Origin of the sequence: Kitasatospora sp. NPDC048286 (assembly GCF_043201735.1) — a bacterium.
GTDB lineage: Bacteria > Actinomycetota > Actinomycetes > Streptomycetales > Streptomycetaceae > Kitasatospora.
In genome coordinates this window covers 301,065-350,157 of record NZ_JBICZE010000011.1, presented here as the reverse complement: position 1 = coordinate 350,157, position 49,093 = coordinate 301,065, and the positions used below count along the sequence as shown (strand labels likewise).

At 73.9% G+C, this 49,093-nt stretch carries 47 protein-coding genes (1 of these 47 running past the window's edge); 16 read left to right on the top strand and 31 right to left on the bottom strand.

What is annotated here, in order from left to right:
* Positions 1-142 precede the first annotated feature (142 nt).
* The 5 genes from ACGF13_RS26945 to ACGF13_RS26925 form a co-directional block, all read right to left on the bottom strand.
* Positions 143-343: a DUF6191 domain-containing protein gene (locus tag ACGF13_RS26945; RefSeq protein ID WP_392879694.1), complete on the bottom strand. Its 201-nt coding sequence runs from the start codon at positions 341-343 to the stop codon at positions 143-145.
* Positions 344-476: 133 nt separating this feature from the next.
* Positions 477-923, bottom strand: a complete 447-nt coding sequence (locus ACGF13_RS26940) for a hypothetical protein (protein WP_392879641.1) — start codon at positions 921-923, stop codon at positions 477-479.
* A 301-nt stretch (positions 924-1,224) separates the two neighbouring features.
* Entirely contained in the window at positions 1,225-1,713 is a 489-nt protein-coding gene (locus ACGF13_RS26935; RefSeq protein WP_392879638.1) for an RICIN domain-containing protein, read from the bottom strand.
* Between the two features lie 298 nt (positions 1,714-2,011).
* Positions 2,012-3,022 carry a hypothetical protein gene (locus ACGF13_RS26930; RefSeq protein WP_392879635.1) on the bottom strand — a complete coding sequence of 337 codons (1,011 nt, stop codon included), beginning with the start codon at positions 3,020-3,022 and terminating at the stop codon, positions 2,012-2,014.
* Between the two features lie 414 nt (positions 3,023-3,436).
* The gene (locus ACGF13_RS26925; protein ID WP_392879633.1) at positions 3,437-3,742 is read right to left on the bottom strand and encodes a hypothetical protein; all 306 of its coding nucleotides are present in this window, start codon (positions 3,740-3,742) and stop codon (positions 3,437-3,439) included.
* Between the two features lie 154 nt (positions 3,743-3,896).
* Here ACGF13_RS26925 and ACGF13_RS26920 point away from each other — a divergent pair, with 154 nt between their 5' ends.
* A complete protein-coding gene (locus tag ACGF13_RS26920) occupies positions 3,897-4,760 on the top strand; it encodes an alpha/beta fold hydrolase (protein ID WP_392879630.1) in 864 nt (287 codons plus the stop codon).
* A gap of 114 nt (positions 4,761-4,874) precedes the next feature.
* On the opposite strand, the gene ACGF13_RS26915 is transcribed toward ACGF13_RS26920, so the two are convergent.
* A complete protein-coding gene (locus ACGF13_RS26915; protein WP_392879627.1) occupies positions 4,875-5,390 on the bottom strand; it encodes an aegerolysin family protein in 516 nt (171 codons plus the stop codon).
* 211 nt (positions 5,391-5,601) lie between these two features.
* Between ACGF13_RS26915 and ACGF13_RS26910 the strand changes: the two genes are divergently transcribed.
* Positions 5,602-8,673, top strand: a complete 3,072-nt coding sequence (locus ACGF13_RS26910) for a BTAD domain-containing putative transcriptional regulator (RefSeq protein WP_392879624.1) — start codon at positions 5,602-5,604, stop codon at positions 8,671-8,673.
* A gap of 42 nt (positions 8,674-8,715) precedes the next feature.
* Here ACGF13_RS26910 and ACGF13_RS26905 read toward each other — a convergent pair whose 3' ends face one another.
* Positions 8,716-10,575 carry a protein kinase gene (locus ACGF13_RS26905; RefSeq protein WP_392879622.1) on the bottom strand — a complete coding sequence of 620 codons (1,860 nt, stop codon included), beginning with the start codon at positions 10,573-10,575 and terminating at the stop codon, positions 8,716-8,718.
* A gap of 241 nt (positions 10,576-10,816) precedes the next feature.
* The gene (locus ACGF13_RS26900; RefSeq protein ID WP_392879620.1) at positions 10,817-14,665 is read right to left on the bottom strand and encodes a phosphodiester glycosidase family protein; all 3,849 of its coding nucleotides are present in this window, start codon (positions 14,663-14,665) and stop codon (positions 10,817-10,819) included.
* Between the two features lie 257 nt (positions 14,666-14,922).
* Between ACGF13_RS26900 and ACGF13_RS26895 the strand changes: the two genes are divergently transcribed.
* The 4 genes from ACGF13_RS26895 to ACGF13_RS26880 all read left to right on the top strand — a co-directional run bounded on the left by ACGF13_RS26895 (position 14,923) and on the right by ACGF13_RS26880 (position 19,359).
* Positions 14,923-15,762, top strand: coding sequence for a MerR family transcriptional regulator (locus ACGF13_RS26895; RefSeq protein WP_392879619.1), 840 nt, complete (start codon positions 14,923-14,925; stop codon positions 15,760-15,762).
* 112 nt (positions 15,763-15,874) lie between these two features.
* On the top strand, positions 15,875-16,837 hold the full coding sequence (locus tag ACGF13_RS26890) for a quinone oxidoreductase family protein (RefSeq protein WP_392879617.1): 963 nt from the start codon (positions 15,875-15,877) through the stop codon (positions 16,835-16,837).
* 56 nt (positions 16,838-16,893) lie between these two features.
* Positions 16,894-17,496: a TetR/AcrR family transcriptional regulator gene (locus tag ACGF13_RS26885; protein WP_392879691.1), complete on the top strand. Its 603-nt coding sequence runs from the start codon at positions 16,894-16,896 to the stop codon at positions 17,494-17,496.
* Positions 17,497-17,943: 447 nt separating this feature from the next.
* Positions 17,944-19,359, top strand: a complete 1,416-nt coding sequence (locus ACGF13_RS26880) for an MFS transporter (protein WP_392879614.1) — start codon at positions 17,944-17,946, stop codon at positions 19,357-19,359.
* Positions 19,360-19,543: 184 nt separating this feature from the next.
* Here ACGF13_RS26880 and ACGF13_RS26875 read toward each other — a convergent pair whose 3' ends face one another.
* Positions 19,544-20,512: a hypothetical protein gene (locus ACGF13_RS26875; RefSeq protein ID WP_392879611.1), complete on the bottom strand. Its 969-nt coding sequence runs from the start codon at positions 20,510-20,512 to the stop codon at positions 19,544-19,546.
* Between the two features lie 339 nt (positions 20,513-20,851).
* Here ACGF13_RS26875 and ACGF13_RS26870 point away from each other — a divergent pair, with 339 nt between their 5' ends.
* A complete protein-coding gene (locus tag ACGF13_RS26870; protein WP_392879609.1) occupies positions 20,852-21,955 on the top strand; it encodes an NADH:flavin oxidoreductase/NADH oxidase in 1,104 nt (367 codons plus the stop codon).
* A 248-nt stretch (positions 21,956-22,203) separates the two neighbouring features.
* On the opposite strand, the gene ACGF13_RS26865 is transcribed toward ACGF13_RS26870, so the two are convergent.
* Positions 22,204-22,968, bottom strand: coding sequence for a TIGR04222 domain-containing membrane protein (locus ACGF13_RS26865; protein WP_392879606.1), 765 nt, complete (start codon positions 22,966-22,968; stop codon positions 22,204-22,206).
* Between the two features lie 465 nt (positions 22,969-23,433).
* On the opposite strand from ACGF13_RS26865, the gene ACGF13_RS26860 reads away from it, so the two are divergent.
* Together ACGF13_RS26860 and ACGF13_RS26855 are read left to right on the top strand one after the other, a co-directional pair.
* The gene (locus tag ACGF13_RS26860; protein WP_392879604.1) at positions 23,434-23,859 is read left to right on the top strand and encodes a carboxymuconolactone decarboxylase family protein; all 426 of its coding nucleotides are present in this window, start codon (positions 23,434-23,436) and stop codon (positions 23,857-23,859) included.
* 128 nt (positions 23,860-23,987) lie between these two features.
* Positions 23,988-24,572, top strand: coding sequence for a hypothetical protein (locus tag ACGF13_RS26855; protein ID WP_392879602.1), 585 nt, complete (start codon positions 23,988-23,990; stop codon positions 24,570-24,572).
* Positions 24,573-24,767: 195 nt separating this feature from the next.
* On the opposite strand, the gene ACGF13_RS26850 is transcribed toward ACGF13_RS26855, so the two are convergent.
* From ACGF13_RS26850 to ACGF13_RS26840, 3 genes are all read right to left on the bottom strand, one after another.
* Complete coding sequence (locus ACGF13_RS26850; RefSeq protein WP_392879600.1) at positions 24,768-25,229, bottom strand: hypothetical protein; 462 nt, start codon at positions 25,227-25,229, stop codon at positions 24,768-24,770.
* 205 nt (positions 25,230-25,434) lie between these two features.
* Positions 25,435-25,641, bottom strand: a complete 207-nt coding sequence (locus ACGF13_RS26845; RefSeq protein ID WP_392879598.1) for a hypothetical protein — start codon at positions 25,639-25,641, stop codon at positions 25,435-25,437.
* Between the two features lie 4 nt (positions 25,642-25,645).
* Complete coding sequence (locus ACGF13_RS26840; protein WP_392879595.1) at positions 25,646-26,686, bottom strand: zinc-binding alcohol dehydrogenase family protein; 1,041 nt, start codon at positions 26,684-26,686, stop codon at positions 25,646-25,648.
* 138 nt (positions 26,687-26,824) lie between these two features.
* Here ACGF13_RS26840 and ACGF13_RS26835 point away from each other — a divergent pair, with 138 nt between their 5' ends.
* Together ACGF13_RS26835 and ACGF13_RS26830 are read left to right on the top strand one after the other, a co-directional pair.
* Positions 26,825-27,235, top strand: a complete 411-nt coding sequence (locus tag ACGF13_RS26835) for a winged helix-turn-helix transcriptional regulator (protein WP_392879592.1) — start codon at positions 26,825-26,827, stop codon at positions 27,233-27,235.
* 460 nt (positions 27,236-27,695) lie between these two features.
* Positions 27,696-30,563 carry a BTAD domain-containing putative transcriptional regulator gene (locus ACGF13_RS26830; RefSeq protein WP_392879590.1) on the top strand — a complete coding sequence of 956 codons (2,868 nt, stop codon included), beginning with the start codon at positions 27,696-27,698 and terminating at the stop codon, positions 30,561-30,563.
* A 308-nt stretch (positions 30,564-30,871) separates the two neighbouring features.
* Here ACGF13_RS26830 and ACGF13_RS26825 read toward each other — a convergent pair whose 3' ends face one another.
* Together ACGF13_RS26825 and ACGF13_RS26820 are read right to left on the bottom strand one after the other, a co-directional pair.
* Positions 30,872-32,002: a sensor histidine kinase gene (locus ACGF13_RS26825; RefSeq protein WP_392879588.1), complete on the bottom strand. Its 1,131-nt coding sequence runs from the start codon at positions 32,000-32,002 to the stop codon at positions 30,872-30,874.
* On the bottom strand, positions 31,999-32,700 hold the full coding sequence (locus tag ACGF13_RS26820) for a response regulator transcription factor (protein WP_392879585.1): 702 nt from the start codon (positions 32,698-32,700) through the stop codon (positions 31,999-32,001). Before ACGF13_RS26820 ends, ACGF13_RS26825 begins: the two co-directional genes overlap by 4 nt.
* Before the next feature lie 207 nt (positions 32,701-32,907).
* Here ACGF13_RS26820 and ACGF13_RS26815 point away from each other — a divergent pair, with 207 nt between their 5' ends.
* Positions 32,908-33,516, top strand: a complete 609-nt coding sequence (locus tag ACGF13_RS26815; RefSeq protein ID WP_392879583.1) for a M15 family metallopeptidase — start codon at positions 32,908-32,910, stop codon at positions 33,514-33,516.
* Between the two features lie 11 nt (positions 33,517-33,527).
* Positions 33,528-34,583 carry an endonuclease/exonuclease/phosphatase family protein gene (locus ACGF13_RS26810; RefSeq protein ID WP_392879581.1) on the top strand — a complete coding sequence of 352 codons (1,056 nt, stop codon included), beginning with the start codon at positions 33,528-33,530 and terminating at the stop codon, positions 34,581-34,583.
* A 26-nt stretch (positions 34,584-34,609) separates the two neighbouring features.
* Here ACGF13_RS26810 and ACGF13_RS26805 read toward each other — a convergent pair whose 3' ends face one another.
* The 6 genes from ACGF13_RS26805 to ACGF13_RS26780 all read right to left on the bottom strand — a co-directional run bounded on the left by ACGF13_RS26805 (position 34,610) and on the right by ACGF13_RS26780 (position 39,931).
* On the bottom strand, positions 34,610-35,275 hold the full coding sequence (locus ACGF13_RS26805; protein ID WP_392879578.1) for a GDSL-type esterase/lipase family protein: 666 nt from the start codon (positions 35,273-35,275) through the stop codon (positions 34,610-34,612).
* A gap of 134 nt (positions 35,276-35,409) precedes the next feature.
* Positions 35,410-36,063, bottom strand: a complete 654-nt coding sequence (locus tag ACGF13_RS26800; protein WP_392879575.1) for a hypothetical protein — start codon at positions 36,061-36,063, stop codon at positions 35,410-35,412.
* Positions 36,064-36,260: 197 nt separating this feature from the next.
* Positions 36,261-37,292, bottom strand: coding sequence for a hypothetical protein (locus tag ACGF13_RS26795; RefSeq protein ID WP_392879573.1), 1,032 nt, complete (start codon positions 37,290-37,292; stop codon positions 36,261-36,263).
* The gene (locus ACGF13_RS26790; RefSeq protein WP_392879570.1) at positions 37,289-38,176 is read right to left on the bottom strand and encodes a hypothetical protein; all 888 of its coding nucleotides are present in this window, start codon (positions 38,174-38,176) and stop codon (positions 37,289-37,291) included. The genes ACGF13_RS26795 and ACGF13_RS26790 overlap by 4 nt, the downstream gene beginning before the upstream one ends.
* Positions 38,173-38,976 (bottom strand): hypothetical protein, encoded by an 804-nt coding sequence (locus ACGF13_RS26785; RefSeq protein ID WP_392879568.1) that lies wholly within the window; start codon positions 38,974-38,976, stop codon positions 38,173-38,175. Before ACGF13_RS26785 ends, ACGF13_RS26790 begins: the two co-directional genes overlap by 4 nt.
* Positions 38,977-39,031: 55 nt before the next feature.
* Positions 39,032-39,931 (bottom strand): hypothetical protein, encoded by a 900-nt coding sequence (locus tag ACGF13_RS26780; RefSeq protein ID WP_392879565.1) that lies wholly within the window; start codon positions 39,929-39,931, stop codon positions 39,032-39,034.
* Positions 39,932-40,294: 363 nt separating this feature from the next.
* On the opposite strand from ACGF13_RS26780, the gene ACGF13_RS26775 reads away from it, so the two are divergent.
* Entirely contained in the window at positions 40,295-40,936 is a 642-nt protein-coding gene (locus tag ACGF13_RS26775) for a hypothetical protein (RefSeq protein ID WP_392879562.1), read from the top strand.
* Positions 40,933-41,661 carry a helix-turn-helix domain-containing protein gene (locus ACGF13_RS26770; RefSeq protein ID WP_392879560.1) on the top strand — a complete coding sequence of 243 codons (729 nt, stop codon included), beginning with the start codon at positions 40,933-40,935 and terminating at the stop codon, positions 41,659-41,661. The genes ACGF13_RS26775 and ACGF13_RS26770 overlap by 4 nt, the downstream gene beginning before the upstream one ends.
* On the opposite strand, the gene ACGF13_RS26765 is transcribed toward ACGF13_RS26770, so the two are convergent.
* From ACGF13_RS26765 to ACGF13_RS26720, 10 genes are all read right to left on the bottom strand, one after another.
* Positions 41,634-42,293, bottom strand: a complete 660-nt coding sequence (locus ACGF13_RS26765) for a class I SAM-dependent methyltransferase (RefSeq protein ID WP_392879557.1) — start codon at positions 42,291-42,293, stop codon at positions 41,634-41,636. The genes ACGF13_RS26770 and ACGF13_RS26765 overlap by 28 nt on opposite strands.
* 113 nt (positions 42,294-42,406) lie before the next feature.
* Positions 42,407-43,171, bottom strand: a complete 765-nt coding sequence (locus tag ACGF13_RS26760; protein WP_392879554.1) for a CPBP family intramembrane glutamic endopeptidase — start codon at positions 43,169-43,171, stop codon at positions 42,407-42,409.
* Positions 43,172-43,326: 155 nt separating this feature from the next.
* Positions 43,327-43,752 carry a low molecular weight phosphatase family protein gene (locus tag ACGF13_RS26755; RefSeq protein WP_392879552.1) on the bottom strand — a complete coding sequence of 142 codons (426 nt, stop codon included), beginning with the start codon at positions 43,750-43,752 and terminating at the stop codon, positions 43,327-43,329.
* Complete coding sequence (locus ACGF13_RS26750; protein ID WP_392879550.1) at positions 43,749-45,203, bottom strand: ASCH domain-containing protein; 1,455 nt, start codon at positions 45,201-45,203, stop codon at positions 43,749-43,751. Before ACGF13_RS26750 ends, ACGF13_RS26755 begins: the two co-directional genes overlap by 4 nt.
* A gap of 134 nt (positions 45,204-45,337) precedes the next feature.
* A complete protein-coding gene (locus ACGF13_RS26745) occupies positions 45,338-46,186 on the bottom strand; it encodes a helix-turn-helix domain-containing protein (RefSeq protein WP_392879547.1) in 849 nt (282 codons plus the stop codon).
* Between the two features lie 31 nt (positions 46,187-46,217).
* On the bottom strand, positions 46,218-46,748 hold the full coding sequence (locus tag ACGF13_RS26740; RefSeq protein WP_392879545.1) for a DUF6879 family protein: 531 nt from the start codon (positions 46,746-46,748) through the stop codon (positions 46,218-46,220).
* Positions 46,672-46,983 (bottom strand): hypothetical protein, encoded by a 312-nt coding sequence (locus ACGF13_RS26735; RefSeq protein WP_392879542.1) that lies wholly within the window; start codon positions 46,981-46,983, stop codon positions 46,672-46,674. The genes ACGF13_RS26740 and ACGF13_RS26735 overlap by 77 nt, the downstream gene beginning before the upstream one ends.
* A 194-nt stretch (positions 46,984-47,177) precedes the next feature.
* On the bottom strand, positions 47,178-47,456 hold the full coding sequence (locus ACGF13_RS26730; protein ID WP_392879540.1) for a DUF397 domain-containing protein: 279 nt from the start codon (positions 47,454-47,456) through the stop codon (positions 47,178-47,180).
* A 115-nt stretch (positions 47,457-47,571) separates the two neighbouring features.
* Entirely contained in the window at positions 47,572-47,775 is a 204-nt protein-coding gene (locus tag ACGF13_RS26725) for a DUF397 domain-containing protein (RefSeq protein ID WP_392879538.1), read from the bottom strand.
* On the bottom strand, positions 47,765-48,634 hold the full coding sequence (locus tag ACGF13_RS26720) for a helix-turn-helix domain-containing protein (RefSeq protein ID WP_392879536.1): 870 nt from the start codon (positions 48,632-48,634) through the stop codon (positions 47,765-47,767). The genes ACGF13_RS26725 and ACGF13_RS26720 overlap by 11 nt, the downstream gene beginning before the upstream one ends.
* A 246-nt stretch (positions 48,635-48,880) precedes the next feature.
* On the opposite strand from ACGF13_RS26720, the gene ACGF13_RS26715 reads away from it, so the two are divergent.
* On the top strand, positions 48,881-49,093 hold the 5' portion of the coding sequence (locus ACGF13_RS26715) for an ATP-binding protein (protein ID WP_392879533.1). 210 nt of this gene lie beyond the right edge of the window; only the first 213 of its 423 coding nucleotides appear in the window; it begins with the start codon at positions 48,881-48,883; its stop codon lies beyond the right edge, outside the window.

Below are 49,093 nucleotides of genomic sequence, written 5' to 3'. Positions count from 1 at the left end.
ACGTGTGTCTACAACGCCAGCACCCCCAAAACCGGACCTAGATGCCGGCGGGCCCGCCCCTGCCGAACCCGGCCGCCGGGGGGGGCCCCCCCCCCCCCCGCGGCGCCCCGACACCGTCCTCCCCCCAACCCCGACCACCGCCTCACATACGCCCTCGTGCCCAGGACGATCGGCCGGCCGCGCACCCGGCGCCTCCTGGTCCTGGCGGACCGGGCCTACTCGTCCCGGGCGATCCGCGGACACCTGCGCAGGAGGCCTTCGGCAACCGGATCACTGCCGAACCGTGCGCCAGGTCCACCCCGGTGCGGTTCGGTGGGGCGCCGTCCTCGTCGTCATCGCGCAGCGCAGCATCAGCGCGGACTGCCGATCCTTGAGGTCATGCTGCTTGCCTGCCGAGAAGCCGGCGTACAACTGCCCGAAGCCGGCGGCGTACCTGCCCCTGCCGCCCTCCGGCATCCCGCCCGAGGGGCCGCGCGTTACGGGCGGGGTGAGGGGCAGGAGGTCTCGGCGCGGCCCTTGGCCGGCATGGATGCGTCGCGGTCCTTGCCCACGTTGTGGAAGAAGACCTTGCCCACCAGGATCGAGGCGTTGACCCCGGCCAGGCGGGCAGCGCTGTTGTCGGGCCCCTCGTTGGCAGGGTTGGATTCGGGCGCTTTCCGGGGCGCGACCGGAGCGACCGACAGCGCGGGCTGCGCCGGGGCTTGGTCCGGGAGGGAAGAGGGGGGTGCGGGCACTGTGTCGGCGTTGTTGGCCGGGACTGCGGCCGTCATGCGTTCCGGTGTCCAGTAGTCCGTGGCGGCCAGTGTCCGTGGCGCGGGCACCTGGGTGGAGGTGGACGTCCACGGCTTGGCTGCGGCCGGTACGGCCTGCGCGGCGGAGGCACCGGAGGTTCCCATGGTGGCCGGCGCGAGGGCGCCGATCACCGCAAGAGCGAGAGCCCTTGTTCTGTTTATGCTTCAACTCCATTGCGCAGAACGGGTGTTTGTTCCTGCACCGGCAATCTCGTTCAGGCCGGGAGTTGAGACCAGGAGGTTCTTCCGGGGCGATCGTGTTTGGCTGGAAGCGATGGCCGATTGGCGTGCGAAGGGACGCCGGGGCCAGTCCTCGACCGCGGCGCGCAGGAAGTCGGCCCCGCCGACTTCCTGCGCACCCCGGCCTTCACCGGAAAGCGGGAACGAGCCCGCCGGGTGCGCAGGCTCGTTCCCCGCGGGCGGGTTGCTTCTCCTACCGGCCGTAGACCTTCCACTGCTGGGCGACGTCGCCGTTCAGCGGCTCCAGGGTGACCTTCTCCCCGACGCCGTGCGGCTCGAGGACCTCACCCGGGTGGCCCGCGGCCTCGATGAGGACGGGCTCGGTCTGGCCCGGCTTCGCGGGCTGCAGCTTCCAGGTCTGGTTGCCGAACGGGAAACCGCACTCGGCCAGCTTCACGGCGTCCCCTTGGCCGAAGGACGTGATGCACGGGGCGCCCGGCCGGTTGGCCGCCCGGATCTCGTAGGTGCCGGGGGCCACCTCCTGGAAGGTCCACTCGCTGGAGTCGCCGAGGGTGACGTCGTCGCCGGGGCCCGGGTGCAGGAAGTTCCCGTACTTCTCCGACGACACCAACGTGGTGAACTCCGTGGGCTGGGCGGAGGCCGCGGGCGCGGTGGCGGTGAGGGCGCCGGTGAACAGGCCCGCCGCGGCGACGGCCAGTGCGATCTTTCCGGTCTTCGTCATGTCGTGTTCTCTTTCGCTCGATCGGTCGCAGGCGATTCCTGGGACGTCCACGAGCATCCTGGACGCCGCCGGTGCCTCCGGTCCGGGCGAGGCCGGGCCACCTTGCCCTTCGCGGGTGAAAGACCGCACCGGGCGTATCACCCCGGGGTCAGCCGAACGGGTGCGGTCGCACGCGGCCGACCTGCGGCAACCGGCCGTCGGAGTGGGGGTGTTGACGCAGAGTGACCAGCCGGGTGGCGGCCACTCCCCCCGGTCGCCCGCATCGGCCCGGAGCCCGGGGTGGGCGTCTGCGGCGTCGTCACGTACCGCTCTCGGCGGCGACGAAGGTGTACGCGCCCATTTCGAGGAACAGGAAGTCCTGGAGCCCGGGCACGCCGGTGAGGGGGACGGCGAGTCGCCGTTCGAGCGCTCCGGCGGTGGTGTTCACCACCTTGTAGGCCCGCAGCACGATCCGGGCGTCACACGGGAGCGGCTGGTCGAACTGGATCACGACCGTGACCGTGCCGGAGTAGTTGGCGGGCAGGGTGACCGCACGCGAGTACCCCTCGTCGCTGCCGGGCGAGTAGACCGGCGCCGTCACGCTGAACGGGGCCTGCTGGTCGGTGTTGGAGAAGGTCGCGGTGCCGTCGGGCAGGTCGGTGCCGGAGATCCCGAAGACGATCCGCTCCGGGGTGTTGTCCAGGTTGCTGACGGCCAGGTCGGAGAGGACGTAGTTGGTCTGCCGGCACGGGATGACGTCGATGTTGCGCCAACCGACGTTGGGGTTGTACCGGACCCAGTTCAGGTAGTCGACGAGCGAGCTGAAGGTGGGCAGCGTCGCGGACATGGGGTGGGCGGGGGTGTCCACGGTGGTGATCGTGCAGTAGTGGCCGGGTGGGTTCTGGCTCGGCCAGAGGAAGGCGGACCTGCTGACGCAGATCTGCCCGGGCGGGATCTCCCTGCTGCCGCCGCGGACGGTGAACGGCACGGCGGTGCCGCCGCCTTCGGCGTTGAGCGGGGTCCACGCGCGCGGGTCCAGGAGCAGCCCGCCGGGGGCGTAGTAGAGCCTGACGTCGCCGGAGGTGGGGCATCCGGTCCTCAGGTTCTTTCCCCGGACGTAGATGCGGTTGAGCCGTCCCTGCACGATGGGGTGGCGGATGCCGAGGTCGGGGCCGCTGTAGCTGGACTCCAGCAGGCCGAAGTCGAGGATGTCGCTGCCGAACGGGATGATGTCCGGGGATTCCCAGACGGGGTCGGAGGTGGGGGTCTGTCCCATGTCGCGGAAGTTGTCCCGGACCAGGATGTCGTTCCAGTTGGCGGCGGCGTTCATGGTTCCTCCCCGAGTGAAACGGTGGGTGCCGGACGGCGGGACGGGCCTGGGGGCGGTTCTTCGGCGGTGGCCCGCCTGACGCAGGTCTTCGGGCCGGAGGCCGTACGCCGTAGGCCGGCTCACGCGCCGTCGGGCGGGCCGTCCTCGTCGGCGGCCGACGTCCGTGGCCGCCGGAGGTGTCGGTGGGTCGGGCCTGTCGGGGCGGGACGGCGGGTGCGCCCGTTGCGGATGTCGCGGGTGACGGCGAACCGAAGGCGAATCGCCACATGCTGTGGGTTCGTGGGGAAACGTCCCGGTACAGGAAATGTATCGGGCTCGAACCACCTTGCCCTATAGGCCGGAAGAGTGAATGCGCGGCACGTACGGACGTCGGCCCCCACCGGGCGGCGGGGGCCGACTTCCCTGCCCTACAGGTCAGTTGTCGTTGTTGACCTTGGTGTACGCCGTGCTGTAGCCGGTCGGGCAGTACAGGGTGTCGCTGCCGTTGCCCATGCGCCAGGAGCCGATGACCGTCGTCTGGTTGCCCTTGACGTTGTCGTTGTTGCAGACCAGCACCAGCTGCCAGTGGTTCTTCGTGGCGGTGGTCTGGCAGCTCACCGATCCCCAGTTCGTGCCCTGGGTGGTGCTGCAGTACGAGGTCGCCGACGCCCCCGGCGCCGCCATCACCCCGGCCGCCACCAGCAGTGCCGCACCCGTACCCAGAGCCGCAATCCGTCGCATGGCCTTCTCCCTCGTCGCGTCTCGAACAACGTTGCGGTCAGCATGCCGAAGTCGTGATCGGTTGTATCCACCGGCGACACGAATGGCCGAGACGGGCCCCTCCGGGCAGTGCGATGATCTTGCACTGAGTACAGGTCAGAAAGTGAGCACACACATGCAACCGACGTTCGTACTGGTCCACGGAGCTTTCGCGAACTCCTTCTCCTTCGCGCCGCTCCAGGCCGAACTCGGCCTCCTGGGGCACCGTTCCGTCGCCGTCGACCTGCCCGGGCACGGGTTCGCCGCGACGTACCCGCGCGCCTATCAGGCGCCGCAGGACCTCGAGGGGCTCGCCGCCGCACCGGGGGCCATCAAGGGCGTCACGCTCGCCGACAACGTCGCGCACCTCGTGGGGATACTCGAGCGGGCCAAGCGCAACGGGCCGGTCGTGCTGGTCTCCCACAGTCGCGGCGGTCTGACGGCGACCGTCGCGGCCAACCGGCGGCCCGACCTGATCGACCGCATCGTCTACGTCTCCTCCTGGTGCCCCGTCGACCTCGAGGTCGGCGCCTACTACGCCGAGCCCGAGATGGCCACGGTCGACGCCTCGGGAATGCTGGCGGCGATGGTCGGGAACCCGGCCGAACTGGGGCTGCTGCGCTCCAACTTCCGCACCGCCGACCCCTCCGTCCTCGCGGCGTTCAAGGCGGCCTTCCTCGCCGACGGGACGGACGACGAGTTCCTGGCCTTCCTCAACACCTTCCAGCCCGACGAGAACCTCGACACCGGCACTCCCGAGGACCGGGCGCAGGCCGACACCTGGGGGCGGATCCCGCGGACGTACGTGCGGCTGACCGAGGACGCCGGCATACCGCTCGCCATGCAGGACCGGATGATCCGCGAGGGCGACGAGCTGACGCCGGAGAACCCGTACGACGTCCGCACCCTCGCCGGCAGCCACCTGAAGTGGCTGGTCGACCCGGCGCCGGCGGCCCGCGTCCTGGCGGAGGTCGCCGCGCTGCTGCCCGACGCCGAGTGACCTGACGGCGTCGCCGAACGGACGCGGGCGCCCGGCCGGGGGGAGGAAGTCCCGGCCGGGCGCCCGGCGGTCAGGGGCCGCCGGTGAGGGGCCCGGCGGTCAGGGGTGCGGCGGTCAGAGGCCCCTGATCGTCCAGTACACGGCGGCGTTGTTGCCGCTGCCGCCGCTCTGCGCGAACCCGAACTTCGGGTCGGAGCCCGCGGTGTCGTAGCCGTTGCTGCCGACGTACGGGTTGTTCCAGTGGAGCTGGACGCGCTTGCCGTTGAGGTCGGGGTTGCCGCAGTTCGCCGCGTCGTAGATGACGTGGCCCTCGGTGCCGGTCATGAAGCCGTTGCTCTCGGACTGCCAGCGTGCGGTGCTCCCGTCGGTGATGATGGGGTCCGGGGCCTTCGTCCAGATGCCGTGGTCCAGCCAGTTGTTCTGCAGGCGCAGTTCGCAGCCGGTCCAGTTGACGACCAGGACCTCGGTGCTGCGCGCCGCGCTCAGCAGCTGCGTCTGCTCCTGGGTCTGCTCCTGCGTGGGCTGCTGCTGCGCGGTGGCCGCGCCGGCCGGGGCGGCGGCCGTGAACAGCGCGGCGGCGACGCCGGCCGCGGCCAGGGTCGCTCGGACCAGGGACTTCCGCTGTGCCATCGGGTGTTCCTCTCGCTCTGGGACCGCGTCGGTGCGGTCTCCTGCCGGAAGACTCGGCGGCGCCCGTCGACAGATGGTCGACGAACGGTCGACAGCTTGTTGACAGGTGATGGACAAGCCGCGGGTCCGACCCGGGTGCGCCGCCCTGACCAGGGGTGATGCGGCCGGTAAAATGCCCCGGGGGATTTTTGCGGGTGGAGGGGGACGGCCGGTGGGTGGTTTACGGTTCGCGGTGCTGGGGCCGCTGCGGGGGTGGCGGGACGGCGGTGAGCTGGCGCTGGGCTCGCCGCAGCAGCGGAGCCTGCTGCTCGCGCTGCTGCTGAGAGCCAACCACCCCGTGTCGACCGGTCAGCTCGTCGACGACCTGTGGGGCGAGGAGCCGCCCGCCAAGCCGTCCGCCGTGATCCGCACGTACGTCCACCGCCTGCGCCGCGTCCTGGGGCCGGAGGCTCCGAGCACGCTCAGCGGCGGCTACCTGCTCGCGGTGGACGCCGGGGCGCTGGACACCCACCGCTTCGAAGAGCTCGTCGGCGAGGCGAAGGCGCTGCGCGCCGCCGGGGAGCACGCCCGCGCCGCCGCCGTGCTCCGCTCGGTGCTGGCCCTGTGGCAGGGCGAGCCGATGGCCGCGCTGCCCGGCCCGTACGCGGAGCGGCAGCGCGGGGAGTGGGCCGAACGCCGGGTGACCGTCCTGGAGTCGTGTCTGGAGGCCGAGGTCGAGGCCGGGCCGTCCGGCGAGGTCGTCGCCGAACTGACCGCCGTCACGGCCGAACACCCGCTGCGGGAACGGTTCTGCGAACTGCTGATGCTCGCCCTCTACCGCACCGGCCGGCAGGCCGAGGCCCTGGGCGCGTACCGCGCGACGGACCGGCGGCTGCGCGAGCAGCTCGGCGTCAGCGCCGGGCCCGGTCTGCGCGAGCTGCAGCGCCGGATCCTGGCCGCCGACGCCGCCCTCCTGGCGCCCGCGCCGCCCCGGCCCGCCGCCACCACCGGCGCCACCGGCACCGGCACAGCCAGCGCGGCCGCGCCCCGCCCGCCGTACCGGGCGCCGGTGCGGCCGACCCAGGTCCCCGCCGACCTCGCCGACTTCACCGGCCGCGAGGCGCAGACCGAGGCGCTGCGGGCCGTCCTGCTCGCCCCCCGCACCGTGCCCGTGGCGGTCGTGGCGGGTCTGGGCGGCGTGGGCAAGACGGCGCTGGCCGTGCACGTCGCACACGGGCTGGCCGCCGACTTCCCCGACGGCCAGCTCTACCTCGACCTGCACGGGGCCGACGGCCGCCCGACCCGGCCCGAGGAGGTGCTGGGCGTCTTCCTGCGCTCCCTCGGTGTGCCGGCCGACGGGCTGGCCTCCGGGCTCGCCGAACGCTCCGCCCAGTTCCGCTCGCTGCTCTCCGAGCGGCGCGTGCTGGTCGTCCTCGACAACGCCCGGGACGCCGAGCAGATCAGGCCGCTGCTGCCGGGCCGGCCCGGCTGCGCCGTGCTCGTCACCAGCCGGGCCCGGCTCGGTTCGCTGCCCAACGCGCAGGTCGTCGAGCTGACCGCCTTCGCCCCGCGGGAGGCCCTCGGCCTGCTCGGCCAGGTGATCGGCGAGCAGCGGCTGCGGGCCGAGCAGGACACGGCGGCGGAACTCGTCCGGCTCTGCGGCCATCTCCCGCTGGCGGTGCGCATCCTCGCCGCGCGCCTGGCCTGCCGGCCGGGCTGGGCCATGGAGCGGCTGCTCGACAAGCTGTCCGGGAACCTCCGCCGGCTGGACGTGCTGCGCGCCGGGGACCTCGCCGTCGAGCCGGCGTTCCGCTTCGGCTACGACCAGCTGACGCCCGAACAGGCCCGCGCCTTCCGGCTGTTGGCGCTGCCGGAGGTGCCCGACCTGTCGCCGGGCGCGGTCGCGGCGGTGCTCGGCCTGCCCGAGCACGAGGCCGAGGAGCTGGCCGAGTCGCTGGTCGACTGCTCGATGCTGGAGACGGCGCCGCCGGACCGCTACCGGTACCACGACCTGCTGCGCTCCTTCGCCCAGCGACTCGCCCCGGAGGCGGAGGCAGAGGCGGAGGCGGACGGGCAGGTGCGGGGCGAGGAGGACGGGCGGGCGGACGCGCGGGCGGACGCGCGGGCGGACGCGCGGGCGGACGCGCGGGCGCGGGGCGAGGAGGACCGCCCGGCGGCCGTGCTCACCCGCCTGGTGGCCCGTCAGCACGCGGAGACCCTCGCGGCGCTCGGCCCGTCCGCGGCCCGCGCCGCCCTGCCCGAGGCGGGGGCCGGCGCCGGCCCCCGCGCGGTGGCGCCGCCCGGCGGCGTCGACTACCAGGGCGTCGGCGCGCTGGTCGGCCAGTACGCCGGGCTCGCGGAACCGCCCCGGCTCGACCTGGCGGCCGAACTGCTGCTCGGCTGCAGCCTGTTGTGCGAGACCGGGCAGGCCACCCGGCCGCTCGGGCACGCGGCCAAGGTCCTGCTCCAGGCCGCCGTCCGGGCGGGCGACCGGACGGCCGAGGTCAGGGCCCGGCTGGTGCTCGGACGGCTGCTGACCGAGGTCGGCTCCGAGCCCGCCGCCCTCGCCGAGCTGCTCAGGACCCGCGACCTGTGCACCGCCCACGACCTGCCGGGGCCGCTGCTCGCCCTGGCCCACGCCGCGCTGGGCGCCCTGTTCGTCCAGGTCGGCCGGCCGGGCGACGCGCTCGGCGGCTTCACCGCGGCGATCTCGGTCTGGGAGCGGCTCGGCGACCAGCGCTCGGTGGCGGCCGAACTTCTCAACCTGGCGGGCGCGTTCACCGAACTCGGCCGGTACGACGCGGCGGTGCGCGTGGTCGACCAGTCCCTGCTGATCTGCCACCGGCTCGCCGACTACGAGCTGCAGGCGCTCGCCCTGGACTCGCTGGGGACGATCGCCCACGACCGCGGCGAGTTCGAGCAGGCCCTGCGCCACCACCGCAACGCCCTGTCCCTGCTGCGGCCGGACGACCGGCGCCGTACGGGCCGTACCCTGCTGCGGCTCACCGAGTCGCTGCGCGCCGTGGGCCGCGGCGAGGAGGCGGTGGCGGCGGCCGGGCGGGCGGTCGAGGTGCTGACCCTCGACGGCGACCGCCGGGGGCGGGGGCTGGCGCTGGCGGCGCTCGGCGACGCGCTCGCCGAGCGCGGCACCGAACCGGACGAGGCCCTGGCGCGCCGGTCGGAGGCCTACGACATCCTGGCCTCCATCGGCTCCCCCGAGGCCAACCGGCTGCGCGCCCTGATCGGCCCCGGCGGGCCCGTCGTGCGGCCGCGCCGGCAGTGGCCGTCCTGGCTTCCGGCGTGACCGGCCGCACGCCCGGTCGGCGGCCGGGGGCTCAGCGGCGGCTCAGCTGATCGTCCACACCTGGCTCTGACCGCCGGTGCAGTCCGCCCCGCGGGTGCCCACGCCGATGCCCTCGGACGTCAGGCACAGCCGAGTGCCGACGTTGTAGATCCGGTAGCCGCCCGGGACCGGCTCGATGTCCCAGACCTGGTTCCAGACGGCCGGCGGGCTCGACCAGATCTGCACCTGCCGGCTCGTGCGGTCCTGGTCCAGCACCTTGGTGAAGTTGCTGGAGGCGTTGCGCAGGTAGTACATCCCCTCGGCGACCTTGTCCAGTCGCCACAGCTGCGCCGAGGTGCCGTTGACGACGTAGGTGCCGACCATGTTGCCGTCCACGTCCGCGGACTGGTAGTTGTCCAACGCGCCGTTGGCACCGGCGATCTGCGCCACGGCGGGCAGCTGCGGCCTCGGCTGCCCCGTGGGCGGCACGGACGGCGGCGGCGTCCCGGTCGCGGTCGCGGTGGGCGGGGCCGGTTCGCCGGTGGCGGGCCGGTCCGGGGCGGAGGGGCTCGGCGCGGGCTGGGCGGGGTTCTGGCCGGCCGGTGGTGCGGCCGGGGGCGGGGCGGGGCTCCGGTCGGGTACGGCGGGAGCCGGGACGGTGGGCGGCGCAGCGAGCGGGACCGCGGGCGGGGCGGCGAAGGGCGACCCGGTGGGCGTTTCGGGCCCGGCGGCGGGTGCGGGGCTCTGGCCCTCTCCGGCCGACGGTGCGGGGGCTGGCGCCTGCTGGGCACCCGGGCGGGCCGCCTCCACCAGCGCGACCGGCTCCGGCACCGCCGGCTGGGCGACGGCGCCGTGCGGCGCCCGGCCGGGCCGCACCACCGTGGCCCCGGCGGCCCCGGCCACGCAGAGCAGCGTCAGCGCCGTCAGCCCGGCCAGCGTCCGCAGGCGGCGCCGGGCGCGCGGCGCGCGTACGGCGGCAGGCCGGGTCCGGGTCTGGGTCGGGCCCGGCGCGGGCGCGGGCGTCCCCTCGACCGACCCCTCGACCGACCCCTCGAGCGCCGCGAGGGCGCGCCGCACCGCCGTGGCCATCGTCGCCGCGTCCGGCCAGCGCTCGCCGGGCTCCTTGGCCATCGCCCGCTCGACCAGCGCCCACACCGGTGCGGGCACGTCCCCGGGCAGCGGCGGCACGGGCTCCGTCAGGTGCTTGAGGATCACTTCGAGGGCGGTCTCCCCCTCGTACGGGAGGTGGCCGGCCAGGCACTCGTAGAGGACCACGCCGAGCGCGTAGAGGTCGGCGGAGGCGGTGACCGTCCCGGTGGAGGCCTGTTCCGGCGCCTGGTAGGCGGCGGTGCCCAGCACCATCCCCGGGACGGTGAGCCGGGCGTCGCAGGCGGGCCGGGCGATGCCGAAGTCCGCGATCACCGTCCGGTCGCCGCGGACCATCAGGTTGGCCGGTTTGATGTCCCGATGGACCACCCCGGACTCGTGCGCGGCCTCCAGCGCCTCCAGCACCTGCAGGGCCATCCGCAGGGCCTGCGCCGCCGGCAGGGCGCCGCGGTGTTCCAGGACGGCGCTCAGCGGCTGGCCGTCGATCAGTTCCATGACCAGGTAGCCGACCGGGCGCCGCCCGGCCGTGCCCGAGTACCCCTCGCCGTGCCCGCCGCCACGCCCCTCGCCGAACCCGCCGTCGTGCCCGTAGTCGTACACGCCGACGATGCCCGGGTGCCGCAGCTGCGCCATGACGCGGGCTTCGGCGTGGAAGCGCTCGGCGAAGCCGGGTTCGTCCAGCAGCGCGGGCTTCACCACCTTGACCGCCACCCGGCGGCCGAGGACCTCGTCCTCGGCGAGCCACACGTCGCCCATCGACCCGCCGCCCAGCCAGTCCACCAGCCGGTAGCGGTCGGCGAGCACGGTGCCGCGCATGCTTCTCCCTGAATCGAGGAACCGAGGAATCGAGGAACCGATGCCGAGGACCGGAGCGGATCCGGGGGCGGGCCCGGTTCCCCGGGCGCGCCCTGGGCCCGTGGCACACTCCGAGGATCATGGCACCGGCATAACGACTTACTGACTGTCCATCATAGGAATCACGCTCAACTCCGGCCATCAGCGGCCCGCAGGCCCGGACCGTGGACGGTCTGGGCCTGCGGTCATTGCCGATGGTTCGTCACAGTTTGGCGCACTGGCCGCCCTTCGGGCCGCCGACGGTGTTGGCGAGGCCGCCGTCGACCGGGGCCGGGGTGTTGCCGGAGCAGTCCAGCGGGCCGCGCACGGTGGTGCCGGCCAGCAGGGTGGCGCCCCGGTTGAGGGCGAGGTGCAGCGGGCCGGCGACCGTGGTGCGCAGGAGTGCCGTGCTGCCGGTGGTGCCGCTGACGGCGACCGGGCCGCCCACGGTGGTGTCGCTCAGCAGCAGGGTGCCCGCGCCGCGGGCGGAGAGCGGGCCGGCCACGGTGGAGTCGACGGCCACCAGGGACGCGCCGGGCCGGACCAGGACCGGGCCGTCGATGCTGGCGCCCTGGAGGCAGGTGACGCCCGAGGTGACGGCGAGCGAGGAGTGCTTGCCGCGCACGGTGGTGGTGCAGACCGGCACCGGGCCGACGGTGAGCGGCTGTTCAGCCGTCACCCCGCCGACGGTGACGCTCAGTGTCCCGGTGCCGGGGCGCAGCCCGGTCAGGGTGGCGGTGGCGGGGTCGTAGGCGGCGACGGCGGTGCGCGGGGCGCTCGCGGCGGTGCCGATGTGGACGCTGGCGCCGCCCCACTGGGCGGTGACGGGCCAGGCGACGGGTACGGTGCGTTCGCCGTCCTGGGTGAAGGTGGCGTGGACGGGGGCGGTTTCGAGCAGGCCGAGTGCGGTGGGGGCCTTGAGGTCGACGGTGTCGGCGCGGGCGTGGACCTCGGCGCGCAGCCAGGCGGTGGTGTCGTCGGCGACGGCGTAGGGGTCGGTGACGCGGCCGGCGGCGGGGTCGATGCCGAGCATCGTCCAGCCGGTGAAGCCGCCGCGGTCGGGTTCGGCGGCGGGGCCCTTGCCGGAGTTGCCGTTGATCAGGTGCGGGACGCCGTCGATGCTCTGGGCGTGGAAGGCGCCGACGTGGCCGGTGACCATGGCGGCGGACTTGCCGCGGGTGCGGAGGTCGGCGAGCCACTGTTCGACGAGGGCGGCTTCCTTGCGGTCGCCGAGTTGGCTGCCCTGGTCGGGCAGGGGGTCGCGGGTGGGGTGGTGTTCGAAGAGCAGCAGGCCGGTGACGGACGGGTCCTGGGCGGCGCCGTCGAGGGCGGAGCGCAGGGTGGCGATCTGGTCGAAGCCGCCGGCGCGCAGGGTGCCGAGGGAGCTGTCGAGGGTGACGAAGCGGGTGCCCTTGACGTCGAAGACCTGGGTGGTGTCGCCGAAGGCGGCCTTGAAGTTGTCGATGGTGCCGGGGCCCATGACCTCGTGGTTGCCGGGCACGTAGTGCCAGGGGACGGTGTGGCCGGTGAGCTGGTCGAACTCGTCGAGGAGGGTGCGGGCGAGGGCGAAGTCGGCGGGGGCGGCCTCGTCGACGAAGTCGCCGTCGATGACGAGCAGTTCGGGTTTGGCGGCGGCGATGTCGCGCAGGGTGCGGCGGGCGGCCTGGACGATGTCGCTGTCGGGGTTGCGGGCGACGAACTGGGCGTCGGACATGACGGCGACGCGCAGCGGGCGGTGGTCGACGGTGCCGTGGGTGAGCACGACGGGGTCGGTGACGCGTGGCTGGGCGGGCAGTTCGACGTCGGGGGCGACCTTGGCGCGCAGGTCGGCGAGGGTGAGGGCGCCGGTGTAGGAGCGGGCGGCGCTGGTTTCCATCAGGCGGAAGCGCTGGACGGTGAGCGGGTACTGGACGCCCGCGGGGACGGGGAACTCGACCTTGCGCCAGCCGGTCCAGGTGACCGTCGGGGCGTCGAGGTTGGCGGTGACGCCGGCGGCGGTGCGGTACTGGATGCGCGGCCAGGCGCCGTTGCCGTCGCCCTCGATCCACAGGGTGAGGGCGCGGGGCTGGCCGGGGAGCACGATGCCCTCGGGGGCGATGGCGTACTGGCCGCGGGTGCCGGTGGAGTGGGTGAAGTCGTAGGCCAGGCGCAGGCCGTGGGTGCCGTCGGGGCCGGGGGCGGGGGCCACCGAGCCGCCGGGGGCGCGGTCGTTGCCGGATTTCCAGGCGGCGGCGTCGGAGAAGTCGGCGACGGGCTTCTCGGTCATGCCGACGGTGACGGCGACGGCGCTCTCGAGCGGGCCGACGGTGAGCTTGAGGGTGGCGGACTTGCCGTCGGCGAGGGCCTTGAGGGCGATGGTGCCGTCGGGGGCGGCGCTCGTCTCGACGACGCCGTCGCCGCCGGTGACCTTGACGTCGGCGGCCTCGACGGGGGCGGTGTGGCCGAGGGCGTCGTGGCCGGTGACGGTGAGGCGGGCGGTGGCGCCGGTGCTGTCGAGGGCGATCGGTTCGGCGCCGGCGGTGATGCGCACGGCGGGGCCGAGCACGGTCAGTGCCAGCGCGGACTTCTGGGCGCCCTGGGCGGTGACGGCGACCTCGGCGGGGCCGGAGGCGCGGCCGGTGACGACGGCGTCCAGGCCTCGGCCCTCGACGCCGACCTTGTCGCCGGTGGCGGTGGACCAGGTGGTGGCGGGCGCCGGGGCGGTGACGGCGCCGTAGGCCTCGTCGTGGGGCAGGGCGCGCACGGTGCGGCGCAGGCCGGGGAAGAGACGCGCGGCGGTGTCCACGGGTTCGGCCGGGCGCAGCCGGAAGCCCTTGGTGGTGCCGGTGCCGGGGGTGGAGAACAGGCCGAGGCCGTTGGCGACGGCGCGTTCCCCGCCGTTGTCGGAGGGGTGGCTGACGGTGCCGGCCTGCTGGGCGCCGGGCAGGCGGGCGGCCATGGCGGCGGAGCCGCCGCCGTCCATGTTGAGCGCGTTGTGGGCGCCCATGTCGCGCATCAGGACGGCGAGGTCGGGGAGGTTGATGCCGGGGCTGTCGGCCTGGCGGCCGTCGACGGTGACGAGGTACAGGCGCCGGTTGTCGGCGGAGAAGCCGACGGCGGTGCGGGCGTTGGGCTGGTTGGCGTCGTTCTCGCCGGAGCGCTGGGCGACGCCGTCGGCGACGAGGACCTGGTAGCCGCCGACGGCGACGGCGACCTCGCCGAAGGAGGCGCGGGGGCGGTAGCCGACGGTGACCTGGTCGCCGGGCCTGAGGTCGCGCAGGGCGCGGGCGCCGGCCTCGCGGCCGACCAGGACGGTGGCGCCCTCGGGGACGGCGGCGCCGGGTCGGTCCCGTACGGCGGTGACCTTGCCGTCGCGCAGTTCGACCTCGGCGACGTCGGTGGAGCCGTCGGCGACGTGGGCGCGGGTGGCGTCGCCCCAGGCGGGGGTGAAGACGCCGACGCCGTCGGCGGGCAGGCCGTAGGTGTTGACGCCGTCGAGGGTCAGCTCGCGGCCGCCGGGCAGGTTCGCGTGGCCCTCCAGGAAGACCTGGGCCATCCGGGCGAGGCCGTCGGTGCCGACGGTGACGGCCTGGTTCCAGCCCTCGACGGGGGCGTGGATGAGGCCGTCCTCGCGGGAGACGCCGACCCCGAGGGGGGCTTCGGAGGCGTTCATATCGAAGTAGTCGCCGTTGATCGCGGCGACGGCTCCGGCGCCGCGGGCCATGTCGGTGACGGTCCGGCGGGTGGTCACCTTGCCGGAGGACAGGTAGTCGACGCTCAGGCCCTCGGTGTCCAGGTCGGCGACGAGGACCTTGCCGCGGATCCAGCCGGCGGCGGCGAGGCGGTCGAAGGCGGTCATGGTCAGGCCGGGGGCGATGGGGGTGACCTCGCGGCGGGTGACCACGGACTCGCCGGGGCGGTCCAGGACCAGGCCGGGGTCGGTGGCGTGGGTCTGCTTCTGGTTCTGGTTCCGGGCCGGGGAGTCGGCCCGGGCGGGGGTGGCGAGGCCGGACAGGCCGGCGGCCAGGGCGGTGGCCAGGGCGAGCGCGCCCAGGGCGCGGCGGGTGCGGGCGGGTGCGGGTGGGGGTGGCATGCGGGGTTCTCCTCGTACGGCGGCGGGCGGGGCGCCGGGTGTGTCGTCGTTCGCCCGCGGACGGTGCGGCCCGGGGGCGGGTCCTCCCGGGCCGCGGGAAGTCAACCGTGCACGGACGACCTGCGGTCCACGGCCTGGTGAACCGTCCAGCTCGACGCCGCGAACAGGCTGCCGGATCCGGCGGGAAAGCTGACGTACCGCCACGAAGGGGGCGCGGGTTTGCCCCTGCCCCTGGGGCAGGGGGCACAGTGGCGGGCGTGCAGGAGGACATGATCACCATCGGTGAACTCGCCGCCAGGACCAGGCTCAGCCTCAAGGCCCTGCGGCTCTACGGCGCGCGGGGGCTGTTGCCGCCCGCCCTGGTCGACCCGCGCACCGGGGTGCGCCGCTACGGCCCGGCGCAGGTCGAGCGAGCCCGGCGCATCGCGCTGCTGCGCGCCGCCGGGCTGCCGCTGGCGCGGATCCCGGCGGTGCTGGACGTCGACGGCGACGCCGCCGAGGGCGCGGGCGCGGGCGCGGGCGAGCGGGCGCTGCTGGCGTACTGGCGGGAGCGGGAGGCCGAGCACGCGGCCCGCCGGGAGGCGGTGGGCTACGCCCGAGAGGTTCTGACCGGAAGGAGCACCACCATGTTCGAGATCGCCGAGCGCGACGTGCCCGAGCAGCACGTCCTGTTCGTCCGGCGGCACGTGGACGCCGCCGCGCTGCCCGGCTTCCTCGCCGAGGCCGGCGAGTCGCTGCTCGGGCGGCTGCGGGAGGTCGACGCGTGCCTGTCCGGGCCGCTGTTCGCGGTGTTCCACGGCCTGGTGGGCGAGGACTGCGACGCCCTGGTCGAGGTCTGCGCCCCCACCCCGAACGCCGTCGGGCCGCACGGCCCGTTCGGGGTGCGCATCGAGGCCGCGCACCGCGAGGCGTACACCGCCCTGCCCCGGCGGGGCTTCGCCGCGATGGCCGCCGCCCACGACGCGGTGGGCGCCTGGGTCGCCGCACGCGGGTACCGGCGGGGCGGGCCGAACCGGGAGGTGTACTACCCGAACTGGGCGACCGCCGGGCCGGAGGAGCACGTCGCGGACGTCGCCGTGCCGCTGGCGGCGGGGTGACGGGCAACTGCCCGACCGCCGTACGGCTTTCTGGACTTGTGGGTCCATTTTCGGCTGCCTACCGTGCTGTTCACCCTCCCCCGAACGAGCCCGTACAGAAAGGTGTCAGCCCATGCACGCGATCCGGATCGAGGAGCACGGCGGCCCCGAGGTCATGCGCTGGACCGAGCTGCCGGACCCGGTCCCCGGCCCCGGCGAGGCGCTGGTGCGCCTGGGCGCGGCCGGCGTCAACTACATGGACGTCGGCGCCCGCGCCGAGGGCGGCCCGGGCTGGGCGGCGCCGGCGGTGCTCGGCGCCGAGGGCATGGGGTACGTCGCCGCCCTCGGCTCGGGGGTGGACGGCCTGGCCGTCGGCGACCGGGTGGCCTGGTTCTACCACCCGGGCAGCTACGCCGAGTTGCTCGCGGTCCCGGCCGCCTCGCTGGTCAAGGTGCCCGACGGGGTGCCGGACGAGGTCGCGGGCGGCCTGCTGATGCAGGGCCTGACCGCGAGCCACCTGAGCACCGAGACCTACCCGATCGCCCCGGGCGACACCGCGGTGGTGCACGCGGCGGCGGGCGGCGTCGGGCGGCTGCTCACCCAGCTGGTCAAGGCGCGCGGTGGCGACGTCATCGGCCTGGTCTCCCGCGAGGAGAAGGCCGCCGTCGCGAAGGAGGCCGGCGCCGACCACGTGCTGGTGCACTCCGGTGGCGGCTTCGAGGACCGGATCAGGGAGCTGACCGGCGGGCGCGGGGCCGACGTCGTCTACGACGGCGGCGGCGCCGACACCTTCCGCTCCTCCCAGCTGGCCCTGCGCCCGCACGGGGTGCACGCCTACTACGGCCCCTTCATGGGCGTGCCCGAGCTGCGGCCCACCGACCTGCCGAACAGCATCCTGCTGACGTACCCGGTGGTGCACCACCACGTCCCCACCCGCGAGGCGCTGGTACGGCGCGCCGGCGAGCTGTTCGACCTCGTTCTGGCGGGCGGGCTCACCCCGCGGGTCACCGGCCGCTACCCGCTGGCCGAGGCCGCCCGGGCGCACGCGGACCTGGAGTCCCGGCGCACCACCGGCAAGCTGGTCCTGCTGCCGTGAGCGCCCTCGCGAACCCGCCCGTGAACGCCGTGTCCGCCGTGGACGCCGTGAACGCGCTGGAGGGGCACGTCCCGCCGACCCGCAAGGGCGCCGCGACCAGGCAGCGCATCATCGAGGGCGCCGCGCAGGAGATCCGCGCGGAGGGCGTGTTCGCGCTGCGCCTGGAGGACGTGATGGCCCGCACCGCCACCAGCAAGAGCCAGCTGTTCCACTACTTCCCCGGTGGGAAGGACGAGCTGCTGCTGGCCGTGGCCCGCTTCGAGGCGGCCCGGGTCCTCGACGACCAGCAGCCGGAACTGGGCTCCCTCACCTCCCGGGAGGCCTGGTGGCAGTGGCGCGAGAAGGTCCTCGCCCGCTACCGCGCCCAGGGCGTCAGCTGCCCGCTGCACGTGGCGCTGTCCCAGCTGGGCACCGCCACCGGCGCGGGCCGGACGGTGGCCGCCGAGCTGCTGGGGCAGTGGCAGCGCCAGCTCGCCGCGGGCGTGCGCCATCTCCAGGGCAGCAAAGTGGCCGCCGCCGGGCTGGACGCCGAGCGGGAGGCAGCGGCACTGCTGGCCGGGATCCAGGGCGGGGTGCTGATCCTGATGACCACCGGCTCCACCGACCACCTGGAGGCGGCACTGGACTCGGGCCTCGCCCGGCTCGGGCTGACCTCCTGACGGCGGGCGGCGTCCTGACGGGGAGCTGACCTGGAGCCGACGGCGGGGCGCGTGTAAGCGCTCCGGAAGTGACGCAGCGGGGTCACACCCGTACGGACGGGCACCGCCCAGGTGTGCAATGGGCCACATTCCCAGGCCTGTTGGGGGCTTCGAGTGACGAGGGTCACGCCCGGTGCGTGTTCGGGGCGCGCGGCGGCGCCTCGTCCCGGCAGGACTGGGCGGGCGGCGATCCGGCACGGGCGAAGGGCCTGTCCGCTTCGGGACCTTGGTCGTGAATCCCCTCGACCTTCGGCCCGGTGGCGGGCCCGCGAGGGCCGGGCAACCGTGGACGGTCGCCCGTTGTGACCGGGCGATGGCGCCGTCCGACGTGGGCGGCGCCTTTCCCTGCCGTCTACCCGGCGCACGGTGCGCGGTCGCGTGCCGTACGCTCCGGAGGACCCCAAGCACATGTCCCAGACCATCGACAACGCCCCGTATACCGCGTTCCACCGCAGGCTGGCCCTCGCCTGCTCAGGCGGACCCCTGCTCGACGGCTACATTCTGAGCATCGTCGGCGTCGCCCTGATCGGGATGCGCCCGGACCTCGGGCTGTCCACCGCCGAGGTCAGCCTGATCGGCGCCGCCGCCCTGGTCGGAATGTTCGTCGGCGGCGCGCTCTTCGGCGTGCTGACCGACAAGATCGGCCGGGAGGTGATGTACACCGCCGACCTGCTCGTGATGGTCGTCTGCTCGGTGCTCTCCTTCTGGGTGGACGCGGTGTGGGCGATCACCGTGCTGCGCTTCGTGCTCGGCATGGCCGTGGCCGCCGACTACCCCATCGCCACCTCGCTGCTCGCCGAGTGGCTGCCCACCAAGCACCGCGGCCGGCTGCTCGGCAAGCAGATCATCGCCTGGTACGCCGGCTCCGTGCTCGCCTACGTGGTGGGCTACCTCTTCCTGGAGCTGGCCGGGCCGGGCAGCTGGCGGTGGATGCTGGCGAGCTCCACGGTGCTGTGCGTGGTGTTCCTGGTGATCCGGCGCGGCTCCCCGGAGTCGCCGCGCTGGCTGGCCGCCAACGGGCGGGTCGGTGACGCGGTGCGCGTGGTCGAGAAGCACCTGGGCGTGCGCGTGGACGGCCGGGAACTGATGCCCGACCCGGCCGAGCGCGGCCGCCCCGTCGGGCTGCGCCTGCTGATGACCCAGCCCTACCGGCGCCGCACCCTGTTCTGCGGCCTGTTCTTCCTGTGCCAGGTCGGCCCGCTGTTCGCGATGCTCACCTTCGGCCCGCAGATCCTCTCCTCCTTCGGCATGCCCGGCGGCACGGTGATGGAGACCCTCGGCACCGGCCTGATCAGCCTGGTCTTCCTGCTCGGCTGCTACCCGGCGCTGCGCCTGATCGACACCCGCGGGCGCCGGCCCGTCATCATCTGGTCCTTCGCGCTGATGACCGTCCCGCTGGCGCTGCTGGGCGTGTGGCCCACCGCCCCGGCCGCCGTCGCGCTGCTGGCGCTGTGCGCGTACGCCTTCCTGTGCGGCGGGCCGAACGTGCTCGACTGGACGTACCCCAACGAGCTGTTCCCGACCGAGATCCGGGCCACCGCGGTGGGCGTCGCCACCTCGGTCAGCCGGATCGGCGCGGCCGTCGGCACCTACCTGCTGCCGCTGTCGCTGACCGGGCTGGGCACCGGCCCGACCATGCTGATCGCGGCCGGGACCACGGCCGTCGGGCTGCTGGTCTGCGTCCTGTGGGCCGAGGAGACCCGGGGCACCGCCCTCGGCGCCTCCCCCGCCGCTGCCGCCGGCGTGGCCGCGGGTGCCGCGGGTGCGCCGCGCGCCGCCCGGGGCGCCGTCCCGAGCCAGCGCGTCCCGCAGACGGCGCGCTGACGGCCGGCTGACTGCCCGCGCTGACGGCCTGCGCGCACGACACCGACGGCGCCGCCCGGTCCTCCCGGGCGGCGCCGTCCGGCGTCCCGGGGTGCCAACTCCCGTACCCGGCCGCCGAATCCGCCGCCCTCAGCCCGCCGCCCCACACACCTCGGGCAGCGGGCGGCCGCGCCACCACCCGACCTCACCAGGGGCCAACTCCCGCTTCCCACAAACGTTCCAGGGTGGCGCGGTAGGCCCCCCACGCAATGTCCGAGCCGTAGGGGTGGGGCGTGAGGGGGTCGTCGCGTTCGACGCCGGCGGGCAGCCGGCCGGTGACGGGTGTGACCAGGCGTCTGCCGTGATGGGCGAAGTGCGTCCAGAAACCGACGGCGAGCGGCGCGACGGCCACGCCCACGGGTGCGGGCCAGGGCTCGCCGGTCTGTGGGTGCCGCGGCACCACCGCGATGTCCGGGAGGGGGTCGGGCAGGAGCAGGCCCGGTCCGGCCAGGGCCGCCCGCTTCACCGGCCGCCCGGCCGCGCGCTCGGCCGAGTGCCCCGGCGGGAGCAGCCGGTTGTACGGGGCTCGGAAGGCGGCGGCGAGGGGGCCGCGGAAGGCGTCCGCGAGGGGGCCGTCGGGGAGGATGACGGGCGAGCCGTCCGCGGCGGCGACCAGGTGGGCGAGCGTCACGGCCGACTCCATCTCCCAGCGCGGTTCCCAGCGCCCCGTCGGGTCCGCCGGCTCGGTGGCGCACCACCACTGGGTGAGCGCGGCCCAGTCGGTGGCCGGACGGGCGGGGCCCGCGGGGACGGGGCGTACCGCGTCCGGCTCCAGCCAGGTGGCCTGCCACAGGGAGCAGGCGTCGAGCCGGGTCGCCACCTTCCCGCCGCAGCCGGCGCAGGTGACGTTCGGGCCGTTGCGGCCGTCGATGCCGCAGCAGGCGCCGGGTTCGCTCCGCTGGACGAGGACGGTGCCGTAGGCGTCCCCGGGGGCGATCACGATCGAGCGGGCCGGCCTGGCAGGGTGCTCGTCGACGGCGTAGGTGCCCGATTCCATCAGGACGGGCATGGGGTGGCCGTTGCCGTAGGAGAAGCCCGCGTAGACGGGGTACGGGACCCGCGACAGCGGCGCGGTCAGCGCGTGTCCGCACCGCCCGCACTCGAAGACCTCCATGCACTCCCCTGTCCCGGCGCCGGGGACGGTTGAGGCGGCGCCGGTGGGCGAGTATCGCGGGCCCGGCGGGCCGGGGCCAACGGGTTTTCCACCGGCCCCGGGCACCGCCACCTCGCCCTGTCAGGCCAGGTCGGCGCGTTCGGCGGCGGGGACGGGCTCGCGGTCCAGGGTGGCGGTGAAGACGGTCATCAGCTTGGGCTCTCGCAGGTGGGAGGGCGCGCTGACGGAGCACCCTTGCAGATATCTGCACGCGCAATTATTGTTTGCGAATGTAAGTGCAGCTGCAAAAGTTGCATGCTCTCCTCTTCGCGCTGGCGCCGACCCCATCGGGAGTCCGACATGAGCACCTCCCTCTTCGCCCCGTTCACCCTGCGGTCCCTGACCGTCCCCAACCGGATCTGGATGCCGGCGATGTGCCAGTACAGCGCCGTCCCGGACGGGGACACGGCCGGCGTCCCGACCGACTGGCACTTCGCCCACCTCGCGGCCCGCGCCGCCGGCGGCACCGGGCTGATCATCACCGAGGCCACCGCGGTCAGCCCCGAGGGGCGCATCACCCCGTACGACCTCGGCATCTGGAACGACGAGCAGGTCGCGGCCTTCCGCCGGATCACCGACTTCCTGAAGAGCCAGGGCACCGTCCCGGCGATCCAGCTCGCCCACGCCGGCCGCAAGGGGTCCACCGAGCGCACCTGGGTCGACCGCGGGCGGCCCGTCACCCCGGGCGAGGAGCACGGCTGGACCCCGGTCGGCCCCAGCGCCGAGGCCTTCTCCCCCGCCCACACCACGCCGGACGAGCTGACCGAGGAACAGATCGGCGCGATCGTCCGGCAGTTCGCCGACGCCGCCCGGCGCGCGCTCGACGCCGGCTTCCAGGTCGCCGAGATCCACGGCGCCCACGGCTACCTGGTCCACGAGTTCCTCTCCCCCGCGGCCAACCACCGCACCGACGGCTACGGCGGCTCCTTCGAGGGGCGCGTCCGCTTCGCACTGGAGGTCGTCGACGCCGTCCGCTCGGTGTGGCCCGAGGACCTGCCGGTCTTCTTCCGTATCTCCGCGACCGACTGGATCACCGAGAACCCGCAGGACGGCCGGGAGGGGTGGACCTCGCAGGACACCGTCCGCCTCGCCAAGGAGCTCCAGGCCCACGGCGTCGACCTGCTCGACGTCTCCACCGGCGGCATCGTCCCCGACGCCCGCATCGAGGCCGGGCCCGGCTTCCAGGTGCCCTTCGCCGAGGCCGTGCGCCGCGGGACCGACCTGCCGGTCGCCGCCGTCGGCCTGATCACCGACCCCGCCCAGGCCCAGGCCATCCTCACCGAAGGCCGCGCCGACGCCGTCCTGATCGGCCGCGAACTGCTCCGCAACCCCTACTGGGCCCGCCACGCCGCCGCCACCCTCGACGCCAAGGTCCCCGCCCCCGCCCCGTACCACCTCGCCTGAACCCCGCAAGCCCCCGGAGCAGGAAGTCGACCACCCCGACTTCCTGCTCCCCGGGGCCACACCAACCGCCCCACCCCGCACAGGCAGTCGGGCCCGTCGACTTTCCACTCCCCCGCGCGGGCACCGGCCTCCCCGCACGGGCGCGGCCTCACCAACAACCCGGCCCCGCACAGAAAGTCGAACCCGCCGACTTCCTCTCACCCACGCATGGGCACAGCCCGCACAGTGAAGGCTTCAGTGGTGCCCCCTCAGACTCCTTCGCCGTCACCCGAAAGGGCGCTGGAGCCGTACGAGTCGCCCTCGGTTCGGGCGACGGTTTCCCTGGCGGCACGGCCACTGAGCAAACCGGCATGGGCGGCGAACTCCGGCAAGAGCAGACGCAGTGCCCGGCGCCCGTGAAGCGCGGCAAGAACGCCGATCTCCTCCGGCCCGGCCGGGGTGGCACCGGGAAGGGGATGCAGGCGGCGCATCTCGCGCAACAGCTTGCTCCCGGCCAGTGTCCGCGCCGGGGCGCACAGGACAGTGAGCGAGAGTACGGCCAGGGGCATACCCGCCCAGAAGGCTTCCTGCGCCGCGATGGCCACGCCCGTACCGCCTGCTGCCAGGGCCAGCAGGCCCGCCACTGTCAGCCGGGCTTGTCCGCATCGCAGGCCACGCCCGGCCAGTTCGGCGCGCATCTCCTCCCGAGCCCGCCGTACCGCCGGAGCGGCGGCGGCATCGGCCAACGACAGCTCCCGGCCGAACGCCTTCCACACGGCCCGGTGCAGCGAAGTCACGTCACGTCCGGGGCCGGTGTGCACCACCCGCCGCAGCCGGCCAAGCCGGCCGACATCGATCGCCCCCGCAAGGTGGAGTTCTACGACGGCCACTTCCAGCGCGGCCTTCGAACCGCCCCGCACTCCCGCGACACCGGCCGCTGTCAGGCCGTCCGTCCGCCCTCTGACGGGCAGCCACCGCAACAGCCCCGCACCGACAAGCCCGGCCACCGCGCACACGACACCGATCGATCCCATCACGCCCCCCGTCAACGGACAGCAGACCCTCCCCGGCCCGCTTCCCCGAAGAATGACACGGCCGGGTGACCGTCGCTCAGTTTCAGGCCCCCCACCCTGCGCGGAAAACCAGGCCCGCCGACTTTCCGCGTTCCGCCTCCCACCGCGGCCACAACCTCGCCTGCCAAGCGCACAGGAAGTCGGGACCCGCCGACTTCCCACTCCACGCGGGGCGAAGCCGGCCGGCACAGCACGGCGCTCGGGCGTGTTTGCGTCGCCCCCCTTCGGACGGGGGGTCACAGGAAATCTTTCGGCTCGGGTAGGGCGCAGTGATGCCATTTCAGGGGGGTCGGACCGCAAATTTTCCTGTGAAGGCGGGTCAGCGTGTCGGGTTTGAGTTGGAGTGTGCTCCAAGTTCTACGGTTCTGCCGTGGTCGCCGCCGCCCGGTGGTCGGCGGCCGGGACGACGGGAGAGGAGCAGCGCGGATGAGTGGGTCCGTGGAGGAGGCCGAGGTTCGGCGGGAGCGTTTCGCGCACGGGTTGGAGGTGCTCGACCGGGTCGACGGGGAGGCTGGTCGGCGGGTGGTGGAGGCGCTGGGTGACATCAGTCCCGAGCTCGGGCACCAGGTGGTCGCGTGGGGGTTCGGGGAGATCTACAGCCGTCCGGGGCTGGCGCCGCGTGAGCGGCAGTTGGTCACCCTGGGCATGTTGACCGCGCTGGGCGGGTGCGAGCCGCAGCTGGAGGTCCACATCAACGCCTCGCTGAACGTCGGGCTGACGCCGCAGGAGATCGTCGAGGCGCTGCTGCACTCCGCCGCCTACTGCGGCTTCCCGAAGGCCGTGAACGCCACCTTCGTCGCCAAGAAGGTGTTCGGCGAGCGCGGCCTCCTGCCGGTCACGGAGGACCGGTAGTCCCGATACCGCAGGCGCCGCCCCCTCCCCGTTCCGCTGCCGGGGCCGGTCGCACGGGCAGTCAGGCCCTTGTGCTGTACTACCTGCTCTTCCGTGTCCGTCCCGCATCGCCTCCGGAGGCACCCCCGATGAGCACCACCTGTCCGACGTGCGCGGCGGCGGACGAAACCGTCGCCGTGCGAGAGGCCCTGCTGGACACCGACCGGCCCCTCGACCCGCCGACGCGGGAGCTGCTGTCGATGCCGTCCGAGCCCGGGGGCGCGAGCGTGGCCGCGATCACCCTCTTCGTCCTGGCCGGTCTCTTCGGCCTGCTGGGACTGCGCGCGCTCCTCTCCGGCGACGGCGACGGCAACGGCGACAGCTCCGACACCGCGTACCAGGCCGGCTACCACTACGGTGCGCTCCTCGTCGCCGCGATCCTGCTGGGCATCGGACTCGCCGTCCACGCCCGCTATCGGAAGCGTCGGAGTGGGGCCGCCGAGCAGTGGCCGCGGACCTACGACCAGTGGCAGCGGCTCCACCGGGTGTGGCGGGCGACGTGGCTGTGCCGGCGCTGCCGCGCCGTGTTCCTGCCTGCGGCGTCGCTGCGCCCTGACTCCGCCGCCTCGCCGTCGGCCGCCTCGCCCGCGGTGCCCGTGGCGCAGTTCCGGCAGTGGGCGGCGACCGTGGCGCGACAGGACGACCATTCCGGCGCCCCGACCACGTCGGCCTGACCGTCGCCGTCACGCCCGCGGGCGCCTCGCTGCCCGGTGCGTGACGGGCCGGCCCGATGCCGGCCCAGGGCCCCGCGCACGAGTGCGGGAGGCCGACGGCCCCGGCCTCCCGGGGAGCGGACCCTCGACGCCCCCACCGAGCCGCAGCGAGGAGTCGGTCCGGCCGACTTCTCGTGCCGAGGCAGGTAGTGGCGCCTACGGCGAAGGCGGGATCGGTGGCGGCTCCTCCTCGGGCAGCAGGTGCCGGCCGAGGTGCGCCGTGAGGAACGTGGTGATCACATCCGCATCAGCGGACTCCGCTGGCAGGTCACCCGGACGGGGCTGGTAGAGCCCGATGAGTTCATCCCGCAACCTGGCATCGAGAAGCGGCGCTTGGTAGCGGTCGATGGTCCCGCGGTAGAACAGCCAGTCGAAGATCCTGACACCGGGGCAGCGGCCGGACTGCGGTGACCGCGCCAGATGGCTGTCCTGCCAGGAGCCGACGTAGACGTAGTCCGCGTTCCTCAGTGCTCCGTCGAGGTTCGGGGTGGGGAGGTCCTTCAGGTTCCAGTAGACACGGGCTTCGGCTTCAGGCACGGGTCCCGGGACCGCGGCAAGCCAGAGACGATGTTCGAACACCGAGTCAGCCTGACAGACCGCCACCGGATCCGTCGCCACCCGCGCTCTCCCCTCCCGTGCCCGCCGAGAGCGACCGTGCCGACGCGGTGAGGACGAGGAGGACGAGGAGAGCGACGTGAGATCCCCCGGACCGGAGCGAGAAGTCGGCCCGTCCGACTTCTCGTGCCGAGGCGGGCCGGGGCGGGCCGAGGCGGTGGCCACCGGATCCACCGGATCCGCCAGGGCGACCGGGGCGACCGGGGCGTCAGTCCCGCCGCAGCAACCAGCGGTAGATCAGGACTGCCGTGACGGCGCCGACGGCCAGGACCGCGGCGTCGACCCCTTCGAGTACGGCCGGGTCCTGCCCGTGGTGCTGGTACACCCCGGACAGCAGGGCCCTGGCGGCCAGGGCCGCCACCGCCCCGCCGCCGGTGGCGAGCAGGGCCTCGACCTGGCCGGTGCGCCGGGGCACCGGCTCAGAACCCGGTCAGGGTCGTCTTGCCGATCGCCGTACCGGACTCCTGGAGGCGGTGGGCGGCCCGGAGATTGGCGGCGGTGACGGGGCCGAGGTCGCGGGTGGCGGTGGTGGTCAGGACGCCCGCGTCCACCAGGCGCGCGACCCGGTCGAGGATCCGGTGCTGCACGGCCTGGTCGGCGGTGGCGTGCAGGGAGCGGGTGAACATGAACTCCCAGTGGAAGGAGATGCTCTTGCCCTTGAGGACACCGATGTCCAGGGAATCGAAGTCGTCGATGGCGACGATGCCGCCGAAGGGGTTCAGTGCCTCGGCGTAGGCGGTGAGGTTGCGGTCGGTGGCGACGGTGCCGAAGACGTGGTCGAGGCCGCCGGGGGCGGCCTTCGCCAGTTGCGGGCCGAGCGGGAGCGTGTGGTCGATCACGTGGTCGGCGCCCATGCGGCGGGCGAAGTCGGCCGACTCCGGGCGGGACGCGGTGCCGATCACGGTCAGGCCGGTGAGGGTGCGGGCGAGCTGGGTGACGAGCGAGCCGACGCCGCCCGCGGCGGCGGTCACCAGCAGGGTGCCGCCCTGTTCCGGGCCGCCGGTGCCCAGGCCGAGGCGCTCGAAGAGGCCTTCCCAGGCGGTCAGCGCGGTCAGCGGCAGCGCGGCGGCACCGGCGAAGGAGAGGGTGGCCGGCTTGTGGCCGACCAGGCGCTCGTCCACCGCGTGGTAGCGGGAGTTGGCGCCGGGCCGGTCCAGGGCGCCGGCGTAGTACACCTCGTCGCCGACCTCGAACAGCTCCACCTGCGCGCCGACCGCGACCACGGTGCCGGCCGCGTCCCAGCCCAGCACCCGCGGCTCTCCGCCCGGGTCGGCGTTCTGCCGGACCTTGTGGTCCACCGGGTTGACGGCCACCGCCTCCACCCGCACCAGCAGGTCGCGCGGGCCCGGCCGGGGTACGGGCAGCTCGACGTCGAGCAGGCTCTGCGGGTCGTCGACCGGCAGGCTCCGGCGGTAGGCGACGGCGGGCATCGTCGCGGGGATCGTGGTCGTCGCGGGCATCGGGGGTCTCCTCGTCGTCAGGGCGGCGCACCGCCGTCCGGGCACGTCGGCGACGGTATGCGAGGGGTAGTGGTTACCCGCAAGGACCATTGGTACCCATCGGGTACCGAAGCAGTACCCGATGGGTACCATCGGCGGGTGACGACGACCCGCACAACGCCGACCCACACACCGACGCCCCGCCCGACGGCGGCCCACGCCCCCGACTGCACCGACCCCAAGTCCGTCTACGCCGCGGCCTGCCCCTGCCGCGACATGCTCGACCTGCTCGCCAACAAGTGGAGCGCCCTCGCGCTGGGAGCCCTGGAGGACGGCCCGCAGCGCTTCGGCGCGCTGCGCACCCGCCTGCAGGGCGTCAGCCCCAAGGTCCTCACCCAGACCCTGCGCCGACTGGAGGAGCACGGCCTGGTCCACCGCGAGATCCACGCCGAGGTCCCTCCGCGGGTCGAGTACAGCCTCACCGCGCTGGGCGTGGACGCCTGCGTCCCGCTGGCGCACCTGCGTACCTGGGTGGAGCGCAACATCGACCGCTTCCCCGGCCCCGCCTGAGCCCGGCGGGCCCGAAGTGCCCTGGGGCGGCGGTGACTTGCCGACCCGGAGCTCTTCGGGCGTCGGCGGTTCGGCGGGTGCGGGGAGTTCACGGGGGGCCTCCTGCCGAGGAGCGAGGAGGCGGGGTCGGCCGGTCGCGGCACCCGCTGGGTGCGCGGCGGGTGCCGTGCGGGTGCCGCCCGGACTGGTGGAGATCCTGCTGCGGCCCGTCACGAATTCCTCATGACCGGATCACGACGTACGCACGGGCGGCCCGATGACATGCCATGGACAGGACACGACTCCCGGGTGAAGATGACCTTGCCCCGCCACCGTCCGTATCCGTACGGCCGTTCGGGCGGTGGAGCCGAGCACGCCCAGGGGCACGGGCGGGCGTGACGAAGTACGGAAGAGCGGAAGCAAGGAAGAGCGGCAGTGCCGGTGCGCCACCGCGGCGGCCGGTCCACCGGAGGGGCGGGGCGTGGAGTTCAGGATCCTGGGGACGTTGGAGGTGCGGGCCCCGGACTCCACGGTGCTCGCCGTCGGCGGGCGGCGCCAACAGGCCCTGCTGGCCGCACTGGTGGCCCATGCCGGTCGGACGGTGTCGGTGTCCCGGCTGGTCGACGCGGTCTGGGACGAGGCGCCGCCGGCCACGGCCGACCGCCAGGTCAGGAACATGGTCGGCCTGTTGCGCCGGGCGCTCGCCCCCGGCCCGGGGCAGGCCCCGCCGATCCGCACCGACGGCCCCGGCTATCTCCTCGACGGGCCCGAAGTACGGGTGGACGCCCTGGAGTTCGTCGCCCTGGTGGAGTCGGCCGCCACCGCGGGCGCCGAGCAGGCCGCCCGGTTGCGCGGCGCGCTGGCGCTGTGGCGCGGCCCGGCGCTGGACGGGCTGCCGGGCCGGGCGCTGGCGGCGGTCGCGGCCGGCCTGGAGGAGCGGCGGATGTCCGCCCTGGAGTTGCTCTACGAGCTGGAGCTGACGGCCGGGCGGCCCGACCGGATAGTCTCCGAACTCACCGCCCTGGTCGCCGAGTTCCCGATCCGCGACGGCCTGGTGCGGCACCTGATGACGGCCCTGGCCCGCTCCGGCCGGCACGCCGAGGGCCTGGCGGTCTACCGCCGTCACGCCGGGCACCTCGCCCAGGAGCTGGGCCTGGACCCCTCCCCCGAACTGCGCTCGCTCCAGCGCGAGTTACTGGGAGCGGCGGGTCCGCCCGCGCCCCACCGGTCCGAGCCGGCGGCCCCGCCCGCGCAGCCGCCCCGCCCGCGCCCCGCTCAACTCCCCTGGGAACTGCCGTCCTTCGTCGGCCGCGACGACCACCTGCGCACCATGGACCGCCACCTGACCGACCCCGGCGGCAACCCCGCCACCGACCCCACCGACGACCCCACCGGCTCACCCCCACCCCCGACGGCCGTCACCGTGATCACCGGCATCGCCGGCGGCGGCAAGTCGGCCCTGGCCGTGCGCTGGTCCCAGCGCGCCCGCGACCGGTTCCCCGACGGCCAGCTCTTCGCCGACCTGCACGGCTGGTCGCCGACCGGCCCGCAGGAGCCGCACGCCGTCCTCGCCGCCTTCCTGCGGGCCCTCGGCGTGCCGGCCGGGGAGATCCCGGGCCGGCTCGACGAGGCGGCCTCGCTCTACCGCTCCGTCCTGGCCGGCCGCCGGGTCCTGATCGTCCTGGACAACGCGCTCGACGCCGAGCAGGTCCGCCCGCTGCTGCCCGGCAGCGGCGGCTGCGCCGTCGTCGTGACCAGCCGCGACCGGCTCACCGGGCTCGTCGTGCGCGAGGGCGCCCACCGGATCGAGCTGGCGGACTTCAGCCCGGCCGAGGGGCGGGCGCTGGTGCGCCGGGTGCTCGGGGCCGAACGCGTCGAGGGCCGGGAGCGCGCCGTCACCCGGCTGCTCGACGCCTGCGGCCACCTCCCGCTGGCCGTCGGCCTCGCCGTCGCCCGGCTGCGCGACCGCCCGCACCACGACCTCGCCGACTTCGCCGCCGAACTCGCCGCCGCGGGCACCCGCCTGGACGTCCTCGAAGCGGACGGCGACGACCCGTCCACCCGGCTGCGCACGGTGTTCGCGCTGTCCTACCGCGCCCTCGACGCGCCCGCCGGACGCCTGCTGCGGCTGCTCGCGACCAGCCCCGCCGTCGACCTGTCGGAACCGGTCGCCCAGGCGGTCGGCGGACTGGACGGCGCGCAGAGCGCACGGCTCCTGCGCCGGCTGGCCAACGTCCACCTCCTCGCCGAGCACTCCGCCGGCCGCTACCGCTTCCACGACCTGGTCCGGCTGTTCGCCGCCGAGCGGGCCGCGCAGCAGGAGAGCGAGCACTCCCGCGGCCTCGCCCGGCGCCGCTGGTACGCCTGGTGCCTGCACCAGGCCTCGGCCGCCGCCCGGATGCTGATACCCGGACGGCCCCGGGTGCCACTGCCGCCCCCGCCCGAGGGCCTGCCCACCACGGCCTTCGCCGGACCGGACGAGGCCATGCGGTGGTGCGACGGGCAGCGCGACAACCTGCTCGCCACCCCCGGCCACGCCTACGAGCACCAGGACGACGAGACCGCCTGGAAACTCCCCGCACTACTGTGGATCCACCTCCACCGCAGCGGCCTGCACGCCGAACGGCTGGCCCTGGGCCGCACCGCGGTGGCCGCGGCCAGGCGCCTCGCGGACCCGCTCGCCGAGGGCCGCGCCCTCAACGACCAAGGCCACGCCTGGAGCACCGTGGGCGACCTGGTCCGGGCCCGCCGGCACTACGAACAGGCCCTCGCCCTGGTGCGCACGGCCGCCGACCCGGCGGCCGAGGGCCAGGTACTGGCCAACCTCGGCGCGCTCCACTTCTTCTCCCGCGACTACGCCGAAGCGGCCCGCCACTACGAGGGCGCCCTGTGGCTGCTGCCCGCCGACGGGCCGGACGCCGACCACTGGACGATCCGCCTGTGCGAGACCAGCCTGGCCTCGGTGCACCTCTTCCTCGGCCGGTACGAGGACGCGCGGGCCCTGGCCGAACGGCTGCTCGCGCCCGGACTGGGCCTCCACGACACCGTCCTGGGCTGCTCACTGCGCAACGTCCTCGGCCTCGCCCGCTACGCCGCCGGACGGCCCGACGAGGCGCTGCGCCACTTCGCGCGGTCCCTGTCCGTCGGCCGGCACGTCACCGGGTTCACCGACCAGCGGGCCAACTCCCTGGCCGGACTGGCCGCCGCGCAGCAGGCCCTGGGCCGCCCGGCCGCCGCCCGCCGCTCCTGGGCCGCCGCCCTTGACCTGTACCAGGACCTCCCCGCCCACTACCGCAGCCCGGTCGCCCTCCTGACCACCCTCGGCTTCACCCCACCCGACCTCCCCTGACCCGCCCCCGGCCGGCTACGACCACGAGGGCCGCCGGGGGTAGGCGGGCGGGAGGACCGCCGGAGGCAGGCGGACGGGACAGCCGCCGGGGGCACGAGGGGTACACGGGCGGGAGGACCGCCGAAGGCAGGCGGACGGGAGGGCCGCCGGAAGCACGCAGGAGCACACAGGCCGGGGGCCGCCGAAGGCGCGCAGGGGCACACAGGCGGAAGAGCCGCCTGAGGCACACGGCCGCCAGGGTCAGGCGGGAGGACCGGCCGGGCAGGCCCAGGCGGCGGCGGTCCGTCGGGAGAGCCCCTACTCCTCGACTACTCCTCGACCGGGCCGGGCAGGCTGAGCGTCACCCGCAGGCCGCCGGACGATTCGGGGGTCAGGTGGAGTTCCCCGTGGTGGGCCTCCGCGACGGCGGCGACGATGGCCAGGCCCAGGCCGTGGCCGCGGCGGGACGGGTCGGTCTCGGCGGTGCGGCCGCGCCCGCGCAGGAACGGTTCGGTGAAGGTGGCCACGGCGTCCGCCGTCAGCTGCGGGCCGGTGTTGGCGACGGTGAGGTGCACCCGCCCGGGCCGCTCGGGGTCGGCCCCGGTGGCGACGGTGACCCGCCCGCCGGCGCCGGCCGGCAGGTTGTGCCGCAGCGCGTTGTGCAGCAGGTTGACGGCCGCCTGGCGCAGCAGCACCGCGTTGCCGGTGGCCGGGGCGGGCCGCAGGTCGGCGGTGAGGGTGATGCCGACGGCCTCGGCCTCGTCGCGGACGGCGGCGAGCGCCTCGCCCGTGGCGGTGGCGAGGTCGGTGGGGGCGAGGTCGGGCGGGGCGTTGCCGAGGTCGGCGAGCTGGAGCAGGGCCTCGCTGATCTCGATGGCGCGCCGGTTGGTGTCCTGGAGGCGGGTGACGAGCAGGCGCCAGTCCTGGCCGGCCGGGTCGGCGGCGGCGACCTGGAGCAGGGTGTGGGTGATCGCCAGCGGGGTGCGCAGTTCGTGGGAGGCGTTGGCGGCGAAGCGCTGCTGGGCCTCGAAGGAGCGCTGGAGGCGCGCCAGCATCTCGTCGAAGGCGTCGGAGAGGTCGGTGAACTCGTCGCGCGGCCCGGCGAGGGCGATGCGGTGTTCCAGCGCCCCGCTCGCGGCGCGGTGGGCGGCGCGGGTGATGTCCTGCAGCGGGCGCAGCACCCGGCCGGCGATCAGCCAGCCGCCGACCAGACCGACGGCGGTCAGCAGGGCCAGGGCGTAGCCGCTGGCGGTGAGCAGGGAGTGCAGGATCTCCTGGCGGGAGGGGGCGTCGGAGCGGTAGCGGGGGTTGGAGGAGGTGAGGGGGTAGTTGGGGACGTAGCGCATGCCGACGTAGACGACGGCGAGGGAGAGGAGCCCGGCGGTGACGGCGAAGAGGGTGTAGCTGAGGGTCAGCCGCATCCGGGCGGTGAGGCGGTGGGGCCGTTTGCGCGCGGTCACCGGGAGCCCTCACCGGGGGCGGTACCGGGGTCGGCGAGCGGGTCGGCGAGGCGGTAGCCGACCCCCGGCACGGTGTGGATCACCCACGGGTCGCCGAGGCGTTTGCGCAGGCCGGAGATGGTGATGCGGACGGCGTTGGTGAAGGGGTCGGCGTTCTCGTCCCAGGCGCGTTCCAGCAGGTCCTCGGCGCTGATGACGCCGCCGCGCGCCGACATCAGGACCTCCAGGACGGCGAACTGCTTGCGGGACAGGCCCACGTAGCGGCCGTCCCGGTAGACCTCGCGGCGGAAGGTGTCCAGGCGCAGCCCGGCGTACTCCAGGACGGGCGGGGCGGCCTGGGCGGGGCGGCGGGCCAGCGAGCGCAGCCGTACGACGAGTTCGGCGAGGTCGAAGGGCTTGGTGAGGTAGTCGTCGGCGCCGAGTTCGAAGCCGGCGACCTTCTCGTTGAGGCGGGCGGCGGCGGTGAGCATCAGCACCCGGCAGCCCAGGGCGCGCTCGACGATGCTGCGGCAGACGTCGTCGCCGTGGGTGCCGGGGATGTCGCGGTCGAGGACGACGACGTCGTAGCTGTGGACGGCCAGGCGCTCCAGTGCCGCGTCGCCGTCGGTGACGATGTCGCTGGCGATCGCCTCCAGCCGCAGGCCGGCCTGGACCGCCTCCGCGAGGTAGATCTCGTCCTCCACCACCAGGACCCGCACGTGCCGTTCTCCCGTCGTCGCCGTTCGCACCTATTGGACCCCATGGGGTGTATCGAAAACGTATCGGCCTGCGCAAACGTCCTCGCAACACCGCGTCTCCTCCAATGGTCCGGCAACGGACGAACACACCGGGAGGCGGGAATGAACCCGACACGGACGACTGAGACGACTCAGCCGACGAACCAGGCAAACCAGGCGGACCAGGCCGTGGCTCAGGGCAAACGACGGCGGCTGGCCGCGGGCGCCTCCGCGGCGGCGGTGCTGGCCCTGGCCGGGGCGTGCGCCGCCGACCCGCCCCGCACCGAGGCCGTCCTGCGCTCCCTGGCGGCCACCGTCACCGCCCAGCCCACCACGGCCACGGCCGTGGCCGCGGCCGGGGTCGAGGAGGACGGGGAGATACCCGACGGCCGGACGCTGAGCCCCTTCGACACCGAGGCCCCGGCCGTGCGCAACCTGGACGGGCCGCTGCTCGAGGCCCTGCGGCGGGCGGCCGGCGACGCCCGGGCCGAGGGCATCGAGATGACCGTCACCTCCGGATGGCGCAACAAGGCCTACCAGCAGCGGCTGCTGGACAAGGCGGTGATCAAGTACGGGAGCGTGGAGCAGGCCCGCAAGTTCGTCAACACACCGGAGAAGTCCGCGCACGTCTCCGGCAAGGCGGTGGACATCGGGCCGACCAACGCGGACTACTGGCTGATCCAGCACGGCGCCCGGTACGGGCTGTGCCAGGTGTACTCCAACGAGATCTGGCACTTCGAGCTGCTCACCCGGCCCGGCGGGACCTGCCCGGCTCTGCTGCCGGACGCCGCCGGGTGAGGGGGCACACCGTGACCGACACCCCTGTCGAGGACTCCCGGCCGCCCCGGCGCCGGCCCGCACCCGCACCCGCACCCGCCCGGCGTACCGCGCCCCGGTGGCGGGCCGTACCGATGTGGCGGCGCGGGCGCGTGCCCGCCGCGCTCGGGCTGCTGACCGCCCTCGCCCTCGGCGACCACCGTCTGGTGCCGGGCCTCGGCCTGGGCCTGGGCAGCCTGTGGGAGAGCGCCCTGCCGTGGAGCGGCCTGGTGGCGGTGGCGGCGCTGCTGTGCGCGGCGCTGCGCCGGGCGCCGGTGGCGGCCTGCGCGGGCGGGGTGCTGGCCGTGGTGTGGGCGGTGGTGTTCGGGCCGGTGCTGCTGTCCGGCGGTCCGGCGCCGACGGGCGGCGGGGCCGGCGGGCCGGGGCTGACGGTGGTCACCCACAACGTGAACGCCGCCAACCCGGACCCGGCCGGCACCGCCCGCGCACTGCTCGCCGCCGGGCCGGACCTGGTCGCGCTGGAGGAGGTCACGGACGCGGCCCTGCCCGCCTACCGGGACGTACTGGAGCGGACGCTGCCCCACCACGCCCGCACCGGCACCGTCGCGCTGTGGAGCCGCTACCCGGTGACGGAGTCCCGGCGGCTGGTCATCGATCCCGGCTGGAACCGTTCCCTGCGGGCCGAAGTCAGCGCCCCCGGCGGGCCGTTGGCCGTGTACGTCGCCCACCTCGCCTCGGTGCGGGCTGGCGTCACCGGCTTCGCCACCGCCCACCGCGACCGTGACATCGCCGCCCTCGCCCGGGCGCTGGACGCCGAACCGCTGCGCCGGGTCCTGCTGTTGGGCGACCTCAACACCGCCGCGGACGACCGGGCGCTCGCCCCGCTCACCAGCCGCCTCACCGTGGCCCGTGGCGAGTCCGGGTCCGGTGTGGGCTTCGGGTTCGGCTTCAGCTGGCCGGCCGCCCTCCCCCTGGTCCGCATCGACCACGTGCTCACCCGGGGCCTGGCCGCCACCGCCACCGCCACCTGGACGCTCCCCGCCACACCCAGCGACCACCGCCCGGTGGCGGCACGGCTGTCGGCGTAGCGGTGGCCCTCGGCAGTCGGCCTCGGTCAGGCGACCAGCCGCAGCCAGGCCGCCGCGAGCGCGGCGTGACCGGCCGGCGTCGGGTGCACGCCGTCGGCGGACCAGTGCTCCGGCGCGCTCGACGCGGCGAGTTCGGCGAACCTGCCGTCGGCGGCGAGCAGTCGGGCGCCGTACCGGCGGGCGAGCCTGCGCACGGCCTGGATCTTCGGGTCCAGGTCGGCGCGCCACTGCTCGCGTTCCTTCTCGCCGATGAGTACGGCTGCGCCGGCCTCGACGACGCCGTGGATCGGCAGGAGGAACGGCTCGATGAGGATCAGCTCGGTGCCCGCCTCGACGAGGGGCGCGAGGAGGCGGTCGTAGTCGGCCTCGAACCGCTCCGCGGGGATCACGTGGCCCTTCGGGTCGAGGGTGTGCCGGCCCATGTCGTTGGCCCCGACGAGGACCGACAGCACGTCCGGGCGCGCGTCGAGCACGTCCGTCCGCCAACGGGCTTGCAGGTCCGTCACCTTGTCGCCCGCGTTCGCGGTGTTCAGCCAGGTCACCGGCCGGTCCGGGTGCCGGTGGGCCCACTCGCCCGCGATGCGCAGCGGGTAGCCGGAGCCGAGGCCGTCCTCGCTCTCGCGCCGCCGGCAGTCGGTGATCGAGTCGCCGGTGAACATCACGGTGCTTCCCGGGCGGAGGGTGATCGTCATGAGCGCTCCTCGGAGGAGGTGGGGCGGGACCTCCCGAGGGTGCCGCGCCGCGTCGTCACCGTGTCGTCAGCCCGCTGACGTCCGTCGGCAGATCGCTGCCATCTTCCCGGCCGAGATCATGACATGACGCAGCGTCAGCTCACCGGCACGGCGTCCTTCGGCGCGGTGTGCCAGTTGGTGACGACCGGCTTGTCGACCGGGGTGGTGCCGACGGGGACGCTCGCCGGGTTCGGGTCGGGGTTGCCGATGCCGATGATGACGTCGGTGAACTCGACCGCCTGGTTGCCCTTGGTGGTCTTGGCCATGACGCCCGCGTACGCGGTCTTGGCGCCGCTGAGGGTGATCTGCTCCCCGGTGCCGTGCTCGACGGGCGAGGCCTCGATGCCGCGCGAGCCGAACGCGATGACGGGGTGGCTCGTGGGCAGCGTGCAGGTGATGCCCGGCTTGGCCTTGGCGCTGATCAGGATGTAGCCGCCGGCCTGGGTCTCGCTCTTCGCGCCGAAGTCCAGGTCGTTGGCGCCGCAGACCTGGCCGTACCCGCTCTTGTCGGCGGCGGGCGCGGAGGGGGCGCCGGGGGTGGCGGAGGACTTGGGCGCGGCGGTCTTCGTCGGTGCGGCCTGGCCCGGGGCGGGCGTGGCGGGCGCCGTGGCGGCGGGTGCCGCGGCGGTGGCCGCGGGGCCGGTGGCGGCGGGGGCGGCCGCGTCGCTGTTGTCCGGTCCGCAAGCCGTGGCGGTGGCGGCGATCGCCGCGACGGCGGCGGCGGTGAGGACGAGGCGGCGCGTGCGCATGGGGCTCTCCTGTGGGCGTTCGGGTGTGCGGTTCTCCGGTGTGTGACCACCGTAAGTGGGGGTCGTTCACGGGCTGGTGCGGGAAATATCCCGATCTTGTTCCAGAAGGCGGGGACGAACAGCCCGGGGAAACACGGCGGGGAACGCGGCAGGGCCGGCTCCCCCGAGGGGGAACCGGCCCGGTGGCCGAAGCAGGGTCAGGCCAGAAGGTCCGACTGGAGAGTGACGACCTGTCGGAACGGCGCGATCGGGACGCCGGCGGGGTTGGTCATGGTGATGACGGCGAGGAGGTCGGAGGCGGAGAGGTAGGCGACCCGGGCGGTCGGGGTGCCCTTGGTGCCGGCCGCGGTGGACTCCACGGTGGTGAGGCTGACGCCGTCGAGAGTGTCCCAGTCGTCGTGGGGGGTGCTCTTGGTGTCGGCGGCGGCCTTGGGACGGCCCTTGCCGCGCAGGTCGGCGAAGGCGTCCCAGGACTCCTTGGAGGAGCCGAAGCGCAGCAGCCGGATCTGGGTGCGGGTGCCGTCGGAGGCGGTCCACTCCCGGACGGTGGCCGCGCGGCAGGCGTCCTCCAGCAGCAGGACCCGGGCCTTGACCGCGTCCTGCTGCTCGTCGGCAAGCGCGTCGCAGGGCACCCACGGGGCGACCTCGGAGCCGGGAGCGGGCGTGGCGGAGGGCGCGGCGGCGGAGGGCGCGGCGGCGGAGGCCGAGGGGGTCGGCGCCGGGGAGGCGGTGGGCGAACCCGAGGCGGTGGGCGCCGGGGTGGGGGCCGGGAAGACGGGCGGGGTCAGGGAGCCGCCGGCCTCCTTGGGGGCGGGCAGCAGCAGGTGGCGCAGGTCCGCGTGGTGCAGGGACGTGCCCCGGCCGTCCGGGGCGTTCTTCCCGGCGGGCAGGGGCGGCAGGGTCAGCGGCGCGAAGGTGTAGCGGCCGTCGCTCGCGGTGGCCAGGCCCGGCAGGTCGGTGCGGTCGGGCGCGGTGACGGCCAGGGCGGTGCCGGTGCCGGCGAGGGCGAACACCAGGGCGGCGCAGCTCCAGCGCACCGCGGCCTTGCGGCGGCGGGTGCGGCGGGCCGCCTGCTCCGCGAGAACGGCGGGGTCCACGGGGGCTTCGGGGGCTTCGGGGGCGGCGACGGGCTCGGCGAGCGCCGCCAGGACCGGATCCGCCTCGGGAGCGCTCCCGGGCGCGGGCACGCTCTCGGGCGCGGGCGGCGGCGGGGTGGCGTGGTCGGTCATACGGACGCTCCCGGGCGGGCGAGGCGGTCGAGCTGGAGGGTGAAGAGGGCGACGATCTTGTCCTTGGGCAGCGGCGCCACGCCCTCGGCGCTCATGATCACCAGGAGGTCGCCCTCGGCGGCCGAGCACTCCAGGTAGTCGATCGGCGCGGACGGCGGCGCGGGCATCAGGTAGCAGTGCGCCTCGGGGTGGCCGGGGATGGCCGGGCCGATCCGGAACAGGCCGGTGTCGCCGGTGAAGACCGCGGTGTACTCGTTGATCCGCTGCACTTCCTGCTGGTTGAACTGGCGCAGCCTCAGGCCGACCACCAGGTCGTCCCCGGCGGCCCGGTAGGTGCGCACACCGGTGGCCTTGACGTGCATGCTCTCCCAGTAGGAGCGCATCTTGTCGCGCTTCTCCTTGGGGAGTTGCTGGAGGTCGGACTCCAGTTCGGCGGACAGCTGCTCGCCGTTCAGCTCGTTGTCGTTGCCGTAGCCGCCGTCGTCCGGGCCGAGTTCGTAGCCGGCCGGGACGGGCAGCAGCAGGTCCCGCAGCGAGCCGAAGTGGCTGCCGTTGGACTTGGCGCCGTACGGCGTGGCGGTCGCGGTGGGGGTGGGAGCGGTGGACGGGGCGGCGGCGGTGGCCTGCGCGGGGTCGTCGTACTGGGTCTTGATGATGCCGATGCCGATGGCCACGCCGACCAGCGCGGCCGCGGCGGTCGCGGCACCCGCGCGCAGCAGCCGGCGGGACGCGGGGCTCGGCCCGGCGGGGTCGGCGGGGTCAGCGGGCGCGGCGGGGTCGACCGGCATCGCGGGTTCGGCGGTCTCGACCGTCACGGCGTCGGGCGCCGGCTCGGGCTCGGGCGCGCCCGGGGCGGGTGCGGCGGTCACGGTGTCGTCGTTCATACCAGCCGCTCCCATTGCCGCTTGGCGATGTCCTTGAGGATGTCGGGGTTCACCGGCTGGGCGGCGAAGACCTCGACCTTCATCTGCAGCGGGCCGCGCTTGGCGTAGGCCTCGCCGAGGTAGTACGAGTCGTTGCTGTCGGCCCACTGGCGGGGCGTGGCGTCCACCTTGTAGCCGCCGCTGGCGCCGTCCGCGAAGGCCGGCCAGCTGGGGGACTTGGCCATGTCGGCGTGGTCGGCGGTGTACTGGATCAGCGTGACGCGGTAGCGGACGTCGTCCTTCTTCCAGGCGACCTCGGCCGCGCGCCGGAAGCCGCTGGAGATGAGCTCCTTGAACTTCTTCGCCTCGTAGCCGCTCTCCTCGGCGAGTTCGCCGATCGAGATCCAGGCCGGCTTGTCCGGGAAGTCGGCCCAGGGGGTGCTGCCCTCGGGGGCGCTGATCAGCAGCTTGGTCAGGTCGCCGTCGATGGCGAGCGGCTTGGGCTGCTCGGCGGCGAGGGCGGCCGGGTCGACGGTGTCGGCCGGGTAGGACGGGTGGGCGACCTGGAGCGGTGGCAGCGGCGTGGGCGGGCGCTGGGCCTGCACGGCGTAGCCGATGCCGCCGCCGACCAGGGTGCCCAGCACCAGGGCGCAGGCGCTCAGCAGCACAGGGCGAGGGCGGCGCGGGGCGCGCGGGGCGGGGGCGACCTCGGCCGTCAACTGCTCGTCGGGGAGGGCGGGTTCACTGCTGTCAACAGCGATGGGCGGGGCCGCGGGCGGCGGCGGAACGGCGGGCGACGGCTCCGCGGGTTCGGTGGTCACGGAAGTGGCTCCAGAGGAGGAAGAAGGGGAAAGGGCGGGCGGACGGGAGCCGGGCTCAGCCGCCGGTGGTGAGCCACTCGCGCTGGCGCTTCATCAGCTCGTTCAGCAGCGCCTTGTCGGGTGTCCCCTTCACGTCGACGTCGATCGTGTACTGGACGTCGCCCTGGCTGGAGATGCCGCTCATCGAGCCGGTGTACGACTCGTGCTTGGGGGTCTGCAGGTAGCCGTGGCCGCCCGGGTCGCCGTCGATGTCGAACGGCTCCAGCGACTTGATCTTGTAGCCCTTGACGAAGTCGCGCGCCATCGCGGTGGAGCCGAACTGCAGGATGGTGACGGTGACTTCGGCCTTGCCGTCGGCGGTCCGGTACATCCGGGTCGCGCCGCCCTTGTAGCCGTACGAGCCGAGGATGTCCATGATGCCGTCCTGCTTGCCGAAGAGCGCGGAGACGTCGTCGTTGGTCAGGGTCATCCCGTCCGCGGGGCCGTAGGACTCGCCGCCGGCCGGGATGGGGAGCAGGAAGTAGCGCAGGTCGCCCTCGTGCTGGCCGTTCTTGACCGTGCCCTTGACGGTGCTGGCCGGGGCGGGCTCGGCCGGGACGGCGGTGGGCACCGGGACGGGTGCGGCCGAGGGCGTCGCACTCGCGCCGGCGCTCGCACTCGCGCTCGCCGCCTTCGGCGGGGCGGAGGCGGCCACGGCCGGGCGGGCGTCGGGCTTGCCGACGGCGACCGTCACGGCGGCGCTGGCCGCGGTGACGGCGAGCAGGCCGGCGGTGGCCAGCGCGACGCCCACAGCGCGCGGCAGCCGGCGCGGGGCGGGCTGCGGTGCGGGCGCCTGCTCGGGCGCGGGTGCGGCGGCGTCAGCTACAGCGCCGTCAGCAGCAACGGCGTCGGCGACAGCCGGTTCGGCCGGTGCCGGTGGCCCGGCGGCGGCGCCCTCGTTCTCGGGCTCGGGCAAAGGGATCCCCCCAGGAAGAATGCGGAGTCTCACGCGCGGGCCCCACTCCCCCATCGGGGTTCTCCGGGGCTTTCGTCACGCGTGTCGGCAGGAATTATGAGAGCCCGCCGACACCACTGCCAACAAAATCAACCACCACACTTTCCCCCAATGTTCGACGAATCGGACACACCGTGATCGAACCGCAATGGGCCGCTGTCCTGCGGTGATGACACAGAGTCGACACATCGATTCGAACACCGGCCCCCGGCCCCCGGCCCGTGACGATGTCGCGGTCCCGTCACCGCTCGGCACGAAGGCCCGCCCGCGGGGCCGCCACGGCGTCGGAAACGGGCAGGGGAACCGGGGGAAGGGGGACGAGCCGTGGCGAGCAGCAAGGAACGCGACCGCCGGTGGGCACGGACGGCCGCGGCGGCGGCGCTCGCGGTGCCGGCCGCCGCCGGGGTGCCGGCGGTGTGGGCGTGGTCGCAGGACGAGCCGGTGGACGGGCGGCTGGCGTGGCTGTGCGCCGCCGCGCTGGCGGTGGGCGTGGCCGCCTGGGTCCCGCTGCGCGGCAGGGCCGGCCGCGGCGCGTACACGGCGATCTGCCTGTGGGCGGTGCTGCTGCTGACCGCCGTCTGGGGTTCGGCGTTCGCGGCGGCCCAGGCCGTCCACACCGTCCGGGTGCGGGCGCACGAGCCGCGCAGCGTGCCGGCGGTGGTGACGCACTGCCGGGTGACGGGCCAACTGCCGGTGGAGGGCGGCGGCCTGGGCGCCAGGACGTACGGCTGCACCTACCGTTGGAGCGTGGACGGACAGCAGTTCAGCGAGGAGCGCCCGGTCGACGGGCCGTACCCGGACGGCCACGAGACCCGGGTCTGGCTGGAGGACGGCGGGCGGATGGTCACCGGCCGGCCGAGCCCGCTGGGGGTCCCGTTCTGGAGCGTGCTGGCCCTGCTCGGGCTGGCCGCCGCGCCGTACTTCGCCGTCCGCCTGGCCGGGCGGGCCCGGGAGGCGGGCCGGTGAGGGCGGCGGCCCCCGCACGGTTCGCCGTCGGGCCCGGGTACGCGCTGTACCGGGGGCCGCTGGCGGACAGCGCCTTCCACCGGCACGCCACCTTCCAGGTCGCCGTCGCGGGCGGGGGTGCGGGGCGGCCGGCGATCGACGACGCGACCGGGCAGCGCCACCGCGGCCCCGCGATCGTCGTGCCGCCGATGGTGCGCCACCGGATGCGCCCGGTCCGGGAGGTGCTGGTCTTCTTCGTCGACCCGCACTGCGCCTTCGCCGACCGGCTGCGCCAGGACTGCGGCGAGGGCGTCACCGTGGCCCCGCAGTGGCACGGCCTGACCGAGCGGGAGGTCCGGCCCGGTGGCGGGCGGCCCGCCACCGGCCTGGACCCGAGGCTGCGGACGGCGATGGCGGCACTGGCCGACGACCAGGTGCCGCTGGAGGGTCTCGCCGCGCAGGTCGGGCTGTCCCCGCAGCGCCTGCGGGCCCTGGCACAGCGGCAGTTGGGGGTGCCGCTGGCACGCTGGCGCAGCTGGCAGCGGCTGTCCCGGGCGGCGCTGGCCCTCGGCGACGGCTGCTCGCCGGCACAGGCGGCGGCCGCGGGCGGGTTCGCCGACCAGGCCCATTTCACCCGCTGGATGCGGGAGTTGACGGGGTTGACGCCCGCGCAGGTGCTGCCCGCCCTGCGCGGGACGGAACTTGGCCGGGCGGGCGCTCAGCCGCCGGCCCGCCGCGCGGTGTAGAAGGACATCGACCCGGTCACCGTCGCGACGGTCTCCACCTCGCGCACGTTCTCGAAGCCCGCCTCGGCGATCAGCCGGGGCAGGATGCCGTCGGCGTTGGGCTGGGTGTCCTGCTTCCCGTCGACGAGTTGGACGATCCGGAAGGCCAGACGCATCGCCGGCGTGCGCTGCTTGCCGTAGTCGGCGATCACCAACTTGCCGCCGGGGCGCAGGGTGCGGTGCATGGCGGTGAGGATCGCCCGCTTCATGGGGAGCGGGCACTGGTGCAGGACGAGGCTGGAGACGACGGTGTCGGCCGTCCCGGGGCCGACCAGGCCGTCCACCGCGTCGCCCATGCCGTTACGGAAGTCGGCGGTGCCGCCCGCCGCGGCGGCCTTGCGGCGGGCGAGGCGCAGCACGGCGGGGTCGGGGTCGACGCCGATGACGGTGGCCTGGGGTTCGGCCCGGCCCAGCAGGAGCGCGAGGGAGCCGGTGCCGCAGCCGACGTCGACGATCAGATCGCCGGGCCGGGGGGCGGCGTGCATGGCGAGCAGGCTGCGCCAGAGGCGTTCGCGGGTGAGCGAGACGATCGGGTCGTACAGCCCGAGGGCGAGGCGCCCGGCGGCGGGGGTGAAGGTGTCGGTCGTGGTCATCCGCCCAGTGTGGGCGGCCGGTTGGGGCGGAGTCTTGAACGATTCGCTCGCGACTCGCTCGCGATTCGCGGGCGGCCCCGCGTGCTCCGCCGGGCCGCCCGGCAGGAAGCGCTTCAGGATGGGGCCGGGGGGCGCACCGCTCCCGGAGGGCCAGGAACCGGAACCGTCGGAGCTCGGAGCAGTAGTACCAGTCCCAGTGCCAGGTCGACGACGACGCCCAGTGCCTGCAGCCAGTCGGGCGTCTTCCCGGGCGAGTAGATCTCCAGGTAGTCGGACAGCCCGTGCACCAGGACCAGCGGCCAGATGCTCCCGATGTACAGGCGCGCGCCGCACAGGCAGAAGCCGAACGCACCGGCCTCCAGCACCTGCCACAGCGTGTTGCCCAGGGGGGCGTCGAAGAACAGCCAGTTGTCGAGGTGCCCGACCCCGAACAGCACCGCCGTCAGCCCCGCCGCACGCACCGGGCCGAGTGGCCGCGCGACCTCCAGCACCAGTGCCCGGCTGCCCAGTTCCTCGCTGGCCCCGATACTGAGCATCAGCACCACCCCGCCCACCAGGGTCGCCGTACTGCCCTCGATCCCGGGCAGCGCCGCCAGCCCGGCCAGCGCCGCTACCGGCAGCAGAGCCGGCCAACGCGCCGTGACGCCGAGGCTCGTCACCCCGCCGGCCGCCGACATCCCCCAGGCCCGGAGCAGCACCAGCACCACCACCGCACCCGCCAGGTTGACCACGGTCGGCCCCAACTGCGGGAACCATCCGGGCTCCATCGGCGGCAGCGACTTCGCCACCACCACAATCGTCGCCTGCCAGAGGACCGCAACCCCGACCGCCCCCAGCACCGGGTTCCGGCGCACCCGACTCCCCCATCGCGTCAGCACGCCTCGATAGTAGGCGGGAAGAGGTCAAGTCAGCGTCAGTTCAGCCGAGTTGGGCCAATCCGCGAAGCGAGCAGTGCAGGGCCCGGCGCACCGGCCAGGCGGGCGGCCCCGCATGCTCCGCGGGGCCGCCCGGCAGGAAGTACGTGTTGTGCCGATCAGGCGGTGTGGAACAGCCGGGCCGCGTCCTGGATCTCCGCGACGGCCCGGGCGAAGTCCTCCAGTTCGCCGCCCCACGGGTCGGTGATGCCGGTGCCGAGGACGTGCACCGGGCGGTTGGGTCCGGCGAGGGCCTGGACGGTGTCGGCGGTCTCGTCGTCCACGGCGAGCAGGTCGTCCGCCCAGTCGATCTGCTGCCGGTCGAGGAGGACGCCGCGGTGCGCGGTCAGGTCGTAGCCGAACCCGGCGGCGGCCTGGATCATGAGCGGGTGGGCGGGCCTGCCGAGGTGCCAGTCCCTGGTGCCGGCCGAGCGCACGTCGAGGGTGCGCCCGGCGCGTTCGGCGAGGATCAGCGCGGCGATCGGGGACCGGCAGTGGTTGCCCTTGCAGATCACCAGGACGTTGCGGCGGCGCGGGGAACTCACCGGGGGTCCACCCGCTCGATCTCGAAGGTGAGCACGCCCAGCGCCTCCTTGTGGGGCGGGAAGATGGCGTGGATCGCTTCGAGCTGTTCGGCCTCGGTGGCGTGGGGGTTGACGGCTTCCACCCGCTCGGTGCCGAACATCTCCCCGAAGGTGCGGTACTTGCCGATCCGCGTGACCTTGGTCAGGCAACTCGACTCGCGGCAGGTGAAGTTGATCAGGTCTCCGACCCTGATCCGCTTCATCGACTCGTAGGCGACGCGGACTTCGACGGTCTTCTCGCCCTTGGCGATCAGGTCGAAGTACTGCCGGTAGATCGGCATGGTGCGGGGGCGCTTGGCCTGGGAGTCGTGCGTGGCGGGCCGGCGGGTGCTCATCAGGTGTTCCAATGCGGTTGTGGTGTAGGACCGGAAGAAGTGCCTGGGGTCGCTCAGCACGAGTTCGCCGAGACCCGTCAGCGCTTCGAGGTAGTCCTCCTGGGTGCCGGGCCAGGCCGAGGGGTCGAGCAGCCACGCGGGGGTGGTGTCGTCCCGGGCGGGTCCGGCGTCGGCGGCTTCGCGCAGCAGGCTCTTCGAGAGCTTGCCGCCGTCGCTGCCGAGGATCTGGGGGGTGAAGATCCGGACCGGAAGGGGCCCGGCCGGCCGGCCGAGGGCGGCGTGCGCGCCGTCGACGAGCTGGCATCCGAAGGCCCAGTCGCCGCCCTTGACCATGACGTGCAGGGTGCGGTCGCCGGGCCGGTAGGAGCGTTCCTTGACGACGTTGCGGTAGAGCGTGGCGAGGTCGAGGTAGCCGCCGCCCAGCGGGGTGATGTCGGCTTCGTGGCGGCCGTGTTCGAAGCAGTGCGCCTCGAACAGGCCGCCGGCGTCGTCCAGTTCCAGCAGCCGCGTCCGGTCCGCGTACTTCTCCGCCCACCCGCACTCGGGGCAGGGCAGCCGGATGTGCGCGGTGCCGCTGTTCGGCGACAGCCAGGTGCCGATCTCGTCGAGGAGTTCCAGCGTCCGCAGGAACTCGGCCCGGAAGGCCGGGGTGTCCTGCTGGCGGGTGTAGGTGGTGACCGTGTACGGCGCGTTCGTCCGGGCGCGGCAGGCGTCGAACAGCGGCAGGTAGTGCCGGGCGACGAGCGAGGAGATCGCGTCGGCGCCCAGGTGGTGGGCGTAGGCCCGCTGGTAGCGCCGCCCGTCGAAATTGGTCGTCTCCGCCGGGGAGTTGTCGAGCGCGCAGAACTCCACGCCGGTGTCGAGGCCGAACTCGTCGCGGGCGCGCTCCGCGAGGAGGAAGGCGAGGCTCTGGACGAGGTGGGTTCCGAGGTGCGGGTGCCCGTTGATCTGGGTGCCCACGGAGAAGCTGACGTTCTCGATGTCGGAGTCCGCGATGCGCGGCCGCAGGACGTCCACGGCGTCCTCGACGGCGTTGGCGAGCACCGTGTTCGGGGACCGGAACGTGGAGGTGGTCATGGTGCGCCTCCCTCGGGTCGGGATGGTGCGGCAGGTGAGGTGGTGCGAGAGCGCCGGTCGACGGCGGGGTGCGTGACAGACCGTAGGGGCCCCGGCGTGGCACTCTCAACGAACTTGCGCCTTCTTGCGGTTCATCACTCCATAGAGGCAACGGCGGCGGTGATCAGCGCCCTGGCCTGCACCCCGTACACGGCCATGCCGGACAGGCCCATGAAGGCCCGGACGTAGTCCGTGACCTCTCTGGACTGAAGCACGTTGACCTTCGCCGTCAGGGTCTCCACCGCCACCCGCTGATCGTCGAAGAGGTAGAAGGCTTCAAGGGGCCAGATGGCTCGCGGGCCGCAGGCCGGGATGATCCCGATGGAGACGGAGGGCAGCGACATCAAGGTGAGCAGGTGGCGGAGCTGAGCGGCCATGTCCTCCGCGCTGCCGATCCTGGTTCGCAACACCCACTCTTCGATCAGGACCGCGAACCGGCGTGTCCCCGTGTACATGAGCCGTGCCCGCGCCAGACGCGCCGGCACGGCCGCCGCGACGTCGTTCGGGGTGCCCTGGAAGTCCGTGATGGACTGCATGAGCGCCGTGGCGTACTCGGCGGTCTGGAAGAAGCCGGGGAGCACGTTGGAGACGTAGATCCGGAAGAGCCTCGTACGCTCGTAGTCGCTGATGACCTTCTCTTGCGCGAGCCTCATGCCGGAGCTGTTCCGGCGCCTCCACTCCTGGTACATCGAGTCAGCGGCACGGGATGCCGCGATCAGGTCCGGGATCCGGTCTCCGGCGTCGCAGGCCGTGCACCAGGCCCTTATGTCGTCTTCCGACGGGGCGGCCTTGCCGGACTGGATGCGAGAGGTCTTGGCCGGATGCCAACCGCACAGGGCGGACAGCTCACCTCCGTTGAGGCCGGCGTCCTTGCGGATCTCGACCAGTTGGTCGGCGATGGCCTTCCGTGCGGCGACGACGCTGGACGAAGACGACGATGGCATGTGCTGTCCACCCGGGCGGTTCAGAGCTGACTCAGACCTCGAAGTCCTCGTGGGGTACCGCTCGTTCCCACACGGCCTCGAAAGCCCTCGCGCACAGATCCACGGTGGCCGGTTCCTCGGTCATCACGTTCCGGGGAGCAGCCCACTCACCGTCGCCGGTGAACAGGTTGAACCGCACGACCCGGCTGTCGAACAACCAGAAGTCGGCTCCCGGCAACGCCAGGTCCAGCGCCCGGCTCCGGGGCAGCCATCGGATCTGCTCACCGGCCGCGATGTTGGTGAACGTGTGGGAGTGCTCGTAGCGGATGTACTCGGTGACAGGCTCCGACACGATCCGGGCACGCCGAATCGTCACCCCACGGGCGATGGTCTCCACCACGAAGTCATGGAACGGATGCCACCACTCGGCCCGGTTCTCCAGGGAGTACCGGTGTCCGGCCTTCCACGCGGCGAACTGGTCGGCCTCGTCGCCGACGCTGTACTGATCACGCATCTCCAGATGCACGGCCGACTTCTTCGTCTTCCGGAGCAGGGTCCTGAAGTCCGGCACGTTCGATGGCATCGCAAGCCTTCCTGATGAAGGGGATCATTCGCTCGGGAATACTGATCACGGACTCGTGGTCAGGTACGCCGACCTTGTGCCCTGCAACCCACTCGGTCTCGTTGACTTCTGCGAACTCGGCCCCTGTGACGGTGTCGCTCTGGATCACGAGCCGACGCCGAGCCACGTCCGCCCAGACGGTGGGCGAGCCTTCCTCGTTGGTCTCAGGGTCGATTCCGAAGAACTCTAGGCCCATGGCTACCTCTCCTGTCGCATAGCTTGCGCATCCTTGCGCCCGGAGTTGACGTTCCTGTCAGCATCCCGCGCCCGAGGCCGCCTTGTCAGGCGTTTCATCTCCCGATGAAATGCCTGCTCAGCAGACCGGCCGGACTCACTCCTCATGGTGATCGAGCAAGGTGGAGACCCAGCACGCCGCCGGTAAGAGGTACTTCAGGAGCTGGCCGGGAAATCGCCCGCCTGGACGCCGGCAACGAAGGACCGCCACGCCTCAGGGGCGAAACGGAGGACCGGGCCATGGGGATCCTTGCTGTCCCGAACCGGAACGACGCCGGCGACACCCTCGGCGACTTCGCCGCAGTCGCCGTCGCCGTTGCCGGCGCTCGACTTGCGCCAGGTGCCGTGGAGTTCCGGGGCAACCTCGATGCAATCGCCTTGACCGTTGCTGTAGGTGCTCTTGCGCCAGACGGTCTCGTGGCATCGATCTCTCAAGTTCCCTACTCCTCTGCGACGTTCCCCAACCAGGAGATGCCTTCCCTGGGTTGGACCGACGAGCACAGGCCGGGCGGCCCCGCGTGCTCCGCAGGGCCGCCCGGCAGGAAACGCTTCAGGAACCGGCCGGGAAGTCGCCCGCCCGAACGCCGGCAACGAAGGACCGCCACGCCTCAGGGGCGAAAGCAAGGGCCGGGCCGTGAGCGTCCTTGCTGTCGCGGACGGGGATGGAGTCCGGAAGCCCACTGGCGACCTCGATGCAGTTGCCGCCCTCGCCGCCGCTGTAGCTGCTCTTGCGCCATTCCAGGTCAGCTGTCATTGCGATAGTTCTCCTTCAGTAGCCGATTCATCCAGGTAGCGGACTCCTGCGGGCTCATCGCCATCTCGGTCAGCCGGTCGAAGACGAATTCGTGCCGCGCGATATCAGCTTCCCTCTCCAGATAGAGGCTGCTGGTCAGCGCTTCGACGTAGACGAGCTGACCGGGCACGTCCGAGAACGAGAGGATGTGGAACGGCATGCTCATCGCGGCGTGCGCGCCAGCGCTGAGCGGCAACACCCGAACGGAGAGATTCGGCCGCTCGACGAGTTTCAGGAGATGCAGGATCTGCTCACGCATCACCCCGGTACCGCCGATGGGCCGGCTCAGCGCCGCTTCGTTGAGAACCGCGTGGATGACGGGCGGGTCGGTTCGATGGAGGACTTCCTGCCGTTGCGTTCTGAGTTGCGACCGTCGATCGACAGTGCCCTCTATGTCGCCGCCCTGCCCCACCAGGGAGGCCCGGAAGACCGCGCGCGAGTATTCGGGGATCTGAAAGAGCCCCGGAATCAACTCCGTCTCGTACGAGCGGATCCGCGCGGCATCGGCCTCCAGACCCACGTACGTCTGGAACCAGTCCGGCAGCGTGTCCGCGTAGTCGTGCCACCAGCCGCGCTGGGTGCTGCGGCGGGTCAGCGAGATGAACTGCCGCAATTCGGCCTCGTCGCTGACGCCGTACAGTTCGAGCATCGCACGGATGTCGGATTCCTTCAGGGTCGTCTGGCCCGACTCGATCCGCGACACCTTGGTTGCACTGAAGCCGAGCTGGTCCGCGACGGACTTGGCCTGACGCCCGGTCCGTTCGCGCAATCGTCGCAGCTCGGAGCCGAGCCTACGGCGCAGCACGGTTGGACTGTCCACGCTCGTCGCTCCCTCTTGGTTGACGTCGGGTCACAGTCTGCCACCTCCCTCGGTGGTCACAAGACTCTTGCGATGTCGCGCAATTGCACGGAAGTGCGCTTGCAAAACGAAGCCATCGCGGAGCATGCTACAGGGAGTAGTCCTTCGGGTCTCCTGAGTGACCATGGCCGTCTACCGCCGGGTATTCCCATGCTTCGCCCGGCCTCCACATGGCTTCAAACTCCGTTCCTGGAAGGTGTCTTCGCCATGTCCTCCACCCCCTGCTCCGCCATCTGGCTGCCGCGCAGCCGGCGCGCCCCCGGCGAGGGGCGCACCCTCCTCGCCTCGCTCCTCGACTCCGCCCCGACCGGCGAGCAGTTCCTCGACTCGGGGCTCGTGATCGTCTCGGAGCTCGTCACCAACGCCCTCCTCCACGGCACCCCGCCGGGCCACCGCATCTACCTCTCCCTCTCCCTCGAC

What these genes read in the sequence shown, in the direction of transcription:
- ACGF13_RS26935 (WP_392879638.1), bottom strand. Translation starts at nt 1,713, where the DNA reads ATGACGAAGACCGGAAAGATCGCACTGGCCGTCGCCGCGGCGGGCCTG.
- ACGF13_RS26930 (WP_392879635.1), bottom strand. Translation starts at nt 3,022, where the DNA reads ATGAACGCCGCCGCCAACTGGAACGACATCCTGGTCCGGGACAACTTC.
- ACGF13_RS26925 (WP_392879633.1), bottom strand. Translation starts at nt 3,742, where the DNA reads ATGCGACGGATTGCGGCTCTGGGTACGGGTGCGGCACTGCTGGTGGCG.
- ACGF13_RS26920 (WP_392879630.1), top strand. Translation starts at nt 3,897, where the DNA reads ATGCAACCGACGTTCGTACTGGTCCACGGAGCTTTCGCGAACTCCTTC.
- ACGF13_RS26915 (WP_392879627.1), bottom strand. Translation starts at nt 5,390, where the DNA reads ATGGCACAGCGGAAGTCCCTGGTCCGAGCGACCCTGGCCGCGGCCGGC.
- ACGF13_RS26905 (WP_392879622.1), bottom strand. Translation starts at nt 10,575, where the DNA reads ATGCGCGGCACCGTGCTCGCCGACCGCTACCGGCTGGTGGACTGGCTG.
- ACGF13_RS26900 (WP_392879620.1), bottom strand. Translation starts at nt 14,665, where the DNA reads ATGCCACCCCCACCCGCACCCGCCCGCACCCGCCGCGCCCTGGGCGCG.
- ACGF13_RS26890 (WP_392879617.1), top strand. Translation starts at nt 15,875, where the DNA reads ATGCACGCGATCCGGATCGAGGAGCACGGCGGCCCCGAGGTCATGCGC.
- ACGF13_RS26880 (WP_392879614.1), top strand. Translation starts at nt 17,944, where the DNA reads ATGTCCCAGACCATCGACAACGCCCCGTATACCGCGTTCCACCGCAGG.
- ACGF13_RS26875 (WP_392879611.1), bottom strand. Translation starts at nt 20,512, where the DNA reads ATGGAGGTCTTCGAGTGCGGGCGGTGCGGACACGCGCTGACCGCGCCG.
- ACGF13_RS26870 (WP_392879609.1), top strand. Translation starts at nt 20,852, where the DNA reads ATGAGCACCTCCCTCTTCGCCCCGTTCACCCTGCGGTCCCTGACCGTC.
- ACGF13_RS26865 (WP_392879606.1), bottom strand. Translation starts at nt 22,968, where the DNA reads ATGGGATCGATCGGTGTCGTGTGCGCGGTGGCCGGGCTTGTCGGTGCG.
- ACGF13_RS26860 (WP_392879604.1), top strand. Translation starts at nt 23,434, where the DNA reads ATGAGTGGGTCCGTGGAGGAGGCCGAGGTTCGGCGGGAGCGTTTCGCG.
- ACGF13_RS26855 (WP_392879602.1), top strand. Translation starts at nt 23,988, where the DNA reads ATGAGCACCACCTGTCCGACGTGCGCGGCGGCGGACGAAACCGTCGCC.
- ACGF13_RS26840 (WP_392879595.1), bottom strand. Translation starts at nt 26,686, where the DNA reads ATGCCCGCGACGACCACGATCCCCGCGACGATGCCCGCCGTCGCCTAC.
- ACGF13_RS26805 (WP_392879578.1), bottom strand. Translation starts at nt 35,275, where the DNA reads ATGACGATCACCCTCCGCCCGGGAAGCACCGTGATGTTCACCGGCGAC.
- ACGF13_RS26800 (WP_392879575.1), bottom strand. Translation starts at nt 36,063, where the DNA reads ATGCGCACGCGCCGCCTCGTCCTCACCGCCGCCGCCGTCGCGGCGATC.
- ACGF13_RS26795 (WP_392879573.1), bottom strand. Translation starts at nt 37,292, where the DNA reads ATGACCGACCACGCCACCCCGCCGCCGCCCGCGCCCGAGAGCGTGCCC.
- ACGF13_RS26790 (WP_392879570.1), bottom strand. Translation starts at nt 38,176, where the DNA reads ATGAACGACGACACCGTGACCGCCGCACCCGCCCCGGGCGCGCCCGAG.
- ACGF13_RS26765 (WP_392879557.1), bottom strand. Translation starts at nt 42,293, where the DNA reads ATGACCACGACCGACACCTTCACCCCCGCCGCCGGGCGCCTCGCCCTC.
- ACGF13_RS26750 (WP_392879550.1), bottom strand. Translation starts at nt 45,203, where the DNA reads ATGACCACCTCCACGTTCCGGTCCCCGAACACGGTGCTCGCCAACGCC.
- ACGF13_RS26745 (WP_392879547.1), bottom strand. Translation starts at nt 46,186, where the DNA reads ATGCCATCGTCGTCTTCGTCCAGCGTCGTCGCCGCACGGAAGGCCATC.
- ACGF13_RS26740 (WP_392879545.1), bottom strand. Translation starts at nt 46,748, where the DNA reads ATGCCATCGAACGTGCCGGACTTCAGGACCCTGCTCCGGAAGACGAAG.
- ACGF13_RS26735 (WP_392879542.1), bottom strand. Translation starts at nt 46,983, where the DNA reads ATGGGCCTAGAGTTCTTCGGAATCGACCCTGAGACCAACGAGGAAGGC.
- ACGF13_RS26725 (WP_392879538.1), bottom strand. Translation starts at nt 47,775, where the DNA reads ATGACAGCTGACCTGGAATGGCGCAAGAGCAGCTACAGCGGCGGCGAG.